Annotated in this window: 32 protein-coding genes, 1 pseudogene and 3 riboswitches; all 33 genes and pseudogenes read left to right on the top strand. The window is 57.8% G+C overall.

All coding sequences use genetic code 11. The features are described from left to right. Window positions 1-1991 (top strand): translation initiation factor IF-2 (gene infB, locus HMPREF7545_RS09220; protein WP_006695474.1); only part of this gene is annotated, 1991 nt, incomplete at its 5' end. 105 nt (window positions 1992-2096) lie between these two features. Beyond that, entirely contained in the window at window positions 2097-2471 is a 375-nt protein-coding gene (rbfA, locus tag HMPREF7545_RS09215; RefSeq protein WP_040571370.1) for a 30S ribosome-binding factor RbfA, read from the top strand. Next, complete coding sequence (locus HMPREF7545_RS09210) at window positions 2468-3415, top strand: DHH family phosphoesterase (RefSeq protein ID WP_006695472.1); 948 nt, start codon at window positions 2468-2470, stop codon at window positions 3413-3415. The genes rbfA and HMPREF7545_RS09210 overlap by 4 nt, the downstream gene beginning before the upstream one ends. Window positions 3416-3417: 2 nt before the next feature. Then, window positions 3418-4293: a tRNA pseudouridine(55) synthase TruB gene (gene truB / locus HMPREF7545_RS09205; protein WP_006695471.1), complete on the top strand. Its 876-nt coding sequence runs from the start codon at window positions 3418-3420 to the stop codon at window positions 4291-4293. Window positions 4294-4403: 110 nt separating this feature from the next. Then, window positions 4404-7325 (top strand): insulinase family protein, encoded by a 2922-nt coding sequence (locus HMPREF7545_RS09200; protein WP_040571369.1) that lies wholly within the window; start codon window positions 4404-4406, stop codon window positions 7323-7325. A gap of 80 nt (window positions 7326-7405) precedes the next feature. Beyond that, window positions 7406-8290 (top strand): 4-hydroxy-tetrahydrodipicolinate synthase, encoded by an 885-nt coding sequence (gene dapA / locus HMPREF7545_RS09195; protein ID WP_040571368.1) that lies wholly within the window; start codon window positions 7406-7408, stop codon window positions 8288-8290. 70 nt (window positions 8291-8360) lie between these two features. After that, entirely contained in the window at window positions 8361-9137 is a 777-nt protein-coding gene (locus tag HMPREF7545_RS09190) for a basic amino acid ABC transporter substrate-binding protein (RefSeq protein WP_040571367.1), read from the top strand. Window positions 9138-9175: 38 nt separating this feature from the next. Then, entirely contained in the window at window positions 9176-10111 is a 936-nt protein-coding gene (mmuM, locus tag HMPREF7545_RS09185) for a homocysteine S-methyltransferase (RefSeq protein ID WP_040571366.1), read from the top strand. Window positions 10112-10121: 10 nt separating this feature from the next. Continuing rightward, the gene (gene folE, locus HMPREF7545_RS09180; protein ID WP_006695466.1) at window positions 10122-10730 is read left to right on the top strand and encodes a GTP cyclohydrolase I; all 609 of its coding nucleotides are present in this window, start codon (window positions 10122-10124) and stop codon (window positions 10728-10730) included. Next, on the top strand, window positions 10705-11547 hold the full coding sequence (gene folP, locus HMPREF7545_RS09175) for a dihydropteroate synthase (protein ID WP_040571365.1): 843 nt from the start codon (window positions 10705-10707) through the stop codon (window positions 11545-11547). The genes folE and folP overlap by 26 nt, the downstream gene beginning before the upstream one ends. Before the next feature lies 1 nt (window position 11548). Beyond that, window positions 11549-11917: a dihydroneopterin aldolase gene (gene folB, locus HMPREF7545_RS09170; protein ID WP_006695464.1), complete on the top strand. Its 369-nt coding sequence runs from the start codon at window positions 11549-11551 to the stop codon at window positions 11915-11917. Beyond that, the gene (gene folK / locus HMPREF7545_RS09165) at window positions 11887-12882 is read left to right on the top strand and encodes a 2-amino-4-hydroxy-6-hydroxymethyldihydropteridine diphosphokinase (protein WP_006695463.1); all 996 of its coding nucleotides are present in this window, start codon (window positions 11887-11889) and stop codon (window positions 12880-12882) included. Before folB ends, folK begins: the two co-directional genes overlap by 31 nt. Window position 12883: 1 nt before the next feature. Further along, entirely contained in the window at window positions 12884-13579 is a 696-nt protein-coding gene (locus HMPREF7545_RS09160; protein ID WP_006695462.1) for a uracil-DNA glycosylase, read from the top strand. A gap of 29 nt (window positions 13580-13608) precedes the next feature. Continuing rightward, complete coding sequence (gene msrB / locus HMPREF7545_RS09155) at window positions 13609-14733, top strand: peptide-methionine (R)-S-oxide reductase MsrB (protein WP_006695461.1); 1125 nt, start codon at window positions 13609-13611, stop codon at window positions 14731-14733. A gap of 104 nt (window positions 14734-14837) precedes the next feature. Next, a riboswitch (cobalamin riboswitch) is annotated at window positions 14838-15097 on the top strand. 186 nt (window positions 15098-15283) lie between these two features. Next, a complete protein-coding gene (locus HMPREF7545_RS09150; RefSeq protein ID WP_006695460.1) occupies window positions 15284-17218 on the top strand; it encodes a TonB-dependent receptor plug domain-containing protein in 1935 nt (644 codons plus the stop codon). After that, complete coding sequence (locus tag HMPREF7545_RS09145; protein WP_006695459.1) at window positions 17208-18173, top strand: ABC transporter substrate-binding protein; 966 nt, start codon at window positions 17208-17210, stop codon at window positions 18171-18173. The genes HMPREF7545_RS09150 and HMPREF7545_RS09145 overlap by 11 nt, the downstream gene beginning before the upstream one ends. A gap of 11 nt (window positions 18174-18184) precedes the next feature. Next, the gene (locus HMPREF7545_RS09140; RefSeq protein ID WP_006695458.1) at window positions 18185-19237 is read left to right on the top strand and encodes a radical SAM/SPASM domain-containing protein; all 1053 of its coding nucleotides are present in this window, start codon (window positions 18185-18187) and stop codon (window positions 19235-19237) included. Then, window positions 19234-20265 carry a magnesium chelatase ATPase subunit I gene (locus tag HMPREF7545_RS09135; RefSeq protein WP_006695457.1) on the top strand — a complete coding sequence of 344 codons (1032 nt, stop codon included), beginning with the start codon at window positions 19234-19236 and terminating at the stop codon, window positions 20263-20265. The genes HMPREF7545_RS09140 and HMPREF7545_RS09135 overlap by 4 nt, the downstream gene beginning before the upstream one ends. Before the next feature lie 22 nt (window positions 20266-20287). Further along, window positions 20288-22198 (top strand): VWA domain-containing protein, encoded by a 1911-nt coding sequence (locus HMPREF7545_RS09130; RefSeq protein WP_006695456.1) that lies wholly within the window; start codon window positions 20288-20290, stop codon window positions 22196-22198. A gap of 24 nt (window positions 22199-22222) precedes the next feature. Further along, the gene (locus tag HMPREF7545_RS09125) at window positions 22223-23323 is read left to right on the top strand and encodes an adenosylcobinamide amidohydrolase (protein ID WP_040571364.1); all 1101 of its coding nucleotides are present in this window, start codon (window positions 22223-22225) and stop codon (window positions 23321-23323) included. Continuing rightward, entirely contained in the window at window positions 23320-27003 is a 3684-nt protein-coding gene (gene cobN, locus HMPREF7545_RS09120) for a cobaltochelatase subunit CobN (RefSeq protein ID WP_006695454.1), read from the top strand. The genes HMPREF7545_RS09125 and cobN overlap by 4 nt, the downstream gene beginning before the upstream one ends. Then, window positions 27000-27986, top strand: a complete 987-nt coding sequence (locus HMPREF7545_RS09115) for an ABC transporter substrate-binding protein (RefSeq protein WP_006695453.1) — start codon at window positions 27000-27002, stop codon at window positions 27984-27986. The genes cobN and HMPREF7545_RS09115 overlap by 4 nt, the downstream gene beginning before the upstream one ends. Window positions 27987-27995: 9 nt before the next feature. Further along, window positions 27996-28808 (top strand): nucleotide-binding protein, encoded by an 813-nt coding sequence (locus HMPREF7545_RS09110; protein ID WP_006695452.1) that lies wholly within the window; start codon window positions 27996-27998, stop codon window positions 28806-28808. Next, the gene (locus HMPREF7545_RS09105) at window positions 28798-30102 is read left to right on the top strand and encodes a nitrogenase component 1 (RefSeq protein ID WP_006695451.1); all 1305 of its coding nucleotides are present in this window, start codon (window positions 28798-28800) and stop codon (window positions 30100-30102) included. Before HMPREF7545_RS09110 ends, HMPREF7545_RS09105 begins: the two co-directional genes overlap by 11 nt. Then, window positions 30095-31372, top strand: a complete 1278-nt coding sequence (locus HMPREF7545_RS09100) for a nitrogenase component 1 (RefSeq protein WP_006695450.1) — start codon at window positions 30095-30097, stop codon at window positions 31370-31372. Before HMPREF7545_RS09105 ends, HMPREF7545_RS09100 begins: the two co-directional genes overlap by 8 nt. Window positions 31373-31432: 60 nt before the next feature. Then, a complete protein-coding gene (locus HMPREF7545_RS09095) occupies window positions 31433-32419 on the top strand; it encodes an ABC transporter substrate-binding protein (protein WP_248681326.1) in 987 nt (328 codons plus the stop codon). 9 nt (window positions 32420-32428) lie between these two features. After that, window positions 32429-33295, top strand: coding sequence for an ABC transporter ATP-binding protein (locus tag HMPREF7545_RS09090; protein ID WP_006695448.1), 867 nt, complete (start codon window positions 32429-32431; stop codon window positions 33293-33295). Then, on the top strand, window positions 33292-34326 hold the full coding sequence (locus HMPREF7545_RS09085; protein ID WP_006695447.1) for a FecCD family ABC transporter permease: 1035 nt from the start codon (window positions 33292-33294) through the stop codon (window positions 34324-34326). The genes HMPREF7545_RS09090 and HMPREF7545_RS09085 overlap by 4 nt, the downstream gene beginning before the upstream one ends. Before the next feature lie 13 nt (window positions 34327-34339). Beyond that, a complete protein-coding gene (locus HMPREF7545_RS09080) occupies window positions 34340-35053 on the top strand; it encodes an energy transducer TonB (RefSeq protein WP_040571378.1) in 714 nt (237 codons plus the stop codon). 36 nt (window positions 35054-35089) lie between these two features. Continuing rightward, the gene (locus HMPREF7545_RS09075) at window positions 35090-37111 is read left to right on the top strand and encodes a TonB-dependent receptor plug domain-containing protein (protein WP_155812224.1); all 2022 of its coding nucleotides are present in this window, start codon (window positions 35090-35092) and stop codon (window positions 37109-37111) included. 97 nt (window positions 37112-37208) lie between these two features. After that, complete coding sequence (locus HMPREF7545_RS09070) at window positions 37209-38177, top strand: TIM barrel protein (protein WP_006695444.1); 969 nt, start codon at window positions 37209-37211, stop codon at window positions 38175-38177. A gap of 93 nt (window positions 38178-38270) precedes the next feature. Next, a riboswitch (cobalamin riboswitch) is annotated at window positions 38271-38495 on the top strand. Window positions 38496-38705: 210 nt separating this feature from the next. Beyond that, window positions 38706-40622: a TonB-dependent receptor plug domain-containing protein gene (locus HMPREF7545_RS09065; protein ID WP_006695443.1), complete on the top strand. Its 1917-nt coding sequence runs from the start codon at window positions 38706-38708 to the stop codon at window positions 40620-40622. A 58-nt stretch (window positions 40623-40680) separates the two neighbouring features. Further along, window positions 40681-40835, top strand: a riboswitch (cobalamin riboswitch). Between the two features lie 259 nt (window positions 40836-41094). Continuing rightward, a pseudogene (locus HMPREF7545_RS09060) lies at window positions 41095-45265 on the top strand (autotransporter outer membrane beta-barrel domain-containing protein); the annotation flags it as partial.

Below are 45265 nucleotides of genomic sequence, written 5' to 3'. Positions count from 1 at the left end.
CCGACCGCAGCCGCAGCAGCCGCGGCGGTGCGCGCCGCGACCGCGAGGAGCGTACGGATCTGCGTCAGACGGAGCGCGGACGCGGCGGCGCACGCAAAGGACGCAAGGGCCGCACAGCAGCGTCGGCACCGGTACAGAAGGCGGAGATTGCACGCCCGAAGCATATCAAACTGCCCGAGTCAATCGCCGTCAAGGATCTTGCGTCCAAGATGAGCTACACGGCATCAGATATCATCAAGAAGCTCATGCTCATGGGCGTTATGGCGAGCATCAACCAGGAGATCGATTACGATACGGCGGCCCTCGTCGCCGGAGAGTTCGGCGTGACAACGGAGGAACTGCCGCCGGATGTTGATCCGACGTTGATCCCGGAGGTCGAGGACGATCCGAAGTCGCTCAAAGATCGTCCGCCGGTCGTCACTGTCATGGGTCACGTCGACCACGGCAAGACCTCGCTGCTCGATGCCATCCGCAACACCTCCGTCAGTACGCATGAGGCGGGCGGAATCACCCAGCACATCGGCGCATATCAGGTCATCTGCCAAGGCAAGAAGATCGTCTTCCTCGATACGCCGGGTCATGAGGCGTTCACAGCGATGCGCGCACGCGGCGCGCAGATCACAGACGTTGCGATTCTCGTTGTTGCAGCGGACGACGGCGTTATGCCGCAGACCATTGAGGCGATCGACCATGCGAAATCGGCCCGGGTACCCATCATCATTGCGATCAATAAGATCGATAAGCCCGGAGCCAACCCCGAACGCGTCAAGCAGGAACTTATGGAGTACGGGCTGGTCGCTGAGGAATACGGCGGCGACACCATCATGGTGCCCGTTTCCGCAAAGCAGCGCACCGGCATTGATGACCTGCTCGAGAACATCCTGCTCGTCGCCGAGGTCGAGGAACTCAAAGCAAATCCAAACCGCGAAGCGCGCGGCGTCATCATCGAGGCGAAACTCGACAAGGGGCGCGGCTCCGTTGCAACCGTGCTCGTTCAGAGCGGTACGCTGCGTATCGGCGACTCCATTGTCGTCGGCACGGCATACGGCCATGTGCGCGCGATGATCAACGACCGCGGGGACAATGTCAAGAAGGCTGGCCCGTCGATGCCGGTTGAGATTCTCGGCCTGAACGATGTACCGGCGGCGGGCGACATTCTCGCCGCTGTCGACGAGAAGCAGGCACGCTCCATTGCTGAGGCCCGCCTCGGCAATCAGCGCCGTGATCTCATCAAGTCGAAGAGCGTCACGCTTGATGCTCTTTTCCAGCAGATCCAGCAGGGCGACATCAAAGACCTCAACATCGTCGTCAAGGCTGACGTGCAGGGTTCCGTCGAGGCTCTTAACTCCGCGCTCCTCGGGCTCAACAAGAACGACGAGGTACGCGTGAACATCGTGCATTCGGGCGTCGGTGCCGTCAGTGAGTCGGATATCATGCTCGCAACCGCGTCCAAGGCGATCGTCATCGCGTTCAACGTCCGTCCGGACGCGAACGCGCGCCGTCTTGCCGATACGGAGGACGTGGACATCCGTACCTATCGCGTCATTTATGATGCACTGAACGATGTGAAGGATGCGATGAGCGGCATGCTGCGGCCCAAATATAAGGAAGTCACTCAGGGGCGCGTTGAGATCCGCCAGGTTATGCGTTTCTCCAAGGCTCTTGTCGCGGGTTCCTATGTTCTCGAGGGCAAGATTCACAGCAACTCGAAGATCCGTATTCTGCGCGACAACGTCGAACTTTTCGACGGGGAGATCGACTCCCTGCGCCGCTTTAAGGACGAGGTGAAGGAAGTTGCCGCAGGCTATGAGTGCGGCATCTCCATCGTCGACTTCCGTGATTTTGCGGAAGGGGACATCATCGAGGCCTATACGATGGAGGAGATCGAGACCTCTATTGCCGAGGCGAATAAGGCGGCGGAGCAAAAGCGCGAAGCGCAGGCTGCCGCGGCCGCTGCGGCAGAAGCAGAAGCCGGCGAGACGGCGGAATAAATCATCTGAAATAGAGGTGCAGTTCTTTGCTTCCAACGGGGGCAGGGGGCTGTACTCTTTGTATAGCGTTGTTTATCAGTGATTCCTAGAGAGAGGAGGCGTGCCTTGGCAAAGGTTCGCGTTGAAAAGCTCCAGGAGCTTATGAAACAGGAAATCAGCGACATTATTTTCCATGAATTGAAAGACCCGCGGATCGGTTTCGTGACAGTGACGTCTGTCGCATGCACAGAGGATCTGCGCGAGGCGAAGATCTACGTCAGCGTCATGGGCGATGAAAAGAAGGCGCGCGATACGCTGAACGGGCTCAACAGCTCGCTTGGATTTGTGCGGCGCGAGATCGGCAAACGGATTCGTCTGCGCTTTACGCCGGAGATCAGCTTTGCGCTCGATACTTCTCTGAGTTACAGCGATCATATCCAGCGGCTGCTGAATGAGATTCATGAGGATCGTCCGGCGGGAGAAAAGGAGGAGGAAGGATGAAGATCTCACTTGATGAGGCGGCAAAGCTGCTCAAGGATGCGCAGACTATAATTCTCACCTCCCATATTCGGCCCGATGGTGATTCCGTCGGTTCGACGCTCGGCCTCATGCACTTCCTTCGTGCCCAGGGGAAGGATGCGCATGTGCTCATTGACGATGAGATCCCACGGATCTTCAACGTCCTTCCGGGCGTAGAGACGATTGCGCGGCCGGAAGAGGGCGTGCGTTATACTGCCGATCTGCTGGTCGTCTGCGATGTCGAACTGAAGCGTACGGGGGCAGTCGTGCCGTCCGTGGATGCGGTGCACGTGCTCAACATCGATCATCATGTAACGAATGATGAGGAAGCAGAGTTTCTCTATCTGAATTCGGATGATGCCGCCACATGCGAGATCATGCATGATCTTATTCTCCAGATGGGCGGCACGTTTACGCTGGATATTGCAACCTGCCTCTATACAGGTATAGCAACGGATACGGGGTTCTTCCGCTTTTCCAATACGACGCCGCATACGATGCGTGCGGCTGCGGATTTTTTGGAGATCGGCGTCAAGCAGAGCAAGATTGCGGTTGCTATGGAGATGAAGTCGTACGATGAAGTGATGGCACAGGTCAAGGCGATCCGCAATCTGGAAATGTTTTACGACGGGCGGGTTGCCGCGGTCTTTATCGACGAGGAGAAGGCTCGTGAGGTTACGACGACAGAGGGGCTGCTCGATAAACTCCGCGTGATTGAGGGAACGCAGGTCGTCTTCTTCATGAAATGGCTGGAGAAGGACACCTATCGCGTCAGCATGCGCTCGAAAGGGCCGAATGTCTCGCGCATTGCGCAGGGGCTCGGCGGCGGCGGACATATCCGCGCGGCCGGCTGCACGCTTTACGGCTCCTTTGATGAGGCGAAGCGGACGATTCTCACCGCGATTGGGGAGGAGCTGAACCGTTAGCTGTGGACGGATTCATCAATGTGCTGAAACCAACGGGGCTTTCGTCGCACGATGTCGTTGACATTGTGCGGCGTATTTTTAAGCAGAAGCGCGTGGGTCATGCGGGGACACTCGATCCTGCGGCGGCGGGCGTCCTGCCCGTTGCACTCGGACGGGCTGCGCGTCTCGTGGAGTACATGGAGGGGGCGGACAAGTCCTATCGTGCGGAGATTGCATTCGGCTATGCGACGGATACGGGAGATGTCTACGGTGATGTCATCGCATCCGCCGCGCACCCTGTCCTCCCTCCGGAGGAGGAGCTGCACGCCGTACTCCTGCGCTTTGTCGGGCAGATCAGGCAGACGCCGCCCGCGTATTCAGCGATCAAGATTGGCGGTCAGCGTGCCTATGACCTGGCACGGCAGGGGACAGAGGTGGAGATGAGGGCGCGCAGTGTTATGATTCATCGTCTGGAGCTCCTGTACGCCGATGCGGAGCGGCGGCGCATTCTCGTCGATGTGGACTGCGGAAAGGGGACGTACATTCGCTCCCTCTGCATGGATATCGGCGCAGCGATTGGTTTGCCCGCAACGATGAGCTTTCTCCTGCGCGTGCGTGTCGGCAGATTTTCCCTTGCGGACGCCCATACGCTCGAGGAGTTGGCGCAGGTGAGGGAAGCTGCGCTGCGGCCCTCTGACAGCGCGATTGATCTTCCCCGTTATGAACTCGACCCGCAGCGCATCAAGGCGTTTTACAGCGGGCTTTCGACGTCGGAGCGGCGCATGGAACTTGCCGCGGGATTCTATCGCGTGTATGCGGAGGGGATTTTTCTCGGCATCGGGCGCTATGACGCCGCAGAGCGGGAGATGTATCCTGCAAAGGCATTTCCTCCGGTATGAATATTGAGGGATGCTGTACGAAGCGAAAAGCTTTGTGCGGCATCCCTTTTGTTTTGAGAATGGCACGCTCTGTGCTATAATGGCAGGAATAACGAAGGAGGATTATGCACATGAAGATAGATGACGTGATACACGGGTTTCGCCGGATTCGCTCAGAGGAGGTTAAGGAGGCAGAGGGGACGGCGCATACGTTTGTTCACGAGAAGACGGGCGCACGTCTCTTCTTTTTGGAGACGGCAGATGACAACAAGGTCTTTTCAATCAGCTTCCGCACGCCGCCCGTGGATGATACAGGGGTGGCGCATATCGTGGAGCATTCCGTGCTCTGCGGCTCACGCAAGTACCCGCTGAAGGAGCCGTTCGTCGAACTCGTAAAGGGCTCGCTCAATACCTTCCTCAACGCGATGACGTTTCCGGACAAGACGATGTATCCCGTCGCCAGCCGCAACGCGCGCGACTTTCAGAATCTGATGGATGTCTATCTCGACGCCGTATTCTATCCGGCGATGCGCACGAATCCGCAGGTGCTCATGCAGGAGGGCTGGCACTACGAGCTGGACGATGCAGATGCGCCGCTTCGGTACAGCGGCGTTGTCTACAACGAGATGAAGGGAGCACTCTCCGCGCCCGACGATCTCCTTGGCAGCCGCATCATGGCCGCGCTCTATCCCGATACAACCTACGGCTATGAGTCGGGCGGCGATCCCGAAGCGATCCCCAATCTCACCCAGGAGATGTTCCTCGACTTCCATGCGCGGTATTATCACCCGTCAAACAGCTACATCTATCTCTACGGTGATCTTGACATTGAGGAGAAGCTCGCCTACCTCGACCGCGCGTATCTCTCGCATTTTGACCGGATTCCCGTGCCCTCGCGCATCGATCGCCAGCAGCCGTTTGCGGGGCTGATCAAAAAGGAACATTTCTATCCGATCGGAGCAGAGGAGCCACTCGAGGAGAATTCCTTCCTCTCGCTGAACTGGGTGATCGGCGATACGTCTGATATGAAGCGCATCATGGCGCTCCAGATTCTCGATCACGCGCTCCTGCGGATGCAGGGAGCGCCGCTCCGTCAGGCGCTCATCGATGCGGGACTTGGGCGCGATGTTGACTCCAACTTTGAGAGCGACATCCTCCAGCCGTTCTTCAGCATTGTTGTCAGCAAGTCGGAGATGTCGCGCGCGGATGAATTCGTACGCATTGTAAAGAATACGCTGACGCAGCTTGCGGACGGCGGCCTCGATCACACACTCGTACAGGCTTCGCTTAATACACTTGAGTTCCGTCTGCGCGAATCGGATTTCGGCACCTCGCCGAAGGGGCTTATCTACGGCATCCGCATGATGAAGACATGGCTGTACGACGGGGCACCTGCTAACTATCTGCGTTATGAGGATGTGCTGGCATCGCTCAAGGAGGGCCTTGCGGACGGCTATTTCGAACAGGTTATCCGTACATCCTTCCTCGAGAATCCGCATGAGGCGCTCGTGACGCTTGCACCGAGCCGGACACTTGGGCAGGAGCGCGAGGCTGCGCAGGCAAAGATCCTAGCAGAGAAGAAGGCGGCAATGAGCGCGGCGGAGATCGCGGAGGTCATGCGTTCCTGCGCGCAGCTCAAGGCGGCACAGGAGGAGCCGGATACGGAGGAGGCGCTTGCGTCCATCCCCATCCTCACGCGTGCGGATATCCGAAAGGATGCGGAGCAGCTGCCGCTCGAGATCCGTGATCTCGCAGGGACAAAGCTGCTCTATTCCGGCATCGAGACGAACGGCATTGTCTATCTGAACTTTTACTTCCCGATGGCTGCAGTTGCGCAGAAGGACCTGCCCTATGCCTATCTCCTTGCAGAGATCCTCGGCTCGGTCGATACGGCGCAGCACAGCTATGCGGAGCTTGCGAAGCTGCGCAGCCTCTATACGGGCGGCATCGGGGCGGACATCGTCGCCTATACACGCGCGGGTGAGCCGGACTCGCTCCTGCCGCGTTTTAAGCTGCGTGCAAAGGTGCTGAAGGAGAATCTGCCGCGTCTCTTTGATCTCCTCGCCGAGATGATCACCGAGAGCGATTTCTCCGGGGCAAAGCGCATCCGTGAGCTCATCGACGAGGAAAAGACGGGGATGGAACTCTCCCTGCAGCGTGCGGCAAACCAGGTTGTTGCCTCGCGCATTGCAGCGTATCTGACGGCATCGGGACGCTATGCCGAGACCGGCGGGCTGCCGTTCCATGAGTTCCTCGCGTCGTTCAAGAACGACTTTTCTGCGCGTCATGCGGAGATGCAGGAAGCGTTTGCCCGTATTCTGCCGCAGATATTCAATCGGAACGGTCTGATCGTGAGCGTCACAGCACCCGCGGCAGGCTATGATGAGATTGCTGCAGGTCTGGCGGATTTTCAGAAAAAACTTTCGGCAGAGAGCTTCCCAGCGGCGCCGTATACATGGGAGATCACCGCGCGCAACGAAGGACTCACGACGCAGAGCCGCGTGCAGTATGTGGCGAAGGGCGCGAACTTCATCAAGCTCGGCTACAACTATACAGGCGTCCTGCGGGTGCTTGAGACACTGCTCCGCTATGATTACTTCTGGACACGCATCCGCGTGCAGGGCGGCGCCTATGGCGCAATGACGCAGTTCAACCGCAACGGCTTCATGATATTCTCCTCCTACCGCGATCCAAATCTCGCGGAGACATTTGCCGTGCTCAATGAGACGGCGGACTATGTGCGGACGTTCGATGTGTCGGACCGCGAGATGGACAAGTTCATCATCGGCACGATGAGCGGCGTGGATACGCCGATGACCCCGCAGATGAAGGGAGATACCGCGGCGACGTTCTACCTGCGCGGCATCACATGGGAGGATCGCCAGCGTGCACGCGAGGAGATCCTTGCAGCGCGTCAGGAGGATGTCCGTGCGCTTGCTCCGCTCGTCGAGGCTGCTATGCGTGCCGACGTGCGCTGCGTACTCGGCGGCGAGGAAAAAATTCGGGCGAATGCCGCGCTCTTTGGAGAGGTGCGCCCCGCACTTCGTACCTGACACGCATCCGATAAAAATTTTGACTTTTCATGTCGTGCGTGGGATAATAGGAACAGATGAATTTGAAGGGGGAGCTTGCCATGAAAAAGCTTGTTTTCCGTGGCGCAGGCGTTGCTGTCATTACGCCGTTTACCGAAACAGGAATCAATTATCCGGAACTTGGACACATCATTGAGGACCAGATTGCGGGCGGGACCGATGCCATCATTATCACGGGCACAACGGGAGAGTCTGCGACGATGACGGATGCGGAGCACCGCGGGGCGATTCGCTTTGCTGTGGAGCAGGTAAAGGGGCGTATTCCCGTGGTTGCGGGCACAGGCTCGAATGAGACCTCCTATGCGATTGAACTCTCGAAGTATGCGGAGGAGGTCGGGGCAGATGCGCTTCTCCTTGTCACGCCGTATTACAACAAATGTACGCAGAACGGTCTCATTGCGCACTATAGAGCAATTGCGGACAGCGTCAATATCCCCTCGATCCTCTATAATGTCCCCTCGCGCACGGGCGTCAACATCAAGACGGAGACCTATGTGCAGCTTGCAAAGCATCCGCGCATCGTCGCGGTCAAGGAGGCGAGCGGCGATCTCTCGGCGATCCTGCGCCTGCGTGCGGCTGTCGGCGATGAGCTCGCGGTCTACTCGGGCAACGATGATCAGATCGTGCCCATCCTCTCGCTCGGCGGGCAGGGCGTGATCTCTGTGCTCTCAAATATCGCGCCGCAGCTCACACATGATATCTGCCGGAACTATTTCGATGGCAATGCCGCAGAGGCAGCGCGCCTGCAGATCGCATGCACCGATCTCGTCGATGCGCTCTTTTGCGAGGTGAATCCGATCCCGGTCAAGACGGCGATGCGCCGTCTCGGCTATGATGCGGGCCCTTTGCGCATGCCGCTCTCCGAGATGGAGCCTGCGAATGCGGCGAAGCTGGATGCAGCTCTGCGTGCGCACAATCTTATCTGAATAAAACATTTGACAGACGCCCTCATTTCATGTAAAATGTGCAAAACATATGAAATGGGGGTTGTTTAGTATGAATTTGAAAAGATGCCTTTTGGGGCTGACTATTTTTGCCGTTGCAGTGTTCGGTCTTGCGGGCTGCGGTACAGGGGAGAAGACAGCATCAAATGTTTGGCGCGTCGGAACGGATGCAAGTTATGCGCCGTTTGGGTTTCAGGATGAGAAGTCGCATGAGTATGTCGGCTTCGACATCGACATCATCCGCGCGATTGCAGAGACGCAGGGGCATGAGGTTGCAATCAAGAACCTCAATTTTGACGGGCTGATTCCTGCGCTTCAGACGGGGGATCTCGATATTGCCATCTCGGATATGACAATCAATGAGGAGCGAGCCAAGACCGTGGATTTCACGGATTCTTACTACAAGGCGGGGCTGAGTATGGTCGTCCGCGCGGATGAGACGCGCATCAACAGCTTTGATGATTTGGAGGGGCTGCGTATCGGCGTGACGATCGGTTCGACGGGCGCAGAGGCTGCACGCGGCATTCCAAATGCCGATCTGCACGAGTTCAGCACGATCTCAGATGCCTTTCTCGATCTCTACAACGGCGGTGTTGATGCCGTTGTGAATGATACGCCTGTCGATGAGTACTATGTCGAGAACAAAGGCAAGGGCATTGCAAAGGTTGTGCCTGCGCAGATCAACCAGGAGGACCTCGGCATTGCAGTCAAGAAGGGCAATGCGGAACTGCTCGGCCAGCTCAATGCAGGGCTGAAGACGATCAAGGAGAATGGAAAATACGCGGAGATCTACCGCAAGTGGTTCGGAAAGGAGCCGCCGGCGAAATGACCGCAGTGGGACAAAAGGCATATGGAGGAGGGACCGGATTGAACGTCATTGAAGAGCGTCTTGCCGTGCAGGACGTGATTGTGCTCGACGGTGCGTTTGCGACGGAACTCGAGGCGCGTGGTTTTTCGGTGAATGATGCTCTCTGGTCGGCGAAGGCTCTCTTTGAGCGGCCCGATCTTGTGCGCGAGGTTCACCTGGACTATCTGCGCGCCGGTGCCGATGTGGTGACGAGTGCAAGTTATCAGGCGACCGTGGAGGGGTTTCAAAAACGCGGGTTCAGCGCAGAGGAAGCCGCGGCACTCCTGCAGACGTCCGTGCACCTGGCACAGGAGGCACGCGATTTGTATCTTGCGGAACACGGGGCAGGCGGAAGTGCACCGCTCGTGGCGGCATCGGTCGGCCCGTACGGGGCATATCTTGCTGACGGCTCCGAGTATCGGGGAAACTACGGCATCGACGAGGATGCGCTGACCGCATTTCATGCGGAGCGTCTCGCGATTCTTGCTGCAGCGCACCCCGACCTGCTCGCCTGCGAGACCCTGCCGTGTCTTGTCGAGGCACGCGCTGTTGTGCGTGCGCTGCGTGAAAAGGAGATTTGCATCCCTGCGTGGTTTTCGTTCTCCTGCCGCGATGCGGCACACATCAGCGACGGCACACCGATTGCGGTGTGTGCGCGCTGGCTGGACAGCGTTCCGGAGGCTGCGGCGGTCGGACTGAACTGCACTGCGCCGCAGCATGTTGAGGAACTCATCCGCGCAATCCGTCGGGAGACGGAGAAGCCGATTGTCATCTACCCGAACTCCGGGGAGAGTTACGACGCATCGGATAAGACGTGGCACGGCGCAGCAGAGAATTTTGCTGCGGCAGCCCGCCGCTGGCGTGCTGCGGGTGCACGCATCATCGGCGGATGCTGCCGGACGGGGCCGCGGGATATTGCCGCGATTGCGGTATGGGCCAAGGAAAAAGCAGAGTGAGGTAGTAAATATGGCGGATGCACAGACAGAGATTGACCTCGCGCGTGCAGAGCACGCAATGCGCGAGTTTCTGGCGGCGGTCGGGCTCGATCTCACGGCGCAGGGCATGAAGGATACTCCCGCGCGTGCCGCGGAACTCTATGCGGAACTCTTTTCAGGGCTGCGCTCTGATCCGCAGAAACTCTGGACGAATGCAATGACGGAGGAGACGGACGGGCTCGTTGCCGTGCGTACGATTCCGTTCCATTCGGTATGCGAGCATCATCTGCTTCCCTTTTTCGGCACGGCACATATTGTCTATCGCCCGCACGCAGGACGCGTGGCGGGCTTTGGCATTTTCACGCAGCTGGTCGATCTCATGGCGCGCCGCCCGCAGCTGCAGGAGCGCCTGACGGAGGACATTGCGCGCGAGATTGAACGGGGGCTTGGTGCGGAGGGCGTGCTCGTTGTGCTCGATGCGCGCCAGCTTTGCATGACGATGCGCGGGGAACGCGCGCACGGCACACGGACAACGACCTCAGCATGCCGGGGCATTTTCCGTGAAGATAAGGCAAAGGAACTTCAGGCATGGCAGATGTTAGGAGAATGGGACAGTGCAGAGAACATATCGATTCCGTGACGGCAAGGAACTGGCGATCGGCGGGCGGACGCTCGTCATGGGCATTCTGAATGTGACGCCGGACTCGTTTTCGGACGGCGGGAAGTGGAACACGCGAGACCGTGCCCTTCGCCATATGGAGGAGATGGTGCGTGACGGCGCCGACATCATCGACGTCGGTGCGGAGTCCAGCCGTCCCGGATTCGTTCCGATGGGCGCACGCGAGGAGATCGAACGGCTCATGCCCTTTCTTGAGAGTGTGCTGGCGGAGTGTCCCGTACCGGTTTCTGTCGATACGTTCAAGGCGGAGACGGCGCGTGCGGCTCTCTATGCGGGTGCGCATCTGCTGAATGATATCTGGGGCCTGCAGTATGCGGAGGAGCCGGGAGAGATGGCGCGCGCGGCGGCAGAGGCGGATGTGCCCGTTGTTGTGATGCACAACCAGAACGGGACGGCATACAGCGAGGATATCATCGCATCGATGCGGGAGTTCTTTGTGCGTTCGCTTGTACTTGCCGATGAGGCCGGGCTTGCACGGGAGAACATCATCCTCGATCCCGGGATCGGTTTCGGCAAGACAGTGGAGCAGAATATGCATGTCCTTCGGCGGATGGATGAGCTGATCTCCTTTGACGGCACGGAATATCCCATCCTCCTTGGGGCAAGCCGCAAGAGCTTTATCGGCGCGGCGCTTGATCTTCCGGTCGAGGAACGCATGGAGGCGACGGGGGCAGCATGCATCCTGGGCATCACGCGCGGAGCCTCCATTGTGCGCGTGCACGATGTGAAGCCGATTGCACGCATGTGCCGCATGACGGACGCGATATTGGGAGCATGATATGGACAAGATTTTTCTGTGCGGCATGACCTTTGCGGCAGCGCACGGCGTGCTGCCGCACGAGAAGGAGATGCGCCAGCGCTTCGTCGTGGATGCGGAGCTGCTGCTCGATCTGCACGCAGCAGGACTGCACGATGATGTTGCAGAAACAGTGAACTATGCCGAGGTCTATGAAATTGTGCGCAGGACGATTGAGGGCGCACCGAAGAATCTGATTGAGTCACTTGCCGAGGACATTGCAGAGCAGGTGCTGAGTACTTTTTCGATGATTCGGGGTGCCAGCATCACCGTTCATAAACCGGAGGCACCGATTCCGGGCATCTTCTCGGATGTCGGCGTATGCATCACGCGGGAGCGGAAAGCGCCGTGAAACAGACGGCATACATCGGCCTTGGGGCAAATCTCGGCGCGCGCGGAGAGACAATGCGTGCGGCGCTGCGGGCTCTGGCAGAGCTTTCATTCGTTCAAATCGACTGCGTATCTTCATTTTATGAAACACCGCCATGGGGAAAGATCGATCAGCCGCCTTTTCTCAATGCTGCAGCGTGTGTTTCCTTTGCCGGTGCGCCGCACTCCCTGATCGGGGAGATGCAGCGCATCGAGCGGGAGCTCGGCCGCGTGCGGCGCGAACACTGGGGGGCGCGGACGATCGATCTCGACCTCCTGTACGTTGATGGAGTGACGACCTCGGACGATGTGCTGACCTTGCCGCATCCCTATCTGACGGAGCGCGCGTTCGTGCTTGTCCCGCTCGCGGAGATTGCGCCTGATCTGACCGTGCGCGGGAGGGCGGTATTTGCATGGCTGCAGCATGCGGATGCGTCAGGTATTGTGCGTGCGCCGGAGCTCTCTGTGCCGTATCCGCTGAACCTCATCGCCGCCTGTGACGCGGCGGGCGGAATCGGGCGCGGCGGTCAGCTGCTCGTCCGCTGCCCCGAGGACATGGCGTATTTCCGCAGACAGACGATGGGCGGAATCGTTGTCATGGGGCGGAGGACAATGGAGAGCCTGCCGGAGCAGCGGCCGCTCGAGGGACGGGAGAATATTGTTCTGTCGCGAACGCTTGAACGGGCAGACGGATTTCATGTTGTGCAGGAGATTTCGGAACTATGGACGCTGCTCGGGCGCCTCGCATTTGACGAACCTCGTCCGATCTTTGTCATCGGCGGCGAGGAATGCTATCGCCTCCTTCTGCCATATGTCTGGCGTGCTCATGTGACACGACTGCCCGGCAGATATGAGGCAGACGTTTTTTTTCCGCCGCTTGACGGCTTTATTTGCACAGAGAAACGCGCCGGAGAAAACTGTATTTTTGAAATTTACGAGAGAGTTTAATATGGCAAAGGCAATTTTTAAAAATGACTGGCAGGAACTCCTTGCAGATGAGATGGCGCAGCCGTACTATCGGGAACTGCGCCAATTCCTCATCGTAGAGTACCGCACAAAGCGCATCTATCCGGATATGTTTGCGATCTTTAACGCACTGCACTACACAAGTTTTGCGGATACGAAGGTCGTCATCCTCGGACAGGATCCGTATCACGGCGACGGGCAGGCGCACGGGCTCTCGTTCTCCGTGCAGGTCGGCGTCGAGCCGCCGCCGTCTCTGCTGAATATCTATCGGGAACTGCAGGACGATCTCGGGATCGCGCCGCCGGGGCACGGCTGCCTCATCCCCTGGGCGCAGCAAGGCGTGCTGCTCCTCAACACCGTGCTTACCGTGCGCGCCCATGCGGCAGCCTCTCATCAGGGACATGGCTGGGAGCGGTTCACCGATCATATCATTCAGCTGCTCGGCGCACGCGAGCGGCCGCTTGCCTTTATCCTTTGGGGCAGTCCTGCGCGGCGCAAGCGCAGCCTCATCACGAATCCGCGTCACCTCATTGTCGAATCGCCGCATCCGAGCCCGCTCTCGGCGCATCGCGGTTTCTTCGGCAGCCGGCCATTCTCGCGTGTCAATTCCTTTCTCACGGCGGCAGGTGAGACGCCAATCGAGTGGCAGCTGCCGCCGGAGAGCGAGATCGAAGCGTAGTATTGAGACTCTCGGAGAGGAGAAACATCATGAAACTATCATCCCTGCGCAGCATCTGTGCCCTCGGACTGCTCGCCTGTCTCGGCGGCTGCGGCACGCCTGCCGCGACATCGGCGGAGATGCCGCATGAGATCGTACAGAAGAACGTGCCGACAGACGGGCAGAAGGAGATCTATCTTGCGGGCGGCTGCTTTTGGGGGACAGAGCTTTATGTGAGCCTCGTAAACGGCGTTGTTTCGGCAGAGAGCGGCTATGCAAACGGCCGCACATCGCATCCCTCATACCGTGAGGTGTGCAGCGGGAGCGGTCATGCAGAGACGGTGCACATTGTCTACGATCCGCGCATTGTAGATCTTGACAGCCTTCTGACCGCTTTTTATGACTCCATTGATCCGACGGCGAAGGACCGGCAGGGCAACGACATCGGAGCTCAGTACCGCTCCGGCATTTACTATGCGGCGCATGCGGACGGCAGTGAAAATCCGGATGCGGCAGTGATCCGCGCATCGCTGGATGCCCTTCAAAAACAAATCGGCAAGCCTCTTGCGATCGAGACGGGGCCGATTGTGAACTTCTACCGTGCGGAGGAGGAGCATCAGGAGTATCTTGAGAAGAACCCGAACGGTTACTGCCACATCTCGCCTGCCCTCATCGGGCAGATGCGGGAGAGGCGCGCAGCCGCACAGAATGCTGCACCGCAGGCGAAACACAGCTTTGTGAAACCCTCTGATGCTGAACTCAAGGCGCGGCTGACTGAGATGCAGTACGCTGTCACCCAGGAGAAAGCGACCGAACGCCCCTTCCTCAACGAGTATGACCATGAATTTCGTGAGGGCATCTACTGCGATATTACCACGGGGGAGCCGCTCTTCATCTCTGCGGACAAGTATGACTCCGGCTGCGGGTGGCCGGCATTCTCACGGCCGATCGACGATGCACTGATCGCAGAGCATGAAGACCGTTCCTATGGCATGGTTCGTACGGAGGTTACTGCGGCGGGCAGTGGTGCGCATCTCGGGCACGTCTTTGATGACGGCCCTACAGAGACCGGCGGCCTGCGCTACTGCATCAACAGCGCGTCCCTGCGGTTCATTCCGAAGGAGGACATGGAGAAAGAGGGCTATGGAGACTATCTCTATTTGCTGGAAAAATAAACCCGGAAAATCCCAGCGTATTGAGATAATTCGTAAAATATCTCTTTGTCATATTGACAAGTACTTCTTCCAATGTTATCTTTATCAAAGTCTTTTGTGAAAACTTTATAGCAATTGGATCAGGTGTTGCAGGGACTCTGCGCGGTCTCTGCATACTTAATAGAAAATCCGGTGAAAGGATCATGAACAGCAATGGGATGCTGTGATGCCTGCGAAGCCGGAGCGGTCCCGCCACTGTAACAGTGAGCAAGTCTGCACGAGAATGCCGCGTGCATTTTCGAGAATGTCACTGAGGTTATCCTTGGGAAGGCGCAGACGTGCGATGAACTGGAGCCAGGAGAACTGCCTGATTGACAATCGCCGTTTGACCTGCGAGTGATGGGGATGGAGATTTGCGTGCGGTTTATTTATCATGCTGCCGCTGAGATCCTTTGATGCATACAAGCCCTTTTCTGTATTGGCAGGAAAGGGCTTTTTAATTCGTTTGGGGAAGTTTTCAACAATGAGTGCACATAGAGAGAGTTCTGTGGCAGAAAGGTGACAAAGGAGTATGACAAGAGAGAAGAAGCGGACGCTGGCAATACTTGCAGCTTTTGCCGGAGCGAGTCTTGCGGGGACAGGATATGCCGCGGAGCAGGCGACGGCGGATCAGGTCGAGGTGCATGATTTGAATGAGACCGTTGTGACGGCGCAGCGCCGTGAGAAGCGGGATATCGATACGCCTGCGACGATGACGATCATCACGGCGAAGGAGATTGAGAAGGCGGGCTACCGCAACGTATTCGAAGCCATCGATCAGCAGATCGGTTCAACGAGCACATCTTATGGTGAGGCGGGGCAGGATTTCGGCTTTGCCGCGGGGCGCATTGTTATGCGCGGCTTTGACCGCGGTACGCTCGTCATGGTAAACGGCGTGCCGATGAATCTCAAGAACTATCCGAGCACGGAAGGGATTCCTGCGTCGATGGTAGAGCGCATCGAGATCGTCAAAGGTGCGTCATCGACCCTCTACGGTGCAAACGCAATGGGCGGCGTCGTTAATATTATCTTGAAAAAACCGACGGCAGGGGAGTCGGAATTTAAGCTCAGTCAGACACTGGGCAATTACTTTAAGAAAAGCAATGCGACTTATGTCGGAGATCGTGTCGTCGTTGATGTGAGCCGCGAATGGTCGAAGGATATGCCGCACTCCAATGGATTCGGCATAGATAAGATCTCGTGGGTTGACTGGTGGGTCGGCAAAGGAAAGAAAAATCGTGTCGGCATTATGGCGCAGCTTACGGATGACGTTTCGCTGAACTATAATTATATGGACGCGGATATCACGCGCGGCGGCACTCGCTATGACAAGAATGCTGCGGGGACGGCGCTTGTCCCCGAGGGAACCAAATACAATTATCGTCATAACGACTATCGCCACACGGCAAGCCTCATCTATCAGGGAAAGGAGAATGGGATTCGCGCGCTTCTCGGCTATACCTACCGCAAGGTATGGGGGTACGATTTCATTGCAAACCGTCCATTGGCATCCAATGCAACAATGGACGGAGAGATATTTGATATCCAAAAGAACTGGAGAATTCATGAAGACTCTCTTGTCTTCGGATATTCCTACAAGCGTGAGGCGATTGACACGCCTGCAAGACGGCGTTCTGCCGTGCGTACGGGAAATTCTCTTTATGCTTCTTACAGCAAGCAATTTACACCGAAGTTCAACGTTACGCTTGGCCTGCGCGGTGAGTTCATCAATGACCCTGTAAAGGATCAAAATGTCTTTATGCCGCAGTTCCAGACAAACTATCAATTCGACCGGAATACGGCGTGGTATATCAATATCGGCAAGGCATTCCAGATGCCGACCGTGGATGACAGCTTCAGCTATACGAGGTATAATCCCGCAGGCTTGAAGCCTGAGGAAGGGTGGACTTATGAAACGGGACTCAAAATGCATCGCGGAAACGACACGTGGAAGGCTGCTGTCTACTATATGAATATGAAGAATAAAATCGGCTGGGCAAGAGATTCCGCAACACAGGAAAATTATCCCGTGAACAAGGGGAATTTTAAAAATACAGGTGTCGAAGTCGAATATACAAAACGCTTCAATAATGTATGGCGCTTGACTCTTGGCGGTTCTGTATCCAACCCCGAAGTACAGGATCCGTCAACACGAGCGAAAAAATGGGTGCAGGATGCCGGCCGCCTCGAAGGCCTTGTCCGCCTCGACTATCAGATGGCAAAATGGCAGGGCAATCTGAATCTGAAATATCTCGGTGATCGTGAATATGTTGCACAACGATTTGGAGCAGCACAGGATGTGCCCGATAAAATTCAGCTCAATATGAACGTGATCTACACGGCGGGCAAAGACGATGTGGTCTCACTCGGCATCTACAATCTGCTGAACCGTGAGAACTACTCCAACCGTTACGGCAACCTCGATCTCGGGCGCAACTTCCGCCTGACCTATACGCATGCGTTCTAATGTACAGCTCTGCACGCTTTTGCTGCTCCTCCTTGCAGCCGGTATTCTCCCCGGCTGTGCGGGGGAGCAGCAGAATGCGGCAGAGCCATCTGTGTTTTATCGCGGAACGGATGATACGGGGGTGGAGGTCGTCCTGCGGGAAAAGCCGCAGCGTGTCGTCTCGCTTGGCCTCGCAACAGATGAGATCCTTCTCGCCATTGCGCCGCCCGAGCAGATTGCAGCGCTCACTGCATACGCGGATGATCCTGGACTCTCCTCCATGACGGAGGCGGCGAAGGCTGTCCCGGTAAAACTAAAGGACCGGAGCCCAGAGCGTGTGCTTGCACTGCATCCGGATCTCGTTTTTACCACGGACGGAGTGCCGAAGGAACTCGTGGAGAGTCTGCGCGACCTCGGGCTGACGGTCTATGCTTCACGAACGCCAAAGCGCATCGAGGGAATTTTTACCCGCATCGAGGAGATCGGCAGGCTGATCGGGCAGGAGGAGAACGCTGCGGCCCTCATTGCCGAAAAGCGTGCCCGTCTCGCTGATGTCGAGCGTCGCGTTGGGGACATCCCTGAGGCGGAGCGGCCGATCATTGTCGCGTTTGCGTTCAGCGGCGTATTCGGGCAGAAGGACGGCCTCTTTGACGATATGTGCCGCCATGCGTCTCTGCGCAACGGCGCCGCGATCGTCGGACTGACGGCGGATACGCCCGTCTCGATGGAGCAGATTGTTGCGCTCGATCCGGATGTATTCCTCCTACCGACATGGAGTGCGGAGGGGGAAAAGACGGAGGACTTTCGCCAAAAGCTCCGCAATGATCCTCTGTTCATGCATGTTAAGGCGGTGCGGGAGAATCATCTCTACACCGTGCCCGATACCTATCGTTACAGCGCAGGGCAGAACGCGATTGAGTGCGTCTATGAACTCGCACGTGCGGTCTACCCCGAGCGCTTTGCAGATGTGAAGTAAAGGAGACTGTGATGCTGCTGCGGATGTTGGTGCTGAGTCTCACGGGAGACTGCAATCTTGCGTGCCGCTACTGCTATGCATCCGGTCAAGACCGCAGAACGATGACGTGGGAGACAGCACGCCGTGCGATTGACCTCGCAGCGAAGGGCGGAGCTCCGTTCATCCTCCAGTTCTCGGGCGGCGAGCCGCTGCTGGCTCTTCCTCTGCTGCGCCGGACTGCAGACTATATCCGCACCAATCGGATACGGGCGCGCATGGATCTCCAGACGAATGGGACACTGATTACGGATGAGGCGGCAGACTTCCTGCACGGTGCGGGCATCGGCATCGGCGTCAGCCTCGACGGCAGGCCCTCTGTTCACGATGCGCTCCGCTGCTATCCCGATGGGCGCGGCACTTCGCCCGACGTGATCACCGGGATTCGGCGTCTCGCACAGCGCGGCATTGAGATCGGTCTGACCTGTGTTGTTACGGCGGAAAATGTCGGGGAACTCCCCGGCATCATAGAGATGGCATACTATCTCGGCAATGTGCGCCGCGTGGGCTTTGACCTCCTGCGCGGACAGGGGCGCGGCACGGCTGTTGCCCCTGCACGGCCGGAGGATATTGCACATGCGATGGCGCGTGTCTTTGATCTTTGCAGGAAACTTGAACGACTGACCGGGCAGCACATTGCCGTCGCACAGGCGGAGCAGGCTGCATGTCTTGCGCATCGCACGGATGACGGATTCTCTCACTGTCATGCGATGAACGGAGCCGGGGTTCATGTGGATGCCGCGGGGCGGATCTATGCCTGCTCTTCCTTTGTCGGCGATGCGCGCTTTCTGCTCGGCGACGTGGAGCATGGCATTGATGCCCGGCGGCAGGAAGAGACCGCGCATGAGATGCAGAGCAGCATGGAATTCTGCCGGACATGTCGGGATTTTACATCGTGCGGCGGAGCCTGCTGGGCGCGCTGCATGGGCAGCGACGCCTTATGTGCTGCAGAATGTGCACTGAAGCGCGCAGCAATGCAGACGGTGCATGCCTCGGATATTCATACATACGAAGGGATACCTACATGAAAACAAAAGCGGTTTATCCGTTTACAGCCATTGTCGGACAGGAGGAGATGAAGAAGGCGCTCCTTCTCAGCGTTGTCATGCCGTCGCTTGGCGGTGTGCTGATCAAGGGCGAGAAAGGGACGGCGAAATCCACTGCTGTTCGTGCTACTGCAGCACTCCTGCCGAATTTGCGGGCGGTGACCGGCTGTGCCTGTCACTGTGATCCGTCGCTGCCGGATCTCTACTGTGATGCCTGCCGTGCAAGGCGGGGATTCGGAGAAGAGCTCACGGCAGAGGAAGTTCCGATGCGTGTGGTGGAACTGCCCGTCAGTGCGACGGAGGACCGCGTGGTTGGAACACTCGACATGGAGGCAGCGATTCAGCACGGGCGCAAGGAATTCGAGCCAGGCATTTTGGCGGCGGCGAACCGCAACATCCTCTATGTAGATGAGATCAATCTGCTCGAGGATCATATCGTCGACATTCTGCTCGACTCTGCGGCAATGGGTGTCAATACTGTGGAGCGTGAGGGCATCTCCTATGCCCATCCGGCGCGCTTCGTTCTCGTTGGGACGATGAATCCGGAGGAGGGGGACATCCGCCCGCAGCTCCTCGATCGTTTTGCGCTCTCCGTGACCGTTGCAGGCGAATGTGAAGCCGAGACGCGCGTTGAGGTGATTCGCCGCAGGATTGCCTATGAGCGCGATCCCGATGCCTTTGCTGAGGCCTATGCAGGAGCCCAGCAGGAACTGCGTGAACAGATCACTGCGGCGCGTGCGCGTGTCCCCCATGTAGAGGTGCCGGATGAAATCCTCGGCTATGCAGCTCAGATCTCGCTGACGCTCGGCGTCGACGGACACCGTGCGGATATTACGCTGATCAAGGCAGGCATTGCCCATGCAGCACTTGCAGGACGCATGGCGGTGACGGCAGAGGACCTGCAGCGCGTCAGCCGCCTCGTTCTCGCACACCGTATGCGCCGCCGTCCTTTCGAGGAGGGGGCGGTCGACTGGAGTGCGGTGGATGCGATCTTGGGAGAAAGTGCATAAATAGCTTTTCGGAGGAAAAAACTTGGATACTCCGCGTTATCCGCTGACTGCCGTTGTCGGGCAGGAGCACGCACGGCGCGCACTTTCGATTGCGCTCATCAACCCGCGTGCGGGAGGCCTCTTGATCTCCGGCACGCGGGGCACGGCAAAATCCGTTCTCGTCCGTGCGGCAGCACCGTTTACACCAGCCGGAAAAATTACGGAACTGCCGCTTGGAGCGTCGGAGGATATGATCTTCGGCACAATCGACATGGAGACGGCCCTGCAAAAAGGCGAGCGGCGCCTGCGGCACGGCCTGCTGCACCGTGCACGCAATACATTTCTCTATATGGACGAGGCCAACCTCCTGCGTGAGGATATTCTGTCCACGGTCCTGAAATGTGCGGGAGATGGTTCTTTTCGCCTCGAACGGGACGGGCTGTCGTTCATCGAGGAGGTTTCCTATACGCCTGTCGGTACGATGGATCCTGCAGAGGGTACGCTTCGCCCCGCTCTGCTGGATTCTTTCGGTATGTTTGTGACGATGGAGGAGGAGGGGGATGCGGCGCAGCGGAGCGAGATCGCCGCACGTGTACTCGCATACGAGCGCGATCCGGCATCCTTTCGTGCTTCCTATGCTGCACAGGAGGAGGCATTCGGAGCGATGATCAGCCGTGCCCGCGCATTGCTGCCGCGCGTAGAGGTCCCGTCTGCCATTCTCCGCTTTGCGGCAGCCTGTGCTGCGCGCGCATGTTGTGTCGGCAACCATGCGGAGATTTATCTCATCGAGGCGGCGTGTGCGACTGCAGCGCTCGCAGGAAGATCGTTCGTCATGCCTGCGGATGTGGAGGAAGCTGCGGAGTTCGTGCTCGTGCATCGGATGAGCCGCCCGCAGGAGGAACAGCAGCCGCCGCCCGATGCTGGGAATGCCCCGGAGCAGGGCGGGAATGACATGCCGGATGAGCCGCAGGAAGCACCTCCTCCGCAGGATGACGGAGGAGCGGAGAGTCCTCATGGAGCCTCGTCGGAGAACGAATCCCAGAATGCGCCTCAGGACGGGGCGGACGATCCGTCCCCGCCGGAGGAGGCGCATGCGGATGAAGACGATCGTGTCGCAGCCCCGCTTGAGAACGTCATGGCGCGGCTCTCGCTCCTCTCCATGACGATGCGTGCCCAGGGCAGAAAGAGCGGAAAGCGCGACATCGTTCAGACGCATACGGCGGACGGCCGCTGCCTGCGCACGGAACTGCCGCATTCAGGTGCCCGTCTCGATCTCGCACTCTCTGCTACGCTGCGTGCGGCAGCCCCGTATCAGCGCGCGCGTCAGGGGACGCAGACGGTTGTGATCCGTCCTGAGGATGTGCGCGTTTGGGTGCGTGCGAAACGCTCAGCGGCAAATATCCTTTTTCTCGTCGATGCGAGCGGTTCGATGGGTGCACGCGAGCGCATGAGGATGGTGAAGGGAGCAATCCTTGCCCTCCTGCAGGAGGCATATCAAAAGCGCGACCGTGTGGGGCTGATTGCCTTTCGGCGGGATCGTGCGGAGACGCTCCTGCCGATGACGCGCAGTGTGGAGCTGGCGGAAAAGCAGCTGCGCGACCTGCCGACGGGCGGACGGACGCCGCTTGCCGAGGGCCTCGCCTGCGCTCTGCAAACGCTGCGTGAACTGGAACGCAGAGGCAGTGAGAAAACGGTGCTTGTCCTGATTACGGACGGGCGAACGAATACGGCGCGGGACGGAGATGGCGGCGTACAGCGTGCCCTGCGTGCAGCAGAAGAGATCGCAGGCACGCAGGCGCTCACGCTTGTTCTTGATACGGAGCGGGGGGTGCCGCGGGTTGGAGCTGCACCGGAGATCGCCCGCCGTATGGAGGCGCGTTATTATACGTTGGAACAGCTCTCAGCTGAGGGGGTGCTCGAGATTGTCCGCGCATCCCGCAGCATGCAGATGTGATTGCACAGGAGGTCATCAGACATCGTGGAACTGGCCAAGCTGACAACGGGGGACGTTGCCTACCGATACGACAAGAGCATTGCGCTGTTCTTTTCCGGTGCACGCAAGGTACTCAGCACATCGCTGTACAACGGGGGATACCATGAGGACTTTACAGCGGTGTTCAACCGCGATATGACGCAGGGGGCAGGCATGCCCTGTGAGGAGTTCGCTTCAACCTATGTGGAGAGCATGCGCATCGTCGCGCAGAGGATCGGGCTGGATCCGGACCGCACGACGGGGATGGGAACCGCCGCCCAGATGGAGAACGTCTCCATACAGTCGCGCAGCTACAAGGAACTCACAGTGACTTCCATTGTAACGGGAGGTGTGGAGACCAACGGAGGACGTGTCGGCGATCCGGCATCGTATTACAAGACCGTTCCGAAGAAATGCGGAACGATCAACATCATCCTTGTGATCGACGCAGATCTGCCGCCGGGGATTCTCGCACGTGCGCTCGTTACCTGCACAGAAGCAAAGACAGCGGCGCTGCAGGAGCTCATGGCGGAGAGCCGTTACTCCTGCGGACTTGCCACGGGCTCGGGCACCGATCAGACGATCATCGTTGCCAATACGGAGTCGCCGCTGTACTTCGAGGGGGCGGGCAAACATTCCAAACTCGGCGAGCTGATCGGTCAGTCCATCATGGCTGCGGTCAAGGAGACGCTTGGGAAGCAGTCGGGGCTGACCCCCGCGCGTCAGCACAATCTTCTGCGCCGTCTGCGCCGTTTCGGTATTACCGGAGATTCTCTCTGGCACGACTATGAGGAGCGGGTACAGACCGTGCACCTCATCAAGCCGCGTTTTCTGCAGATCCTTCATGAGATCGGAGCGCGGCCGGGTGTCTTTGTCCTCGGCGTGAGCTATATACACCTCTACGATGAATTTCTGTGGGGGCTCCTCACGGAGGAGGAGACACGTACGATGGGGGCACATTTTCTCGTGGAGATGGCGCGCTGCGCAGATGTTCCGCCGCCTGCGGCGCAGCAGGATGGAGAGGACTATATGCAGGCAATCGCGGCATTTCTTGTGGATTCTGTTTGTGCAAGGGCAGAGGAGCTGCCGGAAGGAGGGAAGATATGAGGATTGCAGTCTATACGAACATTCTGCGCGTCACTGTGCTCGCGCGCCGATGCGCCGCCTATATGGAGGAACCCGAGGTGTGCGTGTGCCCTGTCAGCGGCATGGACGATTGGAATGCGATGCGCGCAGATGCGGATCTTCATCTTTTCCTCTGGATGGGCACAGGACTCGACAATGACTTCTTGAAAAAGGCGTCACGCAATTTGCAGAGGAATCGGACGCCGCACCTGATCGTCGTGGACAATGCCGATCATGATAAGGTGACATATGGATTCTCGGAGGAGCAGATCCAGACGGCATGGGCATATTTTCGCTATGACGGCGAGGAGAATATGCGCAATCTTTTTTACTGGCTCGGCGGAGAGTTCGGAGGGCTTGTCTGCACAGCAGAGCCGCCGCGTCCGCTCGCGTGGAACGGCGTCTATCATCCGGACTGGACGGGGGATCCCGAGGACATCGCGGGATATCTCGCCTCGCATTACGAGGAAGGGCGTCCGACGGTCGGGATGATCTTTTACCGTTCGGAATGGATTACGGGGGACTTCACCTACCATACTGCGCTCGTTCGTGCAATCGAGGCGGAGGGGATGAACGCGGTCGCTGTGTTTTCCAATTCCTATCGTGACGAACGCGTAGAGTCGCCGACGCTGATGGATGCGATTCGCAAGTACTTCTGCAGGGATGGAGAGCCTTTTGTCGACGTGATCATCAGTACGATGAAGTTCTCCATCAAGGCAGGCGGCACGCGCATTGAGGACCTCTATGAACTCGGCGTGCCCATTCTCGAGGCGTATACTGTGCTTGCACAAAAGGAGGAGTGGGAGCGCTCTCCGGCGGGACTTGATCCTATGGAGGTCTCGATGAGCGTTGCCATGCCGGAGTTTGACGGCGTGATCCATGCCGTACCGATCGCAGCGAAGGTGCGCGACGAAAGCGGTGAGGTCAGCTATGCAGCCCTCGATGAGCGCATGGAGCGGATCGCGTGCAAGGCACGCAAGTGGGCGGCGCTGCGGCATAAGCCGAACGCGGAGAAGAAGATTGCCATTGTTTTCCATAACTATCCGCCGACGAATGCGAACATCGGAAGCGCTGCGGGTCTTGATTCGCCGGAGAGCGTGCTTCGTCTGCTCACGGCAATGCGCACGGCGGGCTATCTTATGGATGAGATTCCGGAGAGCAGCAAGGCGTTTATGAAGCTGCTGACGGATCACGCGACGAATGACCGCCGCTTTATGAGTGCGGCGCTGGCAAAGTCTGCGGACGGACAGCTGACGGCAGAGCAGTATCGGGCATTTTTCACAGAGCTGCCCGCGCAGGTGCGGTCGCAGCTCGTGCGAGACTGGGGTGATGAACCCGGCGACGTTTTGAGCTATGACGGGACACTGCTCATCCCGGGCACGCTGAACGGGAATCTGTTCATCACGGTGCAGCCGCCGCGCGGGTTTGGTGAGGATCCGGGGAAGCTCCTGCATTCGCCCGATGCTGCACCGACGCATCACTACATCGGGTACTATCACTGGCTGCGCGATATCTGGAAGGCGGATGCCGTGATCCACGTCGGAACACACGGATCGCTCGAGTGGCTGCCGGGGAAGAGCACCGGCCTGTCCGATACTTGTTACCCGGATGTGTCGCTGGGCGATCTGCCGGACGTCTATCCCTACTGGATCACGATCGTTGGGGAGGGGATTCAGGCAAAACGCCGCGGTGCGGCGTGCCTCATCAGCCATCTCTCCCCGCCGATGCAGCTGGCAGGAGGATTCGAGGAACTCGAAGAGCTCGAGCAGGCTCTCGATGAGTACGTCCACTTCCGTGCGGCGCAGCCGGACAATATCGAGGCTGTGCAGGATATCGTCCGTGAAAAGGCGGGTGCCTGTCATTTTGAGGATGAGATTGATGAGGGCGATGACTTCGACGATTATACGGCGCGCCTCCACAACTATGTGACCGACATCAAGAACATGCAGATCCGTACGGGCCTGCACATTCTCGGGCGTGCACCCGAGGGAGAGGGGCTGATCGATTTCCTGTGCGCACTCGTGCGCATGGAGCACGGCGGGGAGAAATCTCTCGTTCGCCTGCTCGCCGCGCAGGCAGGCTATGACTATGAGGAGCTCCTCACGCACAGCGAGCGCATGACAGCAGATGGGATGACCTATGGCAGGAAGCTGGACGCGGTCGAGGCAGAGATGCGCGCGCTCATCTCCTTCCTCGCTGAATATGACTATGCTCCGGAGGCCGTTGAGCAGGCAATGACACGTCCCTGTATCGCCGCTGCCTCTGCGGAGGAACGCGCATCATTTTCTCATGCGCTGCACGAGATCGCGAAGGATATGGTGCCGCGTCTGCGCCGTACAGAGGGGGAGATTACGGAGACGCTGCGCGCGCTCACAGGAAGATACATCGAGCCAAGCCCTGCAGGCGCACCGACGACAAACGGCGTGGATGTGCTCCCGACGGGGCGGAATTTCTACGGTCTCGACCCGCGCTGTATGCCGACGGCTGCTGCATGGGAGTACGGAAAACAGCTCGGTGATGCCCTCATCGAGCAGTATATCAGCGATGAGGGGCGCTATCCGGAGGCGGTTGGGATTGTCTTCTGGGCGGGCTCGAATATGCGGAGCCATGGGCAGTGCATCGCAGAGCTCTTCTATCTCATGGGGGTGCGTCCCATATGGCTGCGACCCTCGCAGCGTGTCTGCGGTCTCGAGATCATCCCCATCGCCGAGCTGCAGCGGCCTCGTATCGATGTGACGGCACGCATCAGCGGATTGTTCCGCGATGCTGTTCCGAACGCTGTACGCTGGGTCGATGAGGCGGTGCGCATGGTGCGCGACCTCGATGAGAGCGACGAGGAGAACTATGTGCGCAAGCACGTCCTCGCAGATACCGCCTGGCTCGAGGAGCAGGGGGAGGCGCGGGAGAGTGCATGGGAACGCGCCTCTGTACGCATCTTTGGTGACCCGCCGGGTGCGTATGGTGCGGGCATCGGTGACCTGCTCGAATCGAAGGCATGGGAGACGCTTGACGATCTGGCGGCGGTCTATACGCGGTTCTCGGGAACCGCATACGGCGGTGACGGGTTCGCACGCGGTTATGATCCCGAGGTGTTTCAGCGCCGTATGGCGGGGCTCGATGTCACGGTCAAGAACGAGGATACACGTGAGACGCATATGTTCAGCTCGGACGACTACAACGCCTACCACGGCGGCATGATTGCGACCGTGCGGGCACTGACGGGCAAGGCTCCGCGCTCCTATACGGGCGACTCGAGCGACCGGCAGCGCATTGTCCTGCGCAGCGTCGCTGAGGAGGCGGCCCGCCTCTTCCGCGGGGAAGCGATGAATCCGAAGTTCATCGAGGGGATGAAGGAGCACGGCTATAAGGGTGCCTCTGATCTCGCGAACTATCTTGCGCACAGCTATCAATGGGATGCGACAAGCGGCGTGATGAAGGATTGGATGTATGAGGGCTACGCGCGCAAATATGTGCTGGACGCGGGCATGCAGGAGTGGATGCAGGATGTCAATCCGTGGGCGCTTCACCGCATGGCGGAGACACTGCTCGAGGCACAGCAGCGCGGCTTGTGGAACACATCCGAGGAAACTCTTGCAGAGGTGCGCAGTCTCTATCTTTCCATTGAGGGCGATCTCGAGGAGCGTTCGGAGGGGACCGTATGAGCTGCAAAAATCAACTCATGACCTTTTTCATAGCGATTCTCACCGTATGCTTTCTCACGGGCTGCGTTGACCTTTCCAATAACCAGGGAGGGGGTTATCAGGTTACGGATGTGGAGGGCACGGTCATCACGATCGCGCATAAGCCGCAGCGGATCCTGACCGTCAGTGCTGGTACGGATGAGCTGATGCTTGGCCTTGTGGAGCCGGAGCGCATGGCGGCGATCAATGAATCTCTCGCCGATCGGGAACATACGAATATTCCGTGGGTGTGTGACCGGATTCCGACGGTCATCCCCCGCAGTCCGTCAGCCGAGCAGATTGCGGCGCTGCATCCGGATCTCGTCGTCGTGACGCCGTGGATGCCACGTGAGAACATCGATGCCATCCGCGAGCTGAACGTGCCGGTTCTCGTCTGCAAGTCCGCTGCGACAATAGAGGATATTCACGATAATATCCGACTCTATGCAGCGGCTGTCGGCGAAGTGGAGCGCGGGGAGAAACTCATCGGCATGATGGAGGAAAAGCTTGCTGAGATCCGTGCGAAGGTGGCAGAGGTTCCGGAGGAGAAGAAGCATAAGAGCATTGCACTCATCTCCATCATGGTGAACTACGGCGGCGCAGGCTGCACCTTTGACGAGCTCTGCCGCTGTACGGATTCGATCAACGCCAAGGCAGCGGCAGGCAACCGCATGGGGCAGGAGATGACGAAGGAGCAGCTCGTCGCGGCGAATCCGGACTACCTCTTTTTCCCCAGCTATGAGGATGGTGCGACCAATGAGGAGAACTACGGACGTCAGTATCTGGAGGACCCTTCGCTCGCGCAGATGACTGCCGTGCGGGAGCGCCAGATCGGACATCCGTGGGCGCGCTACGTTTACAATCTCTCGCAGAACATTGTGTATGGTATTCAGGAGACGGCGTGGATTCTCTACGGCGACGAGTTCAAACAGTCACGGCATGAGTTTCTTACGGCTGTGGAATAAGGTGATCCTATGAAAAAAATTGCCTTCTACGGCAAGGGCGGCATCGGCAAGTCCACGACAGCCGCAAATGTATCCGCCGCGTTCTCCCGCATGGGACGGCGCGTCTGCCAGATCGGCTGTGATCCGAAGAATGATTCGACGCGCCTTCTGCTCGGCCGTATTGCACCCTCCACGATCCTCGATCTGGAGCGGGAGAAAAAGGGAGTCGCGCTGACACTTGCAGACCTCGTGCATGAAGGGTGGAACGGCATTCGCTGCATTGAGGCCGGCGGGCCGGATCCTGGTGTTGGCTGTGCAGGGCGCGGGATTATCGTTGCGCTCGAGCGCCTCAAGGCACTGCACGCATTTGATGACCTCGATGTCGTTCTCTACGATGTCCTCGGCGATGTGGTCTGCGGCGGCTTTGCCGTTCCCATCCGTGAGGGCTATGCCTCGGAGATATACATTGTCTCCTCAGGCGAGCTCATGTCGCTCTATGCGGCGAACAATATCGCGAAGGGCGTGCGCCGTTTCGCCGAGCGCGGTGCGGTGAAGCTCGGCGGCATCATCGGCAACGGCAGAGATGTTCTGCGTGAGCGAGAACTGCTCGAGGCGTTTGCTGCACGTATCGGCACACAGCTCATCACCTACATCCCGCGGTCGCGCGCTGTGCATGAGGCAGAGATTCATCGGCAGACGCTCATCGCCTATGCGCCTGATTCGGAGCAGGCGCAGCACTATATGGCACTCGCCCAGGCGATCGATACGAATGAGATGCTGACCGTTCCGACGCCGATGGAGTTCGAGGAACTCGAGGATCTGGTGGAGCGCTATGGGGATTGAGGTCAAGCGGGTCGGCGTCCACCGGACGAACTGCAGCTGCAGCATGCCGGGTGTCTGGCGCGCGCTGTCCTTCGTGCGGGGTGCACTCGTTGTCTTTCACAGCCCGCGTCCGTGTGCGCATATTGCGCACGGCATGGATGTGAGCAGCTTTCACCGGCTGACGGCAGCCGGGACCTCTGTACGTCTCTCTCCCGTGCCGCTCCTGACGAGCGGCCTTGGCGAGAGCGAGGCGATTTTCGGCGGCGAGGACCGGCTGCGGGAGTGCATTCGCTTTGCCGCAGAGAAGTATCACCCGCAGGCCGTATTCATCGCAAACTCCTGCGTCAGCGGCGTGATCGGTGATGATACGAAGGCGATCGCGGAGGAGATGGAGACGGAGCTCGGGATTCCCGTCATGGCGGTGTCTGCGCATGGCTTCCTCGATGGGGAGTACTATGCGGGGTATCTCGATGCTGCGCGTGCGCTCGTGGACCGCTTCATGCACCCCGCAGAGCGAAAGCCGGGAACCGTTGCTCTCCTCGGTGACTGCGGGGGCATGCATGGAGAATATGTGAAGGAGCTGCGGCGGCTGCTTGCCCTGCTCAATCTCAAGGTGACGGCGCAGTTTCCGTCGTATCTCGCGCTCGATGAGATGCAGGCGGTGCCGGAGGCGGAGCTCATCATTCTCCTCGGGCGCCGGATGGATGACCAGAAGCAGGCACAGCTGGCGGAGCTTGCAGAGCATATGCATGAGCGCTTCGGCACGCCGTATCTCGCCGATGTCTATGCCGTCGGCGCGGAGGAGACAAAGACATGGCTGCGCCGTGTCGGCGCGCTCTGTCACCGAGAGGATGTGGCAGAGCGTGCCATCGCATCGGAGGAGGCGTCCTTTTCCGCAGTTGTCGAGAAGGCGCGCGCTGATCTCGCGGGGCGAAGATGCGGGCTTGCGATTGGCCGCGACCTTACATGGTTCCAGCCGGAAATCATCCTGCGCCTGCTGAACAAGGCCGGCGTTGCGCTGTCCGGAATCGTGCTGCTGGACTGTTTTATGCCCGCACGGCGTGAAGTGATGGAGGAGGCACTGCGGTGTCTGACCGATGTTCCCATCTATTACGAGGGGGATGCGGCAGCGGATGAGATGCTGCATGCGGCAGACTTCGTCCTCACGACACATGAACTCGTTGATGCGAAGCTGCGCCAGCTTTTCCTCGCACTGCTGCCGTCGGTCGGATGGTCGATGGAGCGTCGTCTGCTGGACGATATGCGGCAGATACTGCACCGGCATGAGAGCAGAGGAGGGCTGATCTATGGGTGAGCGGGAGAAATCCTTCGACGATGTCTGTATGTGCACGGATACCTGTGCGCTTGCAGGCGCATCGGCCTTTTTTGCAGGGCTGCGGGATGCTGTCATTGTCGTCAACGGGCCTCTCTGGTGCTATTTCTTTGCGATGCGGCATATCGAGCACAGCCAAAGCACGATCTCACACCGTATGATCTGCACGCAGCTGGATAATGATGCCATTGTATTCGGCGCAGAGGAGTATCTGCGGGAGGCACTCGCACCCTATGCGGCGGAGCCGCCTCCGCTGCTCGCGATTATCAGCAGCTGTGCAGCGGGGCTCATCGGCGACGATATTGAGGCGATTGCCCGCGGGGCAGGGCTCTCCTGTCCGATCGCCGTGCTGGACAGCAGCGGTCTCTCAGGGAGTTTTGCCGATGGCTGGGATAAGGCCGCGTGTGCCGTGCTTTCGGCATTCCTGCCTGAGCAGCGTGCGGGGCAGGCGAATGCCGTCAATCTCATCGGTGTGACGAGTGCCTACTACAACGGGGAGAACGACGCGCACGAACTCATGCGGCTCCTTGCGCTGGCGGGTTATCATGTAAATGTCGCTCTGGGCTGTGATATGTCCGCTGCGGATCTGAGCGGCCTGACGCAGGCAGCGCTGAATATTGTTGTGCATGACGAACTGGGGGGCGGTGCTGCCCGCCTGCTTGCGGAGACCTGCGGCATGCCCTGCATTGCACCTCTGCCTCCCTATGGCCGCGCGGGAACGCGGAAGTGGCTCGTAGAGATCGGACGTGCGCTGCCCGCTCCCCGTGCCGATGCTGCGGAAGAGGAGATCACGCGCGTTACGCGCGAGGACTTTCTGCGCATCAACGAGTGCAAAAGCCTCTGGGGAGAACTCCGCTATGAGACAGCACTCATTCGCGCCCCCCGCTCCACGGCTTGGGGGATCGCGCAGGCACTGCGTACGGAGTGGGCAGATGTCTGTCATCTCGCCGTTGCGGCGGACGCTGAGGGCGTGCCTACAGCAGCTCCGATTGCGGATGAGATCCTCGGTGAGACGGATGCCGTGCGCATCCGGGAGCTCCTCAACGGGTTGGATGGGGGGCTTCTGATCGGCAGCAGCAACGAGTCCGCACACATCAACCCGCGCACGGCTGCGTATTTTCCCGCAGCCTATCCCGTGCAGGATGTCCTGCACCTCTCGGATGCTCCGTTTATGGGACTGCGCGGAGCGCGTCATATTGAGGAAACACTCTGGAACGACCGTATTTTGCGGCGAAAAATCTTGCTTCCCTAGAGGAAAATTCCCATGATTTTGTGGTATAATCCACTCATGACTGCTGGAAAGGAAGAAAAAATGTTATTCAAGAAAGGAATAGTCCTGCTTTTTCTCTGTGCGCTGAGTGTCCTATTCGCATCATGCGGTCCTTCGAACACGGCAGAGCATCAGACCGCGGCCTATACGGTTACGGACATCGAGGGGACGGCTGTTGACTTCCCTGCGCCGCCTAAACGCATTGTCACGCTCTCGATGAGCACGGACGAGGTCATGCTCGGGCTTGTCGAGCCTGCGCGCATTGCTGCAGTCAACAGCTTGCTCGATGATCCCGTGAGTTCCAACGTCACGGGCCTTGTCAAGGAGATCCCGCAGCGCATCGGCAATCCGACGGTGGAGGAGATTATGGCACTGCATCCTGATCTCGTTGTCGTTCCGGATTGGGGAGACCTCACGATGGTCGCGTCTCTGCGCGAGGCGGGACTCAAGGTTATCGTCTGCAAGGGTGCGACAAATCTCGCGGAGATTCGTGAGACCATTCAGCTCCTCGCTGCAGCGGCAGGCGTGCCGGAGCGCGGGGAGAAACTTCTCTCGATGATGGACGGCAAACTTGCCGAGATTCAGGAAAAGGTCGCAAAGATTCCGCAGGACGAGCGCAAGAGAGTTGTCCTTATCTCACTTATGGGCGGCTACGGAGGCCTTGGCAGCAGCTTTGACGAGGCGTGCCGTTATGCGGGCGTGATCAACGGACGTGCCGAACTCGGCATTCGTGATTTCCAGGTTATGACGAAGGAACAGCTTGTTCAGATTGATCCCGACATTCTCTTTTTGCCGACCTACAACGACCACGGCAAGTACGATGTCGATCAGTTTCGTAGAGAGTATTTGGGAGATCCGTCCCTGCAGACGATGAAGGCGATTCGGAACAAGGCATTTGCGGAGCCGTTTGAGGGCTATATCTATAACTGCTCACAGGATTTTGTCTTCGGTGTGCAGGAAATCGCGTACCGTGTTTATGGCGACGCGTTCAAGCAGGGCGAGGACGAACATCTTTCGGCAGTTCCGTGAGCGCTGCGGATGGGGGGATTATATTTGAACGAGATGATTCGTGCGGATGCGGTCTATGCGGGATATAACGGCAGGGTCATTTTGGAGAATGTGTCATTCTCCGTGGGAGAGGGCGAGATCGTCGGGCTGATCGGTCCGAATGGTGCGGGCAAGAGCACGTTGCTCAAGACGCTGCGCGGGATTCTTCCGATGCTCTCGGGTTCTGCCGCTTTGATGGGGGGCGATATCAATACGCTCGACGCAAAGGAGTTTGCGCGCCGCGCAGCGTATCTTCAGCAGCGCGTGGAAATGACGTTCGATTATACGGCGCGCGATATTGTCCTCGCGGGGCGTTATCCCTATCTCTCATGGTGGAGTCAGGAAAAGGCGCATGATCTTGCGATTGCCGAGGCATGCATGGCATATACGGGCGTTTCAGAGCTCGCGGATAATCCGCTGCATGCGATGTCAGGAGGACAGCGTCAGCGCGTTCTGCTCGCAAAGGTGCTTGCGCAGCAGACGCCGGTACTTTTCCTCGATGAACCGGCGACAGGGCTGGACATCATCTATCAGGAGGAGATTTTTCGCTTCTGCCGCGAGCTCTCTGCGGCGGGCAAGACCGTGCTGCTCGTCGCACATGAACTGAGCCTTGCTGCGCGCTTTTGCTCACGCCTCCTGCTCATCGGACGCGGGACGCTCCTCGCCGACGGGGTACCAAAGGATGTGCTGACTGATGCGCTCCTGTCGCAGGCATACGGCGCTCCTGTGCGGGTCGTTGAGAATCCGCTGACACGTCATGCGGAGGTATATACGGAGCCTCCTCCGATCGGGGAGCGGGAGAAGCATCTCCTCAACGTAATTCTCGGCAGTGCTGATGAGCGGAGGGCGGCAGTATGAAGCGGAGATGCAGCACACAGCTTTTCATATGTGCGCTCGCGGGAGCGCTTGTCTTTGCTGTGATTTTATCCATGAGCTCGGGTCAATATGATATCCCGATGGAGACGGTCATTGCCTCCTTTGCGCATGCAGCAGACCTGCCAATCCTCCCGAATGTCGCTCCGACACCTGAGCAGGAGGCCGTGCTCTGGCACATCCGTCTCCCACGTACGCTCGTCGGAATGATGGTTGGAGCGGGGCTTGGTATTTCGGGAGCAGTTCTGCAGGGGATCTTCAGCAATCCGCTCGCCGACCCCGGCATCATCGGCGTATCGAGCGGTGCATCGGTCGGTGCTGTGCTTGCCATCGGGCTCGGCGTGACTGCCGCCAATGTGCTCTCGCTGCCGGCATTTGCCTTTGCGGGATCCATTTTAGCGGTGAGTCTCACCGTGTCGTTGTCAATGCGGCATGGCCGAATTCCCGTTATGACACTGCTGCTCTCGGGCGTCGTGGTGGGGATGTTTCTTGCGGCGTGCACTGCAGCAATCCTTACCATGATGAACGAGCAAAAGATGCAGCAGTATCTGTTCTGGACCATCGGCGGGCTGGATTATCGCCGTTGGGATCACGTCCTGCTCGGCATCGGGCCGATCGGGATCGGCGCGTCGGTGATGGTGCTCCTCGCACGGCATCTCAACCTGCTTGCATTCGGGGAGGTGGAGGCGCGTGCGGCGGGGATGCCTGTGACGGCGTTCCGCTTGCTTTTTCTCGTGCTTGCCTCGCTCACAACGGCAGCCGGGGTCTGCATCAGCGGGAATATCGGATTTGTCGGGCTGGTCGTGCCGCATATGATGCGCCTCATTGTCGGGCCTGATCATCGGCGCCTCCTTCCGGCGAGCCTTCTCGCGGGAGCGGTGTTCCTTGTACTCTGCGACTCTGTGGGGCGTATTCTGCTCCCGGGGATGGAGATTCGCGTCGGCATTATGACTGCGTTTATCGGGACGCCGTATTTCCTGTATCTTCTGCGCAGACATATGCAAATGGATGGATGATATGGAGGGCGATATGATCGAAAACTATGGAGAGTGCCGTGCATTCGGCCTTTCTCTCCTCCTGCACTTCCTGCTCTTTTTAATTGCAGCGGCATTGGGCCTCTTTTCTATCGCGGCGCCCACAGGGAACAAGGCGCCTATTGATGTCGTGCTCTATGATGCGGGCGGCGATACGGGCAGCGCGGGAGGAGATGCCGCCCCCGCTGCTGCTCCGGCGCCCGCCGTGGATGACATTGTCGTGCAGGATAAGACCGTACAGCCGCCGCAGGAGCAGGAACAGCAGACGCGGCCTATGCAGAATACGGCGGGCACGGCGAGCGCCGGAACAGCGCTCGGGACGCCCGGCGGGCAAGGCACTGCGGGGAGTGGTTCCGCATCTGCCGGAACGGGGAGCGGATCCGGTGCAGGAGCGAGCGGCGGGGATGGGGGCGCGGGGCTAGGCTCGGCATCCGCTCCGCCGAGAGAGCGCGTTGAGGCAAGCCTGCGCTCTGAGGCAAAGCCGGAATATCCCCAGGAACTGATTGACGACGATGTGGAAGGGACGGTCACGATCAAGATCCTCGTGGCAGCGGACGGCTCTGTGGAAGCGGTCAATGTCGAGTCCTCGTCGGGCTACCGTGCGATGGATCAGGCGGCGATTGCTGCAGGCTGGCGCTTCCAATTCAATCCGGGAGATAACGGGCGGAGAGGCGTTTGGACAAAGACCTTCCATTTTCAATTGAATTAATTTTTGATGTATGCTTTTCAAGAGAGGAGAATGATAATGACGATGAAGATGTGGAATAAGAAGTTCCTTGCGGCTGCTGTCGTGCTTTCTGCGATGACGGGACAGGTCTATGCGGCGGAGACCGCACATACGGGGACAGGTGATGACGAGACACTGCCGACATATTCTCTCGGCGAAGTCGTTGTGACGGCGACGCGTACACAGAAGAGGGATATCGATGTGCCGGCAGCGACGACGGTCATCACGGCCGAGGATATTAAGAAGAGCGGTGCGGCGAATGCATCAGATGCACTTGAGAAGGTGAATGGCTTTGTTTATAAATCCTTTGGCCCAAACGGCGCGGCGATGGGAGCAATGACGAACGAAGTCAATGTGCGCGGCCTAAAGGGCGGTGCACTCGTACTCATGAACGGCAATCCGATCGCATGGCGCGGCAAGTACAATCTCGATCAGATTCCGGCGAGCCAGATCGAGCGTATTGAGATCGTCAAGGGCGGCGGTTCTGTCCTTTACGGCAGCGAGGCAGTCGCCGGCGTCATCAATATCATTACGAAAAAGAAAAGCACGAATGAGGTGCATGCGGGCTTTGGCAACTATGGACAGCGCAGCTGCGGCGTAACGCTCGGCGACGATAAGTTCGGCTTCTACTACAACTATGATAAGTTCGGCCGCAGGGACAAGCTCACCTATACGGACTATGAACAGGCACGCCTCCATGCGCAGACGCGCACGGATATCTATGACATCGTCAAGCAGAATATGGGTGTCACATACCGTGTGAATCCGCGGCTGGATTTCCAGGTCGGCTACTATGAGACGGAGGGGAAATACAGCCGTACAGTCACTGCTGTGGACAATACGCATGGCCCGACGGCTGCGCAGCATATCCGTATCGGTGAACCGTACAACCGACGGAAGTACGAAACGAAGCAGTACATCACCCAGCTCAACTATCGGGACAGCAAATGGAAGGGAAGCCTGTTCTTTAATACGGGAACTTTGGAGTTTAAGGGGCCGAGCTATTTTAATTCCAGAACCGGGCTCAGAACACCGAACGGGCGGTACCACACACGTGAGAAGAATATGACCTACGGGATCGACATGCAGCGGACATGGCGAGTGAATCCGAAATCAACTGCCATTCTGGGAGTCGATCTTATGCATGAGAGATTTGCGGATATTCCCACGGATGCAAGTACGGATAATGCACGTTATTCGCGCAACAACTGGGGCGTATTCGGCCAGTGGGAGCAGCGGTTTGACGAACGCAACACCGGCATCTTCGGGCTGCGCGAGACATGGACGACAGGTGCTGCGCGCGGGCAGAACTATCATAACCTCAGTGCTTCGGCGCAGTGGCTGCACAAGCTCAACCGCGAGAACAGCGTTTATCTGAATGTCAGCCAATCCTTTGTCATGCCGACCTTTGCCCAGATGTATCCCAACAATGACCGCCAGATGGCAGCACCCGATCTGCGTCCGCAGAAGGGCGTCAACTATGAAATCGGGTGGAAGCAGAAACATAACGGACATTCGTGGAAGGCCGCGCTTTTCCATATGCGCGTCAAGGATAATATTACAGCACGGGTCAACCGCATCGGCGGGCGCGCCGAATATCAATATACGAATGAGGACTTCCGCAACATCGGACTGGAGCTCTCTAACGAGATCCAGGGCACGCACGGATTCTCTTACAACTGGGGGCTGACATGGCAGAACCCGCAGACGAAGAGCAGCAAGAAGATGCTCGGATGGGAGCGCACCTTCGGCAGGATCCAGCTCACGGGCGGCGTCACCTACAAAAAGGATAAGTGGACTTCATCGCTCTCGGCCTCCTATCTCGCCGACCGTGTGCAGTCGCCGTCCGATGCGCCGGCATATCGATCGAAGCCGTATCTCCTCACAACGTGGAATACGACCTATGCGCCGGATGAGAACAGCGAGCTCAGCCTCCGCATCGACAACGTGCTCAACCGCAATGACACCACGATGCACAGCGGATCGGAGTATTACGTTGCGCCGATCAACTATCTCCTGAGTTACAGCTACAGATTCTGATCGGGATATCCTTGCCCTTTCTTTACAAGACCTGGGAACGGTGTTAAAATAACACAGCATCATATAAAATTTTCATTTGTTGTAGAAATAGGGCAGAATGCTTGAATTAACAAATCTCTCCAATGCGGACTGCGACGTGGAGAAAGTTCTCGAAAACGATGCGGGGACCATTCCTGCCATCGTGCGGGAGCATGGGCTTGACGGCATTGAGTTCATGATTTGCGGCCCGTGGGACCGCGTCATGCATCCTCCGCAGTACATTAAGGGCGTGCATCTCCTGTTCTGGCCGTGCTGGCTGGATTTTTGGCGCGGCAAGCGCGCGGTTCTGCTTTCGGAATTCGGTAGCGAGGAAAATATTCGCGCATACTACGGCTCGCTGGATGTCGGCGACTGGGTGGAAGCATGGAAGCGAAATCTGCGGCAGGCAGCGCGCTGTCATCCGCATTATGTCGTATTCCATGTCGCACATAATCGTACTTCCGAGATGTATACGCGGGAATTTTCCGCCTCGGATGAAGACGTTATCCGAGCGACGGCCGAACTGGTGAATCAGATTACCTCTGAACTGCCGCAGGGGTGCAGGCTCCTGTTTGAAAATCTCTGGTGGCGCGGGCTGACCTTTCGTCAGCCTCACCTTGCCGCTATGCTTTTGGAGCAGGTCGATTATCCCGATACGGGCTTTATGCTCGACACCGGGCATCTGATGAATACAAATTTCGACCTCCGGAACGAGGCGGACGGTGCAGCATATGTGCAGAAAATCTACCGTGAACTCGGTGCATTGGGACAGTATATCTATGGCGTACATTTGCATCAGTCGATCTCCGGTTCCTATACGAGGGAGATGATGCGCCTGCATGTGGGTGAGCATCGTCCCCTGACGTGGGGAGAGGCGATGGACTATGTCATGCATGTGGACCTGCATCAACCCTTTCGGACGGATGCTGCGCTCCGTATTCTCGACGCGGTTCAGCCGGAGTATCTCGTCCACGAGTTCCAGCACCGATCGCGGGGCGATCTGGAAGATAAGCTGCGCGTACAGAGAGGAGCGTTGAATTTTTTATAGTTTTTGCATGGAGAAGCTGGATTGTCAGTATATTTGAACTTGACAAGACAATAAATTAGTATTATAGTCTGATTTGTCGAGTTTTAGAAAAACTGAATATTCATTGGATCAGGTGTCGAAAGACTTAATAGGGAATTCGGTAAACAAATCGTTAACAGGATGATTTTTATATGCCGGAGCGGTCCCGCCACTGTGACAGCGAGTAACCCTGCAGGGAAGATGTATATTTCCCTCACGCCACTGAGAGAAAATTTCTTGGGAAGGCGCAGGCGAGCGATGAACTGGAGCCAGGAGAACTGCCTGATTAACAATCACTGTTTTTACCTGCGCGCGACAGGGAAGGGATTCCTGATCTATGATGCTTTTATTTGCAATAGGATTTTACCCCTTCCTGCACAGCAGGAAGGGGTTTTTGTCTCTTTATTTTTACATAAATTGAGAAAATGCTTTTTATCTGACCGCTGAGATATTTCTCAGTAACGGATGATTAGGAACTGTCAAAAGCAGATGTTTTAGGAGGAGTTTAACATGAAGAAGAATCTTCGTATGGCAGTGACTGCCGCTCTCACACTGGGGGTTGTATCTCTGGGGGGAGTGCAGGCGTTTGCTGCAGATGAAGATCGTACCGCAGATGAGCATATGCTCGGCGAGACCGTCGTCACGGCGACGCGAACACCCAACAAGGAACTGAAGGCGAATGCCAATATCACGGTGATTACCGGAAAGGATATTGAGCGCCGTCACTATACCGATCTGACGCAGGCGCTGCGCGATGTGCCGGGCGTTACGGTCAACCAGTATGGACCGGCGGGTTATAATAACAGCAACAATATTTATATCAATGGGTCAAGCGATGTCGTTATTCTCGTGGACGGTGTCCGCCAGAACTATGCAGGCGGTTCGGGAGCGTCCCTTGCATCGGCGCTGAAAGATCTTAGCGGAGTCGACCGCATCGAGGTGCTGCACGGCTCGGCATCGACCCTCTACGGCTCGGATGCAAAGGGCGGCGTCATCAACATCATCACGAAGAAAGCGCAGAAGGTGAAGACGACACTCGGCGTCGGCTACGGCAGCTATGGACGTCAGCTGTACAGCATCGCTAATGAAGGCGCTGTGGCTGGATGGGATTGGCGTGTTAAGTATCAGAAGGACAAAAGCAGCGACTTCAAGGATGCGCATGGGAATAAGATCCCGTCTGAACTTGATGCGGACTCGGTCAATCTCCATCTCGGCAAGGCATTGAGCAAGGCGTCCTATCTTGCCCTTAACTTCCGTTCCTACAAGGATTCGGATCAGTATCAGGCTCGTCATGAGATGGCATATCCTGCGAATAAGGGGAACTATGATCACTTTGACGGGAGCTTGGTTTGGAATGTCCAGATTGACGATACGATGAAGAACCAGATGAGTGTTTCCCGCAGCAAATACGATTATGATTTGCTCACGTTTGGGGCATGGTCTCCCCCGACAGGTGATCCATATAATTTCAGCGTTTGGACATGGAGATTTAGTGACCAATTTGATAAGAAGCTTGGCGATCATCTTGTGACAGCAGGATTTGACTTTACGAAGGACAATACCGAAATTAAAGGAAGCGTTGATGATCGTACGATCATCAACCGTTCCTTCTACTTGCAGGATCAGTGGAGTATTCTTCCGACGCTGAAACTCACGGCAGGTATTCGTCATGACAGCAATTCTGCATTCGGGAGTCACAACAGCCCGAGTGTCAGCCTCGGTTATGACATTGATCCGATGACGCATGCCTACATGTCATATACCGGATATTTCATCACGCCGACACCATATCAGCTGTATGGAAAGAGCACATGGGGGAATCACGGCAATCCCAATCTTAAACCGGAGTCTGGCAATACGAAGGAGATCGGCATCGCACGTGATTTTGGCAGAGGCCTCAGCCTCACGGCAAGCTATTTCAAGCGCCACTCAAAGGATCGTATTGACTATGTTGCTGGTAAATATGTAAATGTTGATGATCAGGATGCACATGGCTGGTCACTCCAGCTTACGAAGCGCATTGATTCCCATGTACGGGCACGGGTTGGTTATACCAAGACCCATGTTGATGCTGTGGGAACAGGGACGAAGAACAATAACGGATATTTGCCGGAGGATCAGTGGAATATCGGTGTGGATTACCGCAACCGTGACTTCGATTCCTCACTCCTTGTACGCGGCATCATCGGACGCCCCGGACGTCCAACGACGGCTGCACAGGGACCCTTCTTCCCAACTGATAATTACTGGGTTGTCGATCTTGCGATGAACTATCAGATTGCTGACGCAACGAAGGTCTATCTCAAGGCAAACAATATATTCAACCAGTTCTATGCCGAGTACTCTAATGTAAATTATGGGGGAGCCGGACAGTGGTGGACGGCACCCGGCCGCAACTTCATGATCGGCATCGAGCAGAGCTTCTAAGCATATACCGTTTCTCTCCGGCAGCGTTCCTATACGGAGCGTCGCCGGGGGAATCTCATAACTTTATAGTGTAGGAAGCAGAACGCGGGGAATCCGGTGCGACGCCGGAGCTGTTCCGCAACTGTATGGGGAGCCCTGCCGCCGCAATTCTCTCACAAAGAGACGGCAGGGCGATGAACCGAGCCAGAGTGCCGCTTGCCTTCTTCATTATTGTATGTCACTTGCGCGATACAAGATGATGCACAGCAGACCGTCTGCGGAGCGATCTGAGATGCCGCTGCCGGACACATGGTCAGGTGTTTCTTTTGTGTCGCGTTTTTTATATGCGGAGGAGTGTGAGGCATGCCGGTATACGGGAAGCTGATTGGATTCTAGTACAGCTGCAGATAGGGCGATTGGCAGCGGGGAACATGGGCGGATGCAGTCGAGATGTGTTCCCGGCAGTTGATATATCAAAGGAGAGGAAACAAACATGAAGAAAACGGCGCGTATGCGCAGACTGGCATTTGGGATCACCGCCGCTCTGCTCGCCGGCTCATGGCAGGTACCGGTGTGGGCGGCGGATCAGAAGCCGATCAAGGAGGATATGACGCTGACCGAGGACACAACGGTCAAGGCAAATAAGACTACATTTACGGGAAATACCTCGGCAGGGGTTGGCGCTGTCTATGCGAATGGAGCTCTTGCGCTCGATATGGCAGGTCATGATCTCGGTCTTGATATACGCGATCTGAAGAGCTATGAGAACCGTGCGTCCGGTCTCCAGATTCGCAGCGGCTCGACGCTCACCATCGACAGCGATAAGAATAACCCGTCAGCGGGAAACCGTCTCATCACGATCAATGCAAAGGGCGGCTGGAATGATTCGCAGCAGAAGGGCGGTGCGGTGAGCGGCATCCGCTTTGACGAGTACGCGAAAAAACCGATGCGGGCCGACATCAATGCAGATGTGCGCATCAATGAGCTATGGGCAGGCCAGGAGGCGGCACGCGGGATCTGGGCACCGGGGAAGGTGACCCTGAACCTCAATGGGTCGCTTGCCATTCAACCGGGTGCCGTTTATCACAACTGGACGGAGAGAGGCTTAGGCAATCCAAAGGCGCCGAGTACCTATGGCATCCACGTCAGCGGAAAAGACAACACCATCAATATCCGAAATGTAGACATTGCAGATTCGAAAATTCAGCGCGGCATCCAGCTCGGTACGGAGTATGACAGTGCGTCGAACAGCGTCGTCCGCATCGGAGGCGGCACGCTCAAGGTGACGGACAACAAGGCCCGCGATCAGTGGCTGATGTGGCTGAATGGTGCAGGTAAAGTCTATTTTGGTGTCAATGATGCGGGAACGGATGCAGCTGCAGCAAAGACGGAGCTTGCAGGACCGATCCATGCCGGCAGGAACGGCGAGGTATACCTCGGCCTGAACGGCGCAGCCTCCAAGTGGACCGGCGGCACCGAGGGGGCATCAGAGGGCAGGACAACGCTCTATCTTAAGAACGGTGCGGTATGGGATACGATAAACGGCGGGCGCGGCACGCGGCTTGCCCGGCTATCGAGCACGGACGGCAGCGAGGGCCACATTTTTCAGAATGATACGGGCAAGCTGACAATTGATGACTATGCAGGCCGGCAGAAGATCTACTATCAGCATACGGGCGACGGCGCACAGATCTCAGACTATGCGGCGGGTGATACCCATATTGTGAAGGCAGCGGCAAACTCGATTGTCACGATGGTGACCGACCACACAGGCGTTGCAGAGACAGATGCGGATGCCGTGCACCGGACACTGAATGCACTCGCAGGAAAACTCTACTACGATGCGGCAAAGAGCGGAGAACAGAATCTCACGGGACGGGTAATGCTCGCTGAGGGGCTGACTGCCTCGTCGGCAGAACGCAAGGTCGAGGGCATGAACTTCTCTGCGGCGAGCGGACAGGGCAGCGCCTCCGGCACAGCTGCAGCCCCGCTTCCTGCGCTCCCAACCCCCTCGGTTCCGGGGACGTCGCCCGCCCAGCCGTCCGTACCTGATGCACCTGCTGTACTTGATACGACGCAGCAGATCGCAGAGGTCGGGTTTGACAGCATGGAGCTGAGCGAAAAGTGGAAGGCGCAGGGATACGGCGATGATGAGGGGCACTATACCTTCGACAAAGATGTCATCATCCGCACGAATGCCGGCGGCAGTGACATGATTCCTGCCCAGCGCTACTATGCCGGGGGCATTGTTGTGGACGAGGAGTCGTCCTCCGATACCAAGACGATCAATATGAACGGGCATAGACTGACGCTGAACAGTACGGCAGACTCTGCGCAGAGATATGCCGGCGGTATCGCAGTGGCTGCGGGTGCGCTTGAGATCCAGAATGCGGGCGGCCTTGATATCAATATCAGCGGTGCACAGCGGGCAGACAACGGTATCTATGCCATGGCGACCAGCAGGAAAGACGGACGCGTTGTCATCGGAAACGATGATGCGGCAGCGCATGCAGTCAAGATTCGCAACATGACGAGCGGTGAAAAAGGGGCAGCGATCCAGGCAAAGGGCAGCGGCTCCAGAAAAGCCCTTGTGGATATCAAGGGGCTTGTCGATGTCGAACAGGATCAGGACAACCTCCTTAAGGCATCATATGGCGGTGAGATCCGCCTCGGCGGCGGGCGTCTGTCTGCCGGAAAAGATGCGAGAGCTGCGGAAATCTCGAGCGGCGGCAAGGTATTCATCAATGTGAAGGGGGACAGCAGCGATCTGCAGACTGCCTCGACAGATCGCGATGTTAGAATTGACGGCAACGTGTCGGTTGAGCGGGCGGACAGTATATTTGCTGCGGCGCTTGTTACAGAGCGCTCTTATCTCAAGGGCAAGATCGGCGGAACAGGCAGCGCCAACCTTCTGCTCTCCCGCGGCGCACGCTGGGAGAATCAGTCTGTCGGTGCGGGTAATATCGCAAAGAGTCATCTGACGCATCTGAAGGCAGATGGCGGTGAGATCCATCAGAACGACACGGCGGATCTCTCGATTGACCGGTTCGAGGGCAAGGCGAAGCTGTTCTATACGCACGAAGGGGACGGCTCGGACGCTGCGCACTACAAGGCGGGCAATACACATATCAAGAGTGCGGCGGAGCATGCCGAGATGACCGTCGTCACGGATGCCGGACAGGTGAATACGGCAGATGCGTCAGCTGTGCATAAGACCCTGAACGCTCTTGCTGGAAAACTCTACTATGATGCGGCTGCGACCGAGCACAATCTCAAGGGGAAGGCAATGATCGCCGAGGGGCTGACCTCCTCATCGGCATCGAAGCAGCTCGCGGATATCACGTTCCAGGCGGATGGACAGGGCAGCGTCAAGGAGGATATCGGTGAGGGGCGCCAGCTCGTCGAGGGCGACTGGGACGGTTCCGCTCGCGAACAGAAGTACTGGGATACGAAAGGGATTCGCAGCGGCTCTGCCTATAACTTTACCGGTGACGCCGTATTTACGCCCGCACTCAGTGACAAACCGGTCAAGGCGCACAACGAATACAGCCGTTATGACTTTGGCGGCATCATGTGGGGAAAGGGCAAAAACGGCAGCATCAATATGAACGGCCATGCGCTGTCCATTCAGACGGGTGACGGCAACGTGCGCACACAGTCCGGCGAGCGCCGTGGAGACGAGTCGACGGGTATCCTCGTGAATGGCGGAACACTCGAGATGAAGTCGCTCGGCAAGACGGCGGTCCGTGCGCAGAACAACGGCATTCATCTGGTTGCCGATCGTGATAAGGGGGCTGCAAACCTCTATATCAAGAATACGGCAGACAACCCTGTGCAGATTACGTCTCAGGATAAGGGTATTTTCCTCGAGAGCTACAACAATGCTGCGCGTCTCACCATCGACGGTACCGTCGATATCAATGCGCCGCAGGGAGTGGTTGTCGATGCGGGGACGCTCACCATCGGCGGCGGAAAGATTACCTCGAAGGGCAATGCTGCGCTCTATGTCAACTCGCCCGGCACGGCAAAGATCAATGCAACAATGGACGGTGCAGGCAACATCGTTCCGATGGATGCAGCCCGTGACGTGCAGATCGATGGCGATGTGCAGGTCAAGGCGGGCTCTGCTGCTGCCTATATCGGACTGACGACGAAGAACTCTGTGCTCAAGGGACTCTTTACGACCGATATGTACACATGGCCAACCAACTACTGGGAGCTGGCAAAGGGCAATGGCTACCTTACCCTCCGCAACGGCGGCACATGGGAGCATGTGAAGTCCGGCACGGGCATGGACAAAAACGGCCAGGCAGAGCTGGGAGACAGCCGCGTCAGCCGCTTGAATGCCGATGGCGGTGTTATCCGGCAAAAGGATAAACGCAATATCATTATCGATGACTTCCGCGGCAATATGCGTCTCGTCTACGAGCATGTCAACGATGGCTCGCAGGCAGAGGACTACGGGAGCGATGCCGCGCGTAAAGATCCCAATAAGGTCTATGGAGACACGCACATCGGACGTGCCGCAAAGGACTCCTCCATCACCATGGTGACGGACAGCAACGGCGTGGCGCTCCATGATGAGGCAGCCGTGCGCAAGACGCTGAATGCGCTGGCGGGCAAACTCTACTATGACGGCTATGTCGGCGGGGAGCGGAATCTTT

The organism is Centipeda noxia ATCC 43541 (genome assembly GCF_000160555.1).
GTDB classification, from domain to species: domain Bacteria; phylum Bacillota; class Negativicutes; order Selenomonadales; family Selenomonadaceae; genus Centipeda; species Centipeda noxia.
This window is presented reverse-complemented; position numbering and strand designations above follow the sequence as displayed.

Excerpts from the sequence above, each read along its gene's own strand:
- HMPREF7545_RS09105 (WP_006695451.1), top strand. The coding sequence starts at position 28,798 with ATGGGGATTGAGGTCAAGCGGGTCGGCGTCCACCGGACGAACTGCAGC.
- HMPREF7545_RS09090 (WP_006695448.1), top strand. The coding sequence starts at position 32,429 with ATGGGGGGATTATATTTGAACGAGATGATTCGTGCGGATGCGGTCTAT.
- dapA (WP_040571368.1), top strand. The coding sequence starts at position 7,406 with ATGAAAAAGCTTGTTTTCCGTGGCGCAGGCGTTGCTGTCATTACGCCG.
- HMPREF7545_RS09210 (WP_006695472.1), top strand. The coding sequence starts at position 2,468 with ATGAAGATCTCACTTGATGAGGCGGCAAAGCTGCTCAAGGATGCGCAG.
- HMPREF7545_RS09145 (WP_006695459.1), top strand. The coding sequence starts at position 17,208 with ATGCGTTCTAATGTACAGCTCTGCACGCTTTTGCTGCTCCTCCTTGCA.
- folB (WP_006695464.1), top strand. The coding sequence starts at position 11,549 with ATGGACAAGATTTTTCTGTGCGGCATGACCTTTGCGGCAGCGCACGGC.
- HMPREF7545_RS09150 (WP_006695460.1), top strand. The coding sequence starts at position 15,284 with ATGACAAGAGAGAAGAAGCGGACGCTGGCAATACTTGCAGCTTTTGCC.
- folK (WP_006695463.1), top strand. The coding sequence starts at position 11,887 with ATGCATCACGCGGGAGCGGAAAGCGCCGTGAAACAGACGGCATACATC.
- HMPREF7545_RS09110 (WP_006695452.1), top strand. The coding sequence starts at position 27,996 with ATGAAAAAAATTGCCTTCTACGGCAAGGGCGGCATCGGCAAGTCCACG.
- HMPREF7545_RS09065 (WP_006695443.1), top strand. The coding sequence starts at position 38,706 with ATGAAGAAGAATCTTCGTATGGCAGTGACTGCCGCTCTCACACTGGGG.
- HMPREF7545_RS09115 (WP_006695453.1), top strand. The coding sequence starts at position 27,000 with ATGAGCTGCAAAAATCAACTCATGACCTTTTTCATAGCGATTCTCACC.
- HMPREF7545_RS09095 (WP_248681326.1), top strand. The coding sequence starts at position 31,433 with ATGTTATTCAAGAAAGGAATAGTCCTGCTTTTTCTCTGTGCGCTGAGT.
- HMPREF7545_RS09080 (WP_040571378.1), top strand. The coding sequence starts at position 34,340 with ATGATCGAAAACTATGGAGAGTGCCGTGCATTCGGCCTTTCTCTCCTC.
- HMPREF7545_RS09085 (WP_006695447.1), top strand. The coding sequence starts at position 33,292 with ATGAAGCGGAGATGCAGCACACAGCTTTTCATATGTGCGCTCGCGGGA.
- HMPREF7545_RS09200 (WP_040571369.1), top strand. The coding sequence starts at position 4,404 with ATGAAGATAGATGACGTGATACACGGGTTTCGCCGGATTCGCTCAGAG.
- HMPREF7545_RS09190 (WP_040571367.1), top strand. The coding sequence starts at position 8,361 with ATGAATTTGAAAAGATGCCTTTTGGGGCTGACTATTTTTGCCGTTGCA.
- msrB (WP_006695461.1), top strand. The coding sequence starts at position 13,609 with ATGAAACTATCATCCCTGCGCAGCATCTGTGCCCTCGGACTGCTCGCC.
- HMPREF7545_RS09160 (WP_006695462.1), top strand. The coding sequence starts at position 12,884 with ATGGCAAAGGCAATTTTTAAAAATGACTGGCAGGAACTCCTTGCAGAT.
- HMPREF7545_RS09140 (WP_006695458.1), top strand. The coding sequence starts at position 18,185 with ATGCTGCTGCGGATGTTGGTGCTGAGTCTCACGGGAGACTGCAATCTT.
- folE (WP_006695466.1), top strand. The coding sequence starts at position 10,122 with ATGGCGGATGCACAGACAGAGATTGACCTCGCGCGTGCAGAGCACGCA.
- HMPREF7545_RS09070 (WP_006695444.1), top strand. The coding sequence starts at position 37,209 with ATGCTTGAATTAACAAATCTCTCCAATGCGGACTGCGACGTGGAGAAA.
- HMPREF7545_RS09135 (WP_006695457.1), top strand. The coding sequence starts at position 19,234 with ATGAAAACAAAAGCGGTTTATCCGTTTACAGCCATTGTCGGACAGGAG.
- HMPREF7545_RS09075 (WP_155812224.1), top strand. The coding sequence starts at position 35,090 with ATGACGATGAAGATGTGGAATAAGAAGTTCCTTGCGGCTGCTGTCGTG.
- cobN (WP_006695454.1), top strand. The coding sequence starts at position 23,320 with ATGAGGATTGCAGTCTATACGAACATTCTGCGCGTCACTGTGCTCGCG.
- HMPREF7545_RS09100 (WP_006695450.1), top strand. The coding sequence starts at position 30,095 with ATGGGTGAGCGGGAGAAATCCTTCGACGATGTCTGTATGTGCACGGAT.